Source organism: Metabacillus mangrovi (genome assembly GCF_009711125.1).
GTDB classification, from domain to species: domain Bacteria; phylum Bacillota; class Bacilli; order Bacillales; family Bacillaceae; genus Metabacillus_B; species Metabacillus_B mangrovi.
Genome location: NZ_WMIB01000012.1, coordinates 1 through 57671, shown reverse-complemented (window position 1 = coordinate 57671; position 57671 = coordinate 1). Strand labels below are relative to the sequence as shown.

The window sequence follows — 57671 nt, the reverse complement described above, 5'->3', positions numbered from 1 at the left end:
GATCGGGGACGGATAGACATTAAAAAGATGCCCTCCGCCTCTCTCGCGACCATCGAAGAAACATCCTTCCCGGCAGATGTATTCCTTGTGGAATTCGCCAAGGCCTACGAGCATTTTCTCTCCCCGCTGCATGATGCGGAAAAAGAAGAAGAGGAAACACCGAGGGACCTTATACAGATGAGAGAGATTCTGGAGCTTTTGAAAGAGCAGTGAGTGAAAAACCGCCGTAATGGGCGGTTTTTTTAGTATTTGACGATTGTGGTGATGCCGAACTCCGTTAAATAATTTTTATGGCATAGCTCTTCTGTCCAATTTTTTGGGTTAAGCTGATACGTCCCGTAGCGGTCCTTGTACGTCAAGGCTGCCTGTGTTGATCCAAAAATGCCGAGGGTTATCAAGCATCCTTCTCTCGTAGTCTCTGAAAGCATGCTGATTCGGAATATACAGCAGCTCCAGCTCATCCCCTGTTTCCATGTACTTCTCCAGATACAGGAGGAATAAAGCATTACCAACGCCGGAAATTTCGTAAATGTATGGCAATATAAACAGGCCCTTTTCCAGTTCCTCAAGCCAATAAGGGTGAGCTTTTTGCACCCAAAGCTGCATGAAGTCCTCTTCCCGTTCAAACACTCTGCGGTTGTTGTATTGCTCTATTTCATCAGGGATTACGAACTTCTTTGATGATGCCATGAAGGTGATGTCGGACATGGAGAGCCTCCTCGGATTTTTACTTTTTTACTTGCAGCATTTCAATTGTGAGCTGCTGCCACCTTCTCCTTCAGACATTCATATTGCCTTTCGTTTGTATCCGTGAACGCTTCTTCTCTTGATGAGGGGGTATCTGAATACGGGATTTTCGCGCTAAATTGGGACGCGGTAAAATCACAGCGGATTCCTTCAATCCGGTTATAATAGTGCCAGCCGTCCGGAAGCTGCGTTTTCAGAATCTCCCCGCCAAGCCAGTCGCTAACGACAAGTGCTGTCACTCCGCATTGTCCGGCGGCGGGGTTGTCTTTCGTCCACTTCGAACTCGTCTCAATGGACCACGATTGCTGCAGTGCGGCAAGCATTTGCTCGTTTTTGGTCATTTTTTCACCTTCAGCTTCTGGAATATTTAAACGGAATCAATTCTTTAATCGGCGTTTTCACCAGAGAACCGTCGACCTCCAGGATCACCTGGCAGTCAGGCGCATAGTCCGAAATCAGTTCCCGGCACATGCCGCATGGACTGACGACCCGGATCCTCTGGTCGGTTTCATCAGGATGAGGATGCCGGACCGCAACGATGGTTTCGAAATCTTTCTGGTCATTTGAAATGGCGGTTCCAATCGCGATGGCTTCGGCGCAAACCGTTACCCGCCCTATGTACGCTTCGATATGGACAGCAGAGATGGTCTCTCCGGTTTTTGTCCGAATGGCTGCCCCTACATGGTGTTTGTCTTCTTCATAAAGCTTCCGGATTATTTCCTGTGCAGCACTGACCAGTTCCTGATCCTCTTCCGTTAACTCAATATATCGCATGCTCTCACCTCTGTCTGATTGAATTCCTTTATTTTACCAAACATTTCAAAAAAGCACCTCCAGCCGGAGGTGCTTACTTTTGTTCTGCTTTTTTATTACTGATGTAAACGAGTCTCAATGCGGCAATCATAAGTACGAGCGCCAAGGCCCGCTGCCAGTCAAAGGAGATCACCGTTCCACCAAAGAAGCCGAAGTGGTCAATTAGGATGCCCGCACTCAGCTGGCCGATCACCGTTGCGATATTCGCGGCGATGACCCCGATTTGCGGGACAGCAAGGACGGTCAGGAACAGATAACCGACCCCGAACCAGACCGCACTCAGCTGCCAGGCCGGGGCATCGAGTATACCTGTGATATCCCCTTGTCCGAAGAATAATACAGCAATGATCAGTACCATCGCACCCGTGATAAATGTCAGAAACGTACTCTCATACGTTCCCGCCTTTCTGCTGAAAGCCCCGTTGATGGAGGACTGTGCACTCAGCAGGATCCCGCCAATGATAGATGATAATGCAACAATCAAACCCATTTTATATCTCCTCCTGCATTAAAAGATTAAGAATAAAGAAATCAGCATCAAAGCTGCTGCACCCATCTTCTCTTTATTGACCGGCTTCCGCTCACTGCCGAGCCAGCCGAAATGTTCAATGACCATGCTCATCGCCATCTGTCCAAAAATGACACTGATCATGGCGACGCCTACTCCAACGAGCGGAATGGCGATGACCAAAATGGTTAAATAGATGGTTCCCAAAATCCCGCCTGTCAGCTGCCACTTTGGAGCTTTAAACGTATAGGATAATGAGCCTTTCCCCAGGAACAGCAGCACCAGACCGATAATAAGTGTGCCGACTGCAAAATTATACAAACTGCTTTCCAGCTTGCCGATTTCCTTTCCCAGTTCGCCGTAAATTGCTCCTTCAATGCTGAGAGAAACTCCCGCTGCCACGGCGAGCAAATAAATCCAAACCTTCATGCTGATCACCTCATATTGTTTTATCGGGAAAAATAGATATGTTTTGCAAAAAAAAAAGAAAGGAATCAGACCTCCCTTTTGATTAAGTCCATGACTTCCTCTATCCGCTCTTCATTGCGGCGGTAGTAGGTCCACTTACCATGGCGTTCTGACTCAAGCAATCCAATTCGCTGGAGCATCGAAAGATAATGAGAGGTCGTCGATTGGGAAAGCTTCGCCTTCTCCTGGATATCCCCAACGCATACGCCGCCCTTTTCACTGATATTCTTTGAAAGATGCGCCGTCGGCTTATCAAAATGCTCCATCGGATCCTTCAGCCATGAGAGCATCTCAAGCCTCGTCTCATTCCCAAGTACTTTAAAAACTTCTGCAAGATTATTTTTCATGGGTTTATATTAATCGATATTTCTCGATATGTAAAGAGGTACGTTTGAACCTTCAAAGAAAAAAGCGTATGCCTAAGCACACGCTTTACTGATCCTCTTCCTGCATCTCCCGTTTTTCCAACGGTCCTTCGTTTACGTTCTCTTCCTGTTCTTTTGCATCCTCCTCGGACATTTCGTCTGCTTTTTCCTTCGACATGACGATGTCCAGGTGGCGGTACAGGTTTTCAAACTCAGCCGGCAGGAGACCGCCGTACTCTCCATCAAGGTTCAGCTGCATTTTGTCTTTCGTTGTGACTTTCACACGGCTTGCTTTTGTATAAATGACGTGTTCATCGTTCATGTGCTCTCCGCGCAGGGCGAGTGAAGCAACTCTGACGAACTCGGCCAAATTCGCTTTTTTCAGGATGAGGAGATCGAAAAGGCCGTCATTCAGCTTGGAATCCGGCGCAAGCTTCTCAAATCCGCCTACGGAATTGGTGAGGGAGCAGAGGAACAGCATGACTTCCCCCTGGAAAAGCTTGCCGTCATATTCGATCTCAACCTCTGTCGGCCGGATGGAAGGCAGCATCTCCATGCCCTTCAGGTAATACGCCAGCTGTCCGAGCATTGTCTTCAGCTTGCTCGGCACCTCATACGTCAGCTCCGTCAGCTTCCCTCCGCCTGCAATGTTGATGAAATAGCCATCGTTTACACGGCCGATATCAATCGGGACAGCAACACCGTTCACCAGCATATCAGCTGCCGCAAGTACATCGTTCAAAGGCAGAGCAATGGCACGGGCAAAATCGTTCGTCGTTCCAACCGGTATGATGCCGAGCTGCGGCCGCTTATCAAAACCGGCAATTCCATTCACGACTTCATTTACTGTTCCATCCCCGCCTGCAGCGACAACAAGGTCGAAGCCGCGTTCAACGGCGAGCTTCGCAGCATCCGTTGCATCACCTTCGCACGTGGTCGCGTGACAGGATGTCTCATAGCCTGCGTTCTCAAACTTAGCCAAAACCTCTGGCAAATGGCGTTTAAACGCTTCCCTTCCGGAGGTCGGATTATAAATTATTCTCGCTTTTTTCATTCTCCATCATCCTATACATTATAGTCGTTCCATCATACAGCGCTCTTATCAGTCTACCATTTTTACCATATGCCATCAATTAGCCTGCTCCTATAAAATCCCCCAAATACTGGTTCTCGAAACCCATTGCAAAAGAAAAGACAGCGAGCCTGGATGGAGGCTGCTGTCTTTTATTGGAGGGCTGAAATGCTGAAGATTCCGGGTGAAAGGACTTTTGCTGATTTATCACTGCAGAAATTATATCGGCATGTTTTCTTCTTTTTTTACAGTCTCTTCTTTTTTTCCATAAGCTTTTAAAAGAGAAAGGGCCATAATTATAAAAGCTCCAAGCCCGATCATGCCAAGAATCCAGCGCTTTTCTTCAAAGCCAATGCCGTTGAAGAAAAACAAGGTTCTGAACCCTTCCACACTGTGGGAGAACGGAATCCAAGACAGCAGCCACGTCTGTGTCGCTTCCGGAAGAAACTCCGGCGGCATATTCAGAACCGGACTGGAAAAGAAGAACAGCAGGATCAAAACCGGCATCGCCCCATAGCCAATCCAGTTAATGAGAGCGCCCTGCATCAGGAAAAACATATAGGCGGTGAACACCATGAAGCCGTATGTGTCCCAAAAATCCGGAACCTCCAAACCAAGCGGCCCTGTGGCAATCCATAGGATGATAAGAGAGTTCAAACTAACAAATAGTAAACCTGCTGCAAGCTGGGCTGCCAGGGAAGATGGTGTGATCCGGCCGCGCGATGCCTTTTTCAGTCCAAGGTAAATAACAATCGAGCTGATGATCGTTGTAAGCCAAAGGATTTGCGTCATCATGCCCGGAGAATTTCCGCCGGCATTATAATCCCTTACCGGATTGACGTTCTCAACGCTTAACGTGATCCGTTCAGCCGCCTGCGGAACTTGGTCCGGGGAAAGCATCATCTTCTGAGCCTTCATCTGAGCAAGCATCTGACCGCTTATTTCTTTGTTCACTCCTGTGAATACTTTATCCATAATCGCTGCAACGCTGTTCGCAGCATTCAGATTCTTTCCCTGGTTTACGAGAAGTTTTGCTTCTGCCTGGACCGGTTCCGGCGACTGAAGAGAAGCTGCATGTTCCGAGAATTCTTCCGGAATGATCAGCGCTGCATAATACGCCCGGTCATCAAGCTCTTCTTTTGCTTCTATTTCGCTGTCCAGCACAGTCCATTTAATCGGGAGTTCTTTGTTGCCCGTTAATTTTTCCTGCATGAGCTTCCCGATCTCAAGTTTCTGGCCATTCGGGAGCTGTACACCCTGGTCCTTCATAACAAGTGCAACAGGAAGATCCTTTGGGGCCGGATTAACATTTGACCCCATAAATGCAAATGTAAAAATAAGTGCCGCTGCCGCAAGTCCGGCAAGTCCACCCCAGAATATTTTCTGAGTAAAGTACGTTTTGACAGTCTTCATTGCTGAACCTCCAATCTAATAGACAAGCTGTTGTTTATCTAACATCCTGTACAACAACTATGGTATTCTAGAAAAAAGGTTCATACAATGCTCAATACTGGATGCAATGACCTATAAACAACACTTCTTCTGCAATTGTTGATTTATTTCGGGAGGGATATAATGGAATCCAAAACGGATCTGCGCATCATCCGGACGAGAAAGTCCATCCGGGATGCTTTCATTCAGCTTGTAAGAGAGAAGGGCTTTGATGCAATGACCATTCATGATATCACGGCCAAAGCGATGATCAACCGGGGCACGTTTTACCTGCATTATCAGGACAAATATGACCTGCTCGAACGCCTGACGGATGAAGTGTTTCAGGATGTGATCGGCAACATCAACCCATCCACCCATCTCGTAGGCGGAAAAATGCATCCTAAAAACGTAGAAACGTCCATTGAGTCTGTCTTTGAAGCAATTTCTGCCCATGCGGATTTTTTCGAGGCCATGCTCGGCAGCAACGGCAGCCTGGAATTTTCCCGTAACATGCTCTCCATGATCCGGACGAAATTCGACTCGGAATTTACGAAAGCCGGCCTGCCGGAGGAACAGATGCACCTCCCGAAGGACCTTGTCATCACCTTCATCTCCTCTGCCTGCCACGGCATGATGACGTGGTGGCTCCAGAACGGAATGATCCACACCCCTGCCTATATGGCTCAGAGCATCGTTAAAATTATGATGAATGGACCCGCGCGGAGCTTTGGGGTTGAAGTGATGGAGGAGTAAAAGCATCAGCTGGAGGCTGATGCTTTTTTGAGGGCGTATTTGCGGTTAACTAGGGCAATTAGCGGACTGCCGACAATGGTCGGGAGGAACCAGACCAAGAGAATGGGAACACCTTGCAGAAAGCCAATCTTTTGCGCATTAACGACCAGCACAGCTGTAATCACCGCGATATACGAGCCAAGCATTCCACTAATATAATACAGCAGCCAGTTTCTCCACTTTCTCTTAACCGCAAGATATCCAATGATCGCAAAGGAATAGGAGAAAAAACCAATGTAAAATAGATAAGCACTCTCCTCCCAATGCATCAACGCCATTGTGACGGAAGTAAGAAAAATAATAACAAAAGAAGCATGATACACTTCGCCGGACCACGTGTGCCGGCCTTTTCTTTTTTTAGAAAGCATGGAAATTAGGCCTGTGATCAAACATATGACCCCTGCAGTGATGTGAACAGTTAACAGAGCGGAAAACATGCGCTCACCTGCTTTCCTATATGTTATCATGGTGGGGGTCTGGGAGAGTGTTAAATTAAGGTAAAATTCAGTGATTGGATTTGGGCAGGGGCTGTTCCCACTTTTCGGTGCTTATCGACTCCATTCCAAATAAGAGGACAGGGAATAGACCGGGGACGGGGGTCAGTCCCCACTTTCACTGCCGCATTAAAGCTCCGGCACCATCTCTTCAATCTCTTGCGGAGCAAGGGCTCGAAGCTTCGGGTCTCTGTCCCCGCTTGCGTTAAAGCAGTGCGGGACTGGCACCGTGCCAGTCCCCACGTTCGCTGCCGTACTAAAGCTCCGGCACCGCCTCCCCAATTCCTTGCGGCGCAAGGGCTTACAGCTTTGGGTCTCTGTCCCCACTTGCGTTAAAGCAGTGCGGGACTAACCCCGCCAACGGCACTTTCCGATAAACATAGAAAAAAGCAGGCCAGAGCCCGCTTTTTACGATGGTACTGCTTCTTCTTCTGTACATTCCTTTACAAACACATCAAACATCCGCTGCATGTTTTCATATTTGACGGCCATTTCTTCCGGGTGCCATTGGACAGCAAGTACGGACCAGTCCTTCTCGGTTCCTTCTACTGCTTCAATGACTCCATCCGGGGCACGTGCGACCACTTTCAGGTTCTCGGCTACGTGGGCCAATGCCTGATGGTGCATGCTGTTGATGCTCACTTGAGTATCACCGAGGATGCTGTGGAGACGGCTGCCTTCCTCGATCTCACAATCATGGGAAGCATTGATTCGTGACCCTTCCTGATGGTGCTTGATTCCTTCGTCAAGCTGGCTGTGAATATCCTGCGTCAGCGTGCCACCGAGTGCTGTGTTTAGTGAAGCGATTCCGCGGCAAATCGCGAAGATGGGCGTGCGCTTTTTCTCCGCTTCTTTCACAAGGGCAATCTCTGTCTCATCACGTTCGAGGGTTACAGGACCAAGCTCAGGATGAGGGTTCGCACCGTAGGACTGCGGATCGACATCCTCTCCTCCGCTTAGGAGCAGGCCGTCGATTACATCGATCCATCTTTTTGCCGTTTCATCATTTCCGATGGGCAAAATAACCGGAATGCCTCCGGCGCGAATGACTGCTTCTGGATATTTAGAGTGAACAAAAGAATGATCAATACCTTTTACATCCTTTTGGGAACCGGTAATTCCAATAATAGGTTTGCGTGACATGTACATGTCTCCTTTTTTTCGGGTTAAGAAACCATACCCTGTATAAGGCGTGATTACACATGGTTACACGGGAAGATTGTGGAACTTTAGTACGAGGTGGTGTCTGACCCTCACTCTGCTAAAGCACTAAAGCTCCGGCACCAATTCTGTAAGCCCTTGCTGTGAAAGGGCTTACAGCTTCGGGTCTGTGTCCCCACTTGCGTTAAAGCAGTGCGGGACTGGCACGGTGCCAGTCCCCACATTCGCTGCCGTACTAAAGCTCCGGCACCGGCTCTCCAATCCTTTGCGGCGCAAGGGCTCACAGCTACAGGTCTCTGTCCCCGCTTGCGTTAAAGCAGTGCGGGACTGACCCCGCCTCCCGCCTTCCCGCGCCACACTTGTCCCAGTTGCCCATCACCCACTCACCACCTACCCCGTCACCATCTGCCCTCCATTCACATGCAGTGTTTCACCGGTGACAAAGCGGGAGTCGTCCGAAGCGAGGTAGACGTAAGCGCCGGCGAGTTCGAACGGCTGGGCAGCGCGTTTGGCTGCTGTTTGCATACCGAAGGAGGCGACCTGTTCGGCGCTGAAGCTTGAGACGATGAGCGGGGTCCAGACAGGTCCGGGAGCCACACTGTTGACGCGGATTCCTTTTTGAACCAGATTCAAGGAGAGTGAGCGGCTGAAGGAGATGATGGCTCCTTTCGTTGCGGAGTAGTCAATCAGCTCCCGCTGTCCTTTATAAGCTGTGACGGAAGCGGTATTAATGATTGAGGTGCCTTGCTTCATATGAGGAACGGCTGCTTTTGTCATAAAAAAATAGGAGTAGATATTGGTTTTGAACGTTTTATCAAATTGCTCAGGGGTTATATCAAGGAAATCCGCCTGAGGATATTGAACTGCCAGATTGTTGACGAGAATGTCGATACTCCCGAAGGTCTCGATTGCAGCTGTTGCTGTTTTTTCATTGGCTTTGGGTTCTGAAAGATCCCCCGGGATAAGTAGGCAGCGGCTGCCGAGTGCTTCGATTCGCTGTTTTGTTTCTTCTGCATCGCGGTGCTCATTTAGATATGGAATGACCAGATTTGCTCCTTCTTTTGCAAAAACATAGGCAACTGCGCGTCCAATGCCGCTGTCACCGCCTGAAATAATCGCTGTTCTGCCCAGAAGCTTGCCGCTGCCCCTGTAATCCGGGTTCTCTGATATGGGCTTCGGGTTCATTAGATACTCCATCCCCGGCTGTTCGTTCTGATGCTGTGGAGGGAAGGTGAGCGGCTGATCCTTGCATTCTGTTTTAAAACTGTAGTAGGGGTAAACAGGATACATGTGAAGGGCCCCTTTCAGATAGGTTTATGAGACCTATTCTATTCAGGAGCGTGGTTTGTATAACCTACTGCTATTTCCTCCGCCTCAGCAAATCTTTCATGAATCCTTTCGAGTTCATATACCAGTACACATAGATGGTCGTGCTGATGATCAGGAGCAATGCTGCCGGATAGCCAAATGTCCATTTCAGCTCGGGCATTTTTTCGAAATTCATGCCCCAGAGCGCGCCCCATGCGGTTAGCGGGGTGAAGAGGATCGTAATGACGGTCAGTGATTTCATGATTTCGTTTCCGTTGTTTGAGGAAATGACTTCCTCCATGTTGATGATCGTATCGATTTCTTCCTCATATTCCTTTAACAGGGTCATTGCGCGATTGAGCTGTTTGGTAAGCCTGCGGTATTCTGTCCAGGTCTCCGTATCGTTCAGAAACGCTTCATCCATTCCTTCTTTCAGCTCGATAATTTTCATGAGCAGGCCCTTCCATCTTAAAAGTGAGTGCCTGAGATCGTAAATTTGGTTCAATATACTAGCCCGGTTATGGCGGTGGACCTCTTCCATCACGCTGTTCATTTTTTCTTCGAACTCGTCAATCCCGTCCAGATAATGCTTGGATAAGCCATGCAGTATAACCGAAAAGCCTTCCGGCGCACGATCTGCTTCGTTCAATTTTTCCTCCAGCTCCCCCTCATTTACCCTGGAAAGCGACGAATGGGGGAAACCGATAGTGACGAGTAACTCTTTGGATATGTAATAATGGAACACCTTTTCTTTATCTTCGCCCTTCACTGAATAGACGAGAGACCCATATACGGCCTCACTGCCAGTTTTCAAAGCCTGTACGTGCATCTGGTTACGGTGCCCGTTCTCTATGTCCTGTTTCCAAAATTCCCGGTATTTCAGCTGGTTCAGCGCTTCTTCATCCGCTGTTTCGGCGGAAATCCATTTCCACGAACGCATCTGCACCGCCCCCTTTTCTCTTCTATAGCCCTTCCTTTTCAGGAATAAACGCTTATCCGGTGGAAAATGATAGATGGTAAAAGGTGGTGCACAGGATGATTCATGAAGCATTGAAGTCCTTGAACGAGGCAGAGAAAGCGGTGATTTCCGCCCAGGGCAATCCGGGTTCTGCAGAATTTCAGCGTGCTTATCAAAAGCTGCAATTAGCAAAGGAACGGGTTGCTCAGGCTAAAAGCAGCGGGCTGGAGCCGGATGGAAAGCATCGGCTGGACCTCGCTTCGGAGCATTTAATTCATCTGCACGAAACGATGGAAGCTTTGCAGGATCAGCTGTAGCCTTTATTCAGGCTGCAGCTTTTTTCTTTGGGATAATTGGACAGCCCCCGAATACATATAGAAAAAACGGGGATTGAAGGAGAGGTTACATGAACATCATCCTAAACCATATTTTACTCGGCATTTCCCTCGCCGCGCCGATCGGGCCCATCAATGCGGCGCAGATTGAGAGGGGATTCAATAAAGGCTTCTGGCATTCATGGCTGATCGGCCTCGGCTCAATCACTGCGGACGTTGTGTACATGCTGGCCGTTTTCCTCGGACTCGTGCAGTTCATTGAGATTCCGGTCGTAAAAGCATTTTTGTGGCTGTTCGGCTTCTTCGTTCTGACCTATACAGGCATCGAGAGCCTGATTCAAGCGAGCAAGGGGCTTGAGTTTCAGCGGCAAAGGCCAAGCTCGCTTGCAAGATCCTATTTTGTCGGGTTCATGATGTCTCTGACTAATCCGCTGACGATTATGTTCTGGGTGGGGATCTATGGATCCGTTTTAGCGAAAACAGCTTCGACGTATCAGCATACGGAGCTTCTCTTATACAGCGGTTCGATCCTGCTCGGATTGCTTATCTGGGACATCTGCATGGCCGGTGCCTCGAGTTTTGCGCGCGGATTTATCAACGACAAGACCATCCAGGCCATATCCTGGGTATCCGGTTTATCATTGATCGGCTTCGGCGGCTATTTCGGATATGAGGCGTTTATTCTTTTCACATAATTTCCCCTCCCCCGGCAAAAATAAAAGAACGACTGGGGGAATGAACGTGTCCAATGAATCGAAGGAAGATCAACTAAAATGGTGGCAGCTCTCCCTGATCGGGATTGGCTGCACGATCGGAACAGGGTATTTTCTCGGATCTGCCATCGGCATTAAAGCAACGGGGGCATCGATCCTTCTCTCCTTCCTGCTTGCGGCAATCGGAACGTACATTGTGTACAGGCTGCTTGCGAAAATGACGGCCGAGGATCCGCAGAAGGGCTCGTTTTGCTATTACGCCGGTAAAGCGTTTGGACGCTGGGCAGGCTTTAGCTGCGGCTGGAATTACTGGACCTCCAACATTCTGATTATGGGAAGCCAGCTGACAGCACTGGCCATTTTGTCGCGTTTCTGGTTTCCAAACGTTCCGCTCTGGCTGTTTGCAGCGGGATATGCAGCTCTCTCGATCCTCGTTGTAGTAGCCGGAACGAAAGGCTTTGACCGGCTCGAAAATGTGATGGCCATCGCAAAGGTCGCCGCCATCCTTATGTTTATCATCCTCGCCGTCGCGGCGATTGCCGGGTGGATCCCGGGAGATGCACAAAAGCCTTCCTTCCCGCTTACTGGCGGCGAATTTTTTTCAGAGGGCTGGGCAGGATTCGGCTCTTCTCTCATTTATGCTTTTTATGCATTCGGCGGAATTGAAGTCATCGGCCTGATGGCCATGCAGCTGGAGAAAAAAGAGGACGCACCGAAAGCCGGCTCCGTTATGCTGATCGTGCTTGCTGTCATTTATACGGCCTCCCTGGCACTCGCTGTTTCCCTGACCTCCATCGGATCCTTTCATGAAAAAGAGAGCCCGTTTGTGACCGCTCTCAGCAGCTACGACCTTTCGTTTTTCCCGCATGTGTTCAACGCAGCGATCATTATTGCCGGCTTCTCCACGCTGACGGCAGCTCTGTTCGGGGTCACGACTCTGCTCGTCACATTGGGTGAAGGCGGCGACGCACCGAAATTTTTTTCCAAAACGACGAAGGGAAAGAAAAAGCTCGCCCTCCCATCACTTGGCCTGGCGACTGCCGGGATGGTGCTGTCAATTATCGCAGCGCTTCTCCTGCCCGGGAAAATTTACGAATACATCACCACCGCAGCCGGAATCATGCTGCTGTACAACTGGAGCTTCATCATCCTCTCTTCGCTGAAAATTTTGAAGCTTTCCATCTGGGAAAAAGCACTCGGATCCGCAGGAATTGTCCTCCTGCTTGCAGCCATTGCCGGTACACTGCTTGAAGGCATCGGCCGGTCCGGATTTTTCCTCAGCCTGCTGTTCGCTGCGATTATCGGGGTCATGTGCCTGTTTATGAAAAAGAAGTGGAAACAGAATCCATCAGGGTGCTAGGAGGAGACGTGTCTCCTCTTTTTTGATTTTATTTTTCAGAAAATATTGTATACTGTATTTAACAATATCTGGAGGAGGAAACAGAATGAGAAACACAGTGACTGGAATGACGCAAGCACATAAGGGGGCCGGACTGAACTGACCTCCTGACCTGTGCAGCCAGTGGAAATCTGCACACAAAAGGGGTAAAACCAATTGAATAGCCGCTTAAAAAAATTTGTTTCCTATTATAAACCTTACTTGCGTTTGTTCGCTGCTGTAATGGCCTGTTCTGTTCTCGGATCTGCGATTTCCCTCGCCTATCCGCTTCTCACCCGGTACATCACAAAGGATGTACTTGAAGGAATTGATGAACAGGCTATGAACCAGATTCTCCTCACCGGAGCGGTGATGCTTGTTCTGGCAATCTTCCAGGCAGGCTTTCACTTTGTGGTCGATTACCACGGTCACCGGATGGGTGCGATGATGGAGAGCGATTTGCGCACCGAGCTTTTCAGCCATTACCAGAGCCTTTCATTTCCGTTTTATGACCGTCAGAAAACCGGACAGCTCATGTCCAGGATGACGAATGACCTCTTCTGGCTATCCGAGCTATATCATCACGGGCCAGAGGATCTGCTGAGGTATTCGGTTCAGTTTATCGGCTCGTTCGCGATCCTGTTTATGATCAATGCTCCGCTGACCTTGGCGATTTTTGCTTTTCTGCCGTTCATGGCCATTTTTGCTGTCTATTTTAATAAAAAAGTAAACATGGCCCTGAAACGGAACAAGGTTCGGATCAGCGAGATCAATGCACAGGTGGAAGACAATCTTTCCGGGATCCGGGTCGTGCAATCGTATACGAACGAGGAGCTTGAAAAGGAAAAATTTCAATATGAAAACCTTCGCTTTCTCGAGAGCAGAAAAGCCGGCTACAGGTATGAAGCCTATTTTTACAATGGATTTGAAACGTTCATCCAGCTGATCAGCCTGACCGTTGTTGTGGCAGGCGGGGCAGCGATCGTCGGCTCTTCCATGGATCTGGCCGACTTAATTACCTTCATCATGTACACAGCTTTTCTCATCGAACCAATCAAGAAAGCAACCAATGTCGCCATTCTGTATCAGGAAGGCATGACCGGGTTCGAACGCTTTATGGAGATGATGGCCGTAAAGCCTGATATTCAGGATTCCCCTGGGGCGATGGAGCTTGAACATGTCCTGGGAAGCATCGAGTTCCAAAACGTCAGCTTCCGGTATGACGAGAACCAGCCTAACGTTGTGGAGAACCTTTCGCTGAAAATCGGAGCAGGAGAATACGCGGCACTCGTCGGTCCTTCAGGAGCCGGCAAGACCACGATATGCGCCCTGCTCCCCCGCTTTTATGACATTCAATCCGGGGAGATCAAAATTGACGGGATCAATAGTAAAGACATCACCCTTGCTTCTCTGCGGAAAAACATCGGCATCGTCCAGCAGGATGTGTATCTGTTTGCCGGCACCGTCATGGAGAACATCCTTTACGGAAACCCTGGGGCATCCGGCGAAGACATTATCGAGGCTGCCAAAAACGCACATGCCCATGAATTTATCATGAAGCTGCCGAACGGCTACGATACCGACATCGGCCAGCGCGGCGTCCGCCTGTCCGGCGGCCAGAAGCAGCGGCTCAGCATCGCCCGCGTCTTCCTGAAAAACCCGCCGATTGTCATCTTTGACGAGGCAACCAGTGCCTTGGACAACGCAAGTGAAAAAGTAGTGAAGGATTCGCTCGAACGCCTGGCCCAAAACCGCACCACCCTCGTCATTGCCCACCGCCTGTCCACGATTCGGAACGCAGGACGGATCATCGTGCTCAAGGAGAACGGAATCGCAGAACAGGGTACACACCAGGAACTGCTGGAGCGGAACGGGGACTATGCGAAGCTGCAGGGGGTGCAATAAAAAGGAGAAGAAATACTATGACAACATTGCCCGCATGGGTGTTCATCATCTATTATCTGTTTCTGCTCATCACACTTGGAACCGCCCTTTTCCGTCTCATTCGGAGGAACGGCAAAGCATACTCCGCCATAGCCTTCCTTGCAGCCCTGACGATTCCGGTTATCGCTCTCCTCAACTCGATTGGACGGCTGGAAGGAATGAATGAAGGGCAGCATTTTATCAGTTCGCTTCAGGCCGGTGCTCTTTGGGCCGTTTATGTTTTGACGGCGTTTTTTTATTTGCTCGTTTGGTGGGGGCTGGTTTTTTGGAAAAGAAAAACTAAACAGGTGGCTGTGCCTCAATAAGAAAAAGAGCGGACAGTGTCTGCACTTTTTCCTGTTGGTTTTCGGAAGATCACGTATTGCTGTATGAAGAACCGGTTTTATCGATATTCATATAGAACAACAGGACAAAGGAGCGGATTCCTTGAAATCCTTCGAATACCATAATCAAAAAGTGTATAAAGAGACCGGTGCTGCCGCACTGTCCTGTCTAATCCTTCAAGGCGATAAGGTAGTCTATGAATCTTATACAGGGACTCACAGCCGGAATTCCGGTGCAGGAAAGGTGCAGGAAAACTCAAGGTTCAACATTGCATCCATTCGGAAATCCTATATTGGTTTAGCACTTGCCTGCATGATTGCGGAGGGAAAAATCCGGGGGCTTGATCAGGATTTATCTGATTTTTATCCTGATGTCCCTTTGATTAATGGGACCACCTTTCGCCATGTGTTAACGCATACCCATGGTCTCGCAGAAAAGGACGGAAAATGGATCCGGATGTTCCAGCCCGGTGAAGACTGGTCTTATAACAATGCTGGAGTAAACTTACTGATCAGCATTCTTGAAACTGTATCTGGAAAGACAGTGGCTCAAATACTGGACGAGCAGGTTTTTCGAAAAGCAGGCTTTGCAGAGAGCGGCTGGGGATATTCCGGGGAGAATGCAGTATCTAACCTGCTGGAAAATCCCTCTCAGCGAATGAATGGCAGTGGGAAAGACAGCAACCTGTACTGCAGTACACGGGATCTGGCTAAATGGGGAAAATTATTTCTTACAGAAGGGAAAGAAGCCGGGATTTTAACACCCGATCTTTTCAAGCAAATGACTTCAGTCCAAAATAAGGGGATTGCTCCATTGCCACAGCACGGATTCTTTTGGTGGATGAAGGAAAAGGACTTCCCGCAAAACGAGATCGGCCCTAAAGTTCCAAAGGGCTCCTTCCAGCTTCTCGGCATTACGGGCTGTATTTGCCTCGTCATGCCGGAGTATCATGCAGTTGCGGTAAGGATGATGAACCAATCCGGACAAAACAAAGCGTTCGATTATTTGGACGATGTAAGGACTTTCGGAGATCTTGCAGCTGGAATGGTTAAAAACCCCTGAATACGGGTTTACTATTTCCGTTTCTTATCATAAAATGGAGTCGTATTCAGATTGGATAGAATGAAGCGAATAAATAGAAGAGGTGCTTTTTGTGAGTGTGTATAGGTTCTAAATAGGAGAATTTAACGATTTGAATCTTGTGAAAAACGGGGAATCACTCCCTTTATTTGCTGTGGATTCATTTCAAACCTATGAAGATGCCTGTACCTTTCATAAAAAAGCAGACAGCCCGGCAGGATGATGCCGTTTATTTGTCTGTGCCTTGTGAAGGAAAAGCTGCAGGATCTCTGCAGCTTTTTTTGTGTTTAAAATTTGGCTTGTTCTCTCCATCTGACAAGGTATCTTCATTTGATTGTACAAATAATCGTGAGGAGCTAGTAAATGAATACAGAGACGTTTGATAAATTGCAATACAGCGAGTTGAAGGAAGTCATTAAATCCTATTGCACGAGTGGACTTGGCAAAAATCTGCTGGATAAGCTGGGGCCTGCCTCAAGCATGGAAGTGGTGAAGATCCGTTTAAACGAAACATCTGAGGCCCGCGCGATTTTAGACGCGGATGGGCACGTACCGTTCTCCGGTGTTACAAATATTGAAGGAACCATCCAACATGCAGAAAAAGGCATCATTTTAAGCCCGGATGAATTAATCAGCCTGTCAGACTTTTTAAGAGGATGCCGGAAATTAAAAAAGTTTATGCTGGATCGTGAATTTTTCGCACCCGTCCTATCTTCTTATGCACAATCCATGTCTGAGTATAGGGAAGCGGAAGAAGAAATCAATACTGCTATCAAAAATGGAAAAGTGGATTCATCTGCGAGCAGGGACCTAAAGAAAATCCGCGACCAGATCGAGGGAAAAGAAGAGAAAATCAAAGCCCTGCTGACGAAATTTATGAATAGCAGCGAGAACAGGAAATACCTCCAGGATACCTTTATCAGCCGGAAAAACGACAGGTTCACCATTCCGGTAAAGGCTTCCTATAAAAATCAGGTGGCCGGTTCCATTGTAGAAATTTCTTCTAAAGGCTCTACCGTTTTTATGGAGCCGCACAGTGTAGCGAAGCTGAACGGGGACCTGGAACGGCTGAGGGCCGAAGAAGCTATAGAGGAATATCAGATTCTGGCAACGCTCACCGGGATCATTATCGATCATCTTCCTGGCATCCTAATCAACATGGAGCTGATCAGCCAGTACGATATGGTGTTTGCAAAAGGAAAATACAGCCAGCATATACGCGGGATTGAGCCGGAGCTTAATGATACAGGCCACATCAAGCTTGTACAGTGCAAGCATCCGCTCCTGACCGGTAATGCCGTTCCGCTTGATTTTGAAATCGGGAACGGATACCGCAGCCTGGTCATTACAGGTCCGAATGCCGGCGGCAAAACGATCGTTCTGAAAACCATTGGATTGATCACCCTTGCTGTCCTTTCGGGGTTTCATATTCCTGCGGAAAGGGGTACGGTAATCTCAGTATTTGACAGAGTTTTCGCTGATATCGGCGATAATCAGAGCTTGGAGAACGCGCTGAGCACGTTTTCCTCCCATATGAAAAATTTATCGGAAATCATGAGTCAGTCCAACAACCATACACTTCTCCTTTTTGATGAGATCGGCAGCGGAACCGAGCCAAATGAGGGGGCCGCCTTAGCCATCTCCATTTTGGAAGAGTTTTATCATATAGGCTGCATCACAGTGGCCACAACCCACTATGGTGAAATCAAGCGCTTTTCCGAACTGCACCCGGACTTCATGAATGCTGCCATGCAGTTTAAACAGGAAACACTCGAGCCCGCCTACCGGCTGATCATTGGGGAATCAGGAGACAGCAACGCCCTTTGGATCTCCAGGAAAATGAACATAAAAGAAGCCGTTCTCGATCGGGCGAAAGCCTACATGGAAAACAAGGCATACCGTCTTGAAAAAGTGAATGAAAATAAAATCAGAAAGCCAGCAAAAACGGCCAGTCAGCTTCCTGAAGAGATCACCGACTTTCAAAAGGGAGACAAAGTCACACTCCTTCAATACAACGACACCGGGATTGTTTACAAAGAGCGGAACAAATCCCGCAACGTAACTGTATTTTATAAGGGAGAAATGCATGAAATCCTCGATAAGCGCCTGAAGCTCAACTTCAAAGCGGCCGAACTGTATCCGGAGGGCTACGATTTGGATCAGCTGTTCACCGATTATCAGACGAGGAAGCTTGCGCACGATATCGAACGGGGATCGAAGAAAGCACTGAAGAAAATTCAAAAAGAAATGAAGAAGGATAACTAACAGGTTATTGAAGAAACGGAAAAGAGCGGACAGATTCAGTCCGCTCTTTTTGCTTTTTAAAACACACTCCTTACCAATCCCCCATCTGCTCTGAGTGCAGCTCCGTTAATCGCAGATGATAATGGACTCGCCAGAAACACCGTAAAATGAGCAATTTCCTCCGGCCGGATCAGCCTCTGAATAATGGAAGTCGGCCTGTTCTCTTTCATAAACTTTTCCTCTGCCTCCTGAACGGAGAGCCCGTCATCCGGATACAGGGATTCCAGCATGTTCTTGACCCCTGTTGTAAGCGTAGAGCCCGGCATGATGGTGTTAACCGTAGCATTCGTTCCCGCTGTTAATTCTGCCAGGCTCCTCGAAATGGAGAGCTGCATCGTTTTCGTCGCGCTGTAATGAGCCATTTCCTGTGACGGCATGACTGCTGCTTCGCTGGCAATGAAAATGACACGCCCCTCTTTATTAGCAATCATTTTTTCAACGTATGTCCTGGTCAGCCGGACACCGCTCATAATGTTCACTTCAAAAAACTTCATCCATTCTTCATCTGTAATATCAAAATACTCCTTCGGCTCAAATATCCCTAGATTATTAACCAGAATATCCACCTCCGGAAATTCCTCCATCAGCTTGCGGCACCCTTCCTCAGTCCCCAAGTCCGCCACTCCCTTAAGAAAATCCCCTTCCGGAAGCTGCTTCTTCATCTCTTCAATCGTCTTCTCCACCCGGCTGCCGCTCCGACCGCTGATGATGACAGAGGCACCCTCCTTTGCAAGAGCAAACGCGATCGCCCTTCCGATCCCGGATGTAGATCCCGTGACTAACGCACGTTTTCCTGACAGCTGTGTATCCAAAATGTATCCCTCCAGTTTGTTTCTATTCTTATTTTCCCGGAAGTACAGAAAAATACCGCTTTTTTATTCATCGTTAATTCTTTTGGCAGCAAAAATAGGATCCACTGATCAAAGCTTTTTGTTTTATTATCGAATTTTCCCATTTATTATCGAAAATCTTAATATATTATCGAATTGGATCCGCTTATTATCGAAAATCCTGATATATTATCGTTTCTGCAAAATTCGACACAAAAAAGCTTCCAGAGCAAAACGCCCTGAAAGCTTTTTTCTTATCGTTTATTGATTTCTTCCATGAGAAGCTTGTTGACCATTGGCGGGTTGGCCTGGCCTTTGGAGGCTTTCATGATTTGGCCAACGAGGAAGCCGATGGCACGGTCCTTGCCGTTCTTGAAGTCTTCGATTGATTGCGGGTTCGCATCGAGAGCGTCGTTGACGAATGTACGGAGTGCACCTTCGTCAGAGATTTGGACGAGTCCTTTGTCTTTAACGATTTTCTCAGCGTCGCCGCCGTTTTCGATAAGCTCTTTGAATACCTTTTTCGCGATTTTGGAAGAGATCGTTCCTGCTTCGATCAGCTTGATCATGCCTGCCAGTCCTACAGGAGTAAGAGCTGTATCTTCAAGCTCTTTGTTCTCTGAGTTCAGGTAAGCTGATACCTCACCCATCAGCCAGTTGGATGCCTGTTTTGCATCGGCGCCGGTTTTGACGGTTGCTTCAAAGAAATCGGACATCTCTTTCGTAAGCGTGAGAACCATGGCATCGTATGCCGGAAGGCCAAGCTCTGAAACGTAGCGTGCTTTGCGCTCATCCGGAAGCTCAGGAATTTCAGCACGGATGCGTTCTTTCCACTCTTCATCAATGTAAAGGGAAACAAGATCAGGCTCCGGGAAGTAACGGTAGTCGTCGGATCCTTCTTTTACACGCATTAGAAGGGTTTTACCTGTAGATTCATCAAAGCGGCGTGTCTCCTGCTCGATGATTCCGCCGGACAATAGAACCTCTGCCTGGCGTTTTTCCTCGTGCTCCAATCCTTTGCGGACGAAGTTGAAGGAGTTCAGGTTTTTCAGCTCAGCTTTCGTACCGAACTGCTCCTGGCCGACTGGACGGAGGGAAATGTTCGCGTCACAGCGAAGAGAACCCTCTTCCATCTTACAGTCCGAAACACCTGTATATTGGATAATGGATTTTAATTTCTCAAGATACGCATACGCTTCTTCCGGCGTACGGATATCCGGCTCGGAAACAATTTCCACAAGCGGTGTACCCTGACGGTTAAAGTCAACAAGGGAGAAGCCGTCGCCCGTATGGTTCAGCTTGCCCGCATCTTCTTCAAGGTGAAGACGGGTAATCCCGATCTTCTTCTTCTTTCCGCCAACTTCAATTTCGATCCAGCCGTTTTCACCGATTGGCTTATCAAATTGAGAGATTTGATACGCTTTCGGATTATCCGGATAAAAGTAGTTTTTGCGGTCAAACTTCGTGTCCGTTGCGATTTCACAGTTCAGCGCCATCGCAGCCTTCATCGCGAAGTTCACGGCTTCCTTGTTCAATACCGGAAGGACGCCCGGGTAGCCGAGGTCGATCACGGACGTATTCGTATTCGGATCCGCTCCAAAATGGTTCGGAGAAGCGGAGAAGATTTTTGAATTCGTTTTAAGCTCAACGTGGACCTCAAGTCCAATCACCGTTTCAAAGTTCATTATTTTCACCCCTTACAATTCAGGTTTTGCTTTATGATGGTCCGTCGCTTGCTCAAATACATGGGCAACACGGTAAATGGTGCTTTCGTCAAAGTGCTTGCCGATGATTTGAAGTCCGAGCGGAAGACCGTTAGAGAATCCGCAAGGGACAGAGATTCCCGGCACGCCTGCAAGGTTAACTGGAATCGTTAAAATATCGTTCGCATACATCGTAAGCGGGTCGTCTGTTTTTTCGCCGATTTTGAAAGCAGGAGTCGGAGTCGTCGGTCCAACAATGACATCGTACTTTTCAAAAACATCTTCGAAATCTTTTTTAATGAGCGTACGCACTTTTTGCGCCTTTTTATAGTACGCATCATAGTAGCCGGAGCTGAGCGCGAACGTTCCAAGCATGATCCGGCGCTTCACTTCGTTTCCGAAGCCTTCCGCACGGGTCTGCTTGTACAGGTCAATCAGGTTTTCCGCATTGTCTGTACGGTATCCGTAGCGGATTCCGTCAAAGCGGGAAAGGTTGGATGAAGCTTCGGATGACGCGAGCAGATAGTAAGTCGCAAGCGCATATTTTGAATGCGGAAGCGATACTTCTTCCCATGTCGCACCTTGCGCCTCAAGGACTTTAAGTGCTTCAAGAACGGAATTTTTCGCTTCTTCGCTGACCCCTTCGCCAAGGTATTCTTTTGGCACGGCGATTTTCAGACCTTTAATATCGCCTGTTAAGGAAGAAACATAATCTGGAACGTCCACATTTGCAGAGGTTGTATCCATTTGATCTCCGCCTGCAATCGCTTGAAGGAGGTACGCATTGTCTTCAACTGTACGGGTAATCGGGCCGATCTGGTCCAGAGAGGACGCGAATGCCACAAGTCCGAAACGGGAAACACGGCCGTACGTAGGCTTCAATCCGACAACGCCGCAATATGCTGCCGGCTGACGGATGGAACCGCCTGTGTCAGAGCCAAGGGAAAAAGGAACCTCGCCGGCTGCAACCGATGCAGCCGAACCGCCGCTTGATCCGCCCGGCACGGTTTCAAGATTCCACGGGTTCCGTGTCGGCTTGAATCCGGAGTTCTCTGTAGAAGAACCCATCGCGAACTCATCCATGTTCAATTTGCCGATCGTAACGGATTCTGCCTGCTGAAGCTTTTGCACAACCGTCGCATCATAAATCGGCATGAAGTTTTCTAAAATTTTGCTGGAGCACGTCGTACGAAGATCTTTCGTCACGATGTTGTCTTTCACACCGATCGGTATACCGAAAAGAAGGCCAAGCTCATCGCGTGTGCCGACCGCCTCGTCCAATTGCTTCGCATAAGAACGTGCACGCTCTTCATCAAGCGTCATGAACGCCTGTACTTTATCTTCTACTTCACTGATCCGTTTGTAGGACTCATCCACGAGATCCGTAACGGTGATGTCTTTTTTATGTAAACGCTGCTTTAACTCGGAAATCTTATGGTCAAATAATGACACCTGGTTTCCCTCCCTTATTCAAGAATGGTCGGAACGCGGATATATCCGTCTTTCTGGTCCGGAGCGTTTTTCACAACGTCCTCAACCGGAAGACCTTTAGCCGGCTTGTCCTCTCTCATGACATTTTTCATATCCAAAACGTGAGTCGTCAGCTCAACATTTTCAGTATCCAATTCATTCAGCTGCTCCGCAAAAGAAATAATCGCATCCAGCTGCTTTGTGAACATCTGAGCTTCCTCTTCCGTAATCGCCAAACGCGCAAGGTGCGCAACGTGCTTAACCTGGTCCGTCGAAATGCGTGACATCAACCGTTCACCTCCAATAAAATCGTGCCTAGACAATACTCTGATGATACCAAAATAGCGTAGGGGAAAGCAAGGTTTTGGGGGATGGGAGTTGGGAAGCAGGGTAATTGGGGTCAGACAGGGCTGGCGGTGGGCAGGCAAGGATGTGGGGTCGGAGGCAGCAGACTGAAATGGGTTAAATTTGAGCCGGTGCCTGTCCCTCACTCTGCTAACGCACTAAAGCTCTGGCACTACTCTCTGTAAACCGTTGGGGCGCATGGGGGTTGAAGCTACGGTCTTTGTCCCCCAACGCTTTAAAGGATGTGGGGTCGGAGGCGGTGCCTGTCCCCGGTTCTGCTAAAGCACTAAAGCTCTGGCACCGAATCTGTAAAGCGTTGAGGGGCAAGGGGTTCGGGGCTACGGTCTTTGTCCCCTGATGCTTTAAAGGATGTGGGGTCAGTGCAACCAGTCTAATCGGTCTAATCGGTCAAACCGTTCCAACCGGTCTAACCGGTGTAACCATTCCAACCAACGCAACCAGTGCCCCAGACACCAAAACCAAAAACCAAAAAAACCGGGAGCCCGCAAGGCTCCCGATCCCTATCACTTCTTAATTAAATGCTCATCCACAATACGTCCGTCGCGGGATTTGGCGAGGATTTTGATTCCGTCCTCTGCTACTGTCACGCTGGAGTAGACTTGTGTTTTTTCTTCGAAATAGACGTCCATGTAGTCAGCCGGGACGGCGTCGTAGAATTTGCCGCCGGTGGAGCCGGCGATCAGGTAGGTGGTGCCGCTTTCTGCTTGCTTGCCGTCCTTCAGTTTATGGGTGCGGACGTAGGCGTGGTCGTGGCCTGAGATGGCGAGGTCGATGCCTGCCTGGTCAAAGGCTTTCGGGAATACGCTTTTGACTGCTTCTGCTCCGCCTTGCGGGTTGGAGTAGTATGCTGAGCGGTGGTACGTGACGATTTTCCATTTTTTCTTTGATTTGGCCATGTCTTTGATGAGCCAGTCTGCCTGCTTTTGAAGGCCGGCTGCATCGGTCTCTGTGTTCAGGACGGCGAAGTGGGCGTCGCCGTAGTCGTAGGAGTAGACGGTTCCTTCAAAGCCGTCTGGTCCGTTGTCCGGCATGTTGAACAGGCTTTTGAATGTCTGGATGCCTGTTCCGATGTTTTCATGGTTTCCGACAGTCGGCATGATGGCGGTGGATGGTGCGAGCGCCGGGTCCTTCATGGACTCGAAGAAGGCATTCCAGTGAGAATACAGGTTTCCGTCGTCGATCATGTCCCCGACATGCATCATGAAGGCTGCATCCGGGTTTTCCGCTTTTGCTTTTTTGAACAGTTCTGTGTAGATGCCGAAGCCGGATTGTGTCTGGTTAGGCGGTGCCTGGGTATCCCCCATCAGCAAAAAGGTGAATGGGGATCGAACCGGATCGTTTGCTTTCAGTTCGGCTGGTTCGCTCCAGCCTTCCGGCGTTCCGTCACCGACGCGGTACATGTACGTCTGTCCAGGGACAAGCGCGTGTACTTCCGCGGTGTGTGCCTGAAGCTCGCCTTCATCCATACTGAGCGGTGTGCTGTTGCCGTTTTTGCCTGAGAATCGTTTGCCGTTGAAGCCGGCTTTTTTATAGTCTTCCAGTTTTGCAACCTGAACAACTGAATCGGTAACTTGAGGAGCTGTCGTCCATGAAATATTGCGGCTTCCGGTTTTGCCGTTCATTGTTACAGTTACCCGTTCAGGTGTCTGGGAGCCGAGGCTTTTCAGGACATTTAGTTCCTGAGTGAAGCTGTAGCGGCTTTCTTTTGATGCCTGAATGGTAACTTTTCCAGGAATCATGGCAAGAAGGTCTGTTTTTAGCGTTCCTTTTGCATCCGTTTTCCCTAGCGTCCAATCCTCAAGCGCGGTATCCTTTGCCTGGATCCAGCCTGTCACGTCTCCGATTCTTACCTGGTGCCAGTCTCCCTCTGTTTTCATAACAAGAAGCTTTACATTTCGTGTAACAGGGGCAAGCATTTCAGAAGAAGTATCGGGCGCTTTGCGGACATGTGCTCTCGTTTCTTTCACTTTTGCCAGTTTGTATTCCGGTGATAACACGTTTACTTCTGCTCCCTTTACCCCTTTTCCGTTCTCATCCTCAACTGTAACCTTGGATGGGAAACCTGTGGAAGTACGGTCTGCACGAACTGTGTAGTGGGCTTTTAGCTCACGGGTAACATCAGGTACATACAGATCCGTTTCTCCAAGCTGGCCGGAAAGAAAGCGGAGGCTTGCGTTCCCTTTTGCTGATTTAGAAACTGTGAACGGGATGTGCCCGATTTCAAGGTCGCCTTTCAGCTCATTCAAGCCCTTCAACTCGATTTCAATCGTGCCGTCCGTGTTGACTTCGTTTTTCACGGTCATTTCCGGTGTGATGGCTTCCGCGAGCTTCAGGGAGTCCGCCTGCAGTACGGCCGGGTCTGCCTTCAGCTTCAGCTTGAGCGTATCGAGCTGCTCCGCCTTTTTCACTTGCAGGGTGACCGGGTATTCCTGGCCGATATAGGCATCGGCCGGTGCGTTCAGCTTAAAGCCTGCCTGTCCGGCTTCTGTTTCAAATGTCCAGGATTTCGTTGTTTCATTGCCGAAGTTGTCCTGAACCGTCAGTTTTGCCATATGGTAGCCGTCAAGCATTGGTGCTGCCGGAAGATAGGAGATCTTGCCGGTCTCTTCATCAAACGTGTGCTTCACATTTTTGCCGTCGACCGTCATAGTGATGCGCTCCGGATTGATTCCGGTCTGTTCATCCTTGGCAACTGCTGAGATAACCGGTGCTGCTTCCTTCACAGTCCCGGAAGGAAGCGTGGATTCGATGACTGGATTGACGAGGTCATCGTTCGTTTCGCCGTAGACTGCACGGATGTTATCCACGTAGATGGTACCTGCATTTTTATTGGCATCGCTTGTTTCCATTAAGCGCACTGCCAGATCCATTTTCAAAGGAAGGGCTTTTCCAGCCGGAACAGCCGCTTCAACATACTTCCAGCCTTTCCAGTCCATTTTCGTGGCAAAATCGAGCGCGAAGGCACTGTTGTTACCGTCTCTCATCTGCGCACGGAGCCAATGGTTGTTGCCGTCCCCGTACACCCACATTCCGATTGCCTCCGGGTAGTCTTCAATAGCGATCGGCTGCTTTGGATGCGCATACGCTCCGGATGTGCCGGTTGTTCCGGTAAAGTCGTAATTCAGCTGAAGTGAATGCTGTCCAAAGCGGGCAGGCTCAGGGTAAGTCGTCTGCTTGATGGAGATCGATTTATATCGTGCGCCGCTGTAAGTCCAATTGGCAAAATCTTTTTCAAAATCAGCGAGAATGATCGGGAGCTTGCCAGTTTGGATCTCCATTGAGTCGGATACGTCTCCATAGGTAACCGTTATTTTTCCGGAAGCTGTCTTGTTTGCTGCCTTAAATACCCCATTTTCATCGATGGTTCCTACTCCGCCTTCCACCTTCCATTCAAAAAGGGAAGGGTCCGCATCCACAGGTTTTCCGTTCAGTGATGCTTTTGGCATCAAATTGAGTTCTTCTCCTTTTTTAACCGTTAAAGAATCTTGAGGAAGCTGCAGATCTGTGAGTTTGTCGGTTACCGTTACCGAGGCTGAGCCCTCTGCTCCGTCACGGGTTGCCTGCACCTCCGCTGTTCCTGCTTCTCCTGCAGTAAAGTTCCCTTGATCATCGACCGTTCCAGCTCCGGAAACCTTCCACTGCGGTTCACCGCTGATTTCCTTTGGAAAGTATTCGGAATCCGTTCCTTTTGCGTCAAAATCCTCTGTACTTCCTTTCAGCATGAGCAGGTGATCCGGCTTTACCGCCAGACGGCTCAATGCACCTTCTTCAGCAGAGGTCGTGATTAGGAATGAGTTTGCTACCGAGCGCTCATACCCGTCGGACGGCCGGTTCACTACAGCAAGTCCGCCTTCACCCGGTTCACGGGAGGTAAAAGTAGAGGATCCGCCGCCATCGAGATTCAGTGCTTCCACCGCTCCCATTTCGAACATCATGTCCTGAAGTTCAAAGACCGTGATGCCCTCTGAATAGCCGGGAGCACGGCCGTCAACAACTGCGAAAAAGATGGAGCCGTCCGCTTTTTTCCCGACTGCTGTTCTCGGTGCTGTCGCTTTTGTAAAACTATCTGAAGCGAGGGTTGTCTTTTTCCCGCCCTGAACAAGCTTGTGGTTTCCGCTCAAGCCTTCCTCAGCGTCAGCCCATTGAGTGGAAATCTGTGTTTCGATTTCAATTTCCTGTCCTGGCTTTAGATTCTTCACTTTATCAGAACCTGCGCCATGCCCGGATAGAACGAGTTTACCCTCTTCAATGGTCTCGTTCCCTTTTCCTTCAATGATTTCATCGACTTTCGCTTTCATAGTCCCCGGTTTATGTACGTCTCCGGAAAGAACGGATAATACTGCCTCTGTTCCGGAAGTATTTGTTCCGGTCGATTTGAGAGGGGCAGAATACAAGGCCAGGTGATTGGCAGAACGGCTCCCATTTAGATGATCAATGTGCTGAATGTTTCCTTCCGTATGGAGCTTGAATTGCACTCCCGGAATGCCGAATAGCGGTGTTCCGTCCTTTTTCATCCCGAAGGACTCCTTGTAGCCTGATTTCAGGATTTTCCCGTCATGAATGACCGTTCCATTTGGGATCCCGTTTGACATGTTGTAGAAATCCGCGTTAAACGCTCCGATTACCGTCTGGCCCGGCTTGGAAGCAGCAGCTGCCTGCTGGCGCACCGGCTGCATGCCGAAATCTTTTCCGTTCGGCAACCCGGCATCAAGCTCGATTTCCGGATCATCCAAGTCTACATTCATGACAAAGGCTTCCTGTCTTCCCCGGCTGCTGTTGAGGGTTATCGTTTCTTGCTCCACTCCGGGTGAAATCGTTTTTTCCCACTGATCAATGATTGGGCCAAGCGAATAGCTCGTTTCTTCTGCTGCAGCTGTGCTCGTAAATGCTATCCCCGCAGTCCCTGTCTGAAAAGCCAGTACCCCTGCAAAAACAGCAGAAAGCAGTTTGCCGTACTTCCTCACATCATTTCCCCTCGTTTCATCATTTTGTTGGGTCTTCTGTCTCACCGTAGCACGGCATTTTGAAGGGACTTCGCTTCATACTTTAATTTTTTGTAAATGCATGAAAAATAAGGATATACTCCTAACTCCTGTTGTCGAAAAAGCAGGTCTTTTACCATCTTGCAGAACGGGTACGATCGAGGGAGCTTAATTGACAGAATAGTTTTACTTTTATATTTACAGAAACCGCTTTCAATCCTTCTATAAACCTTCCTCTCACGGTTTTTACCAATTTTCAGGGTGTTTGGCCAGCTTGAATGTTGGGGATAATTTTGTTAGGTTAGTAAACCGTAGGCTGCGAACGGTGCTCGACGCCATTTCACACCAGATAAGACTCAGCGCTCTCCTTTTTCTGATCAATCCTTCCAATTGAAAAAAAACCAGATTTGCTATACATCTCGTTTTCTATCACTCACCTGGTGTTCCAGATAGCAAAGCTGCGCTAATTTTCGGGAAGGGACTGCCGCTATGCCGGCTGAAAAGGGCTGAACTCTTAAAAGGGATGAGCAGGATCACTTTCCTTGCTCAACTGAAATGACGCCAAAGCTTTATGGCCGCTTTCCTTAAAGCGGAAGCGCATGCCTTTTGTGCATGCGGGGGGATGGTTCATCCCATGTGAAAGGTTCATAGAGCGAAATGTTTGTTGGCAAATAATTCGAGAATAGGAGAGATATTGTGGAGATTGGAGTTTATATATCATTGGCTCTCTACTTCATCATGATGCTCGGAATCGGCTTTTATGCCTTCAAGCAGTCCACTGGTGACGTAGAAGGCTACATGCTTGGAGGACGGGGACTTGGTCCCGCTGTAACGGCACTGTCTGCCGGTGCTTCTGACATGAGCGGATGGATGCTGATGGGCCTACCCGGAGAAATGTATTCTACCGGACTTGCTGCTATGTGGATTGCCATTGGATTGACTTTGGGAGCTTATGCAAATTATTTAATCATCGCACCTAGACTCAGAACTTATACTATTGTTGCGAATAACTCGATTACAATTCCGGATTTCTTTGAAAACCGGTTCCATGACCGGTCCAAAATGCTGCGTACATTCTCTGGAATTGTCATCGTGATATTCTTTACCCTCTACTGTTCAGCGGGAATGGTTTCCGGGGGAACGCTGTTTAAATCGTCGTTTGGTCTTGATTACACAACCGGACTTCTCGTTACCGCCGGCGTTGTCATCGCGTACACTCTCTTTGGAGGGTTCCTGGCTGTCAGTCTGACAGACTTTGTACAAGGGGTCATTATGTTCCTTGCCCTGATCCTAGTACCGGTTGTCGCGCTTATTGACCTGGGCGGCTTCGGTTCAACGGTAGATCAGGTAAGACAGATCGACCCGCGCCTGCTTGACGTTTTCCGCGGCACAACCGTCCTTGGAATTATCGGATTCCTCGCATGGGGCCTCGGCTACTTCGGGCAGCCGCATATCATCGTCCGTTTTATGGCGATCAATTCAATCAAAGAATTGCGTCCGGCACGCCGCATCGGAATGGGCTGGATGGTTGTATCCATCGTTGGCGCCCTGATGACAGGTCTTGTGGGGATCGCCTATGTGAAAGCGAACCAAATCGACCTAGCTAATCCGGAAACCATCTTTATCAAATTTGCCGATGTGCTGTTCCACCCGCTCATCACCGGATTCCTTCTGTCAGCCATTCTTGCAGCAATCATGAGCACCATCTCATCCCAGCTGCTCGTTACATCCAGTGCCTTGACAGAAGACTTCTACAAAACGTTCTTTAAACGAAATGCATCCGATAAAGAACTTGTATTAGTTGGAAGACTCGCCGTACTTCTCGTCGCGATTATTTCCATCCTGCTTTCTCTCAATCCGAACGGAACCATCCTCGACCTTGTCGGAAATGCTTGGGCTGGATTCGGATCCGCATTTGGACCTGCCGTCCTGCTGAGCCTGTACTGGAAACGCATGACAAAATGGGGCGCACTTGCCGGCATGATCACCGGTGCCGTCGTCGTCCTGATCTGGCTCACAGCCGGACTGTCCGATGTCCTATATGAAATGATCCCAGGATTCTTCCTCAGCCTGGCAGCCGTTATCATCGTCAGCTTGATGACTGCAAAACCTTCAAATGATGTTACAGACAACTTTGAAGAAATGAAAACCGTGCTTGCACGGGAAATGAAATAAGCGTTTGTTTAAGAGAAAGGCAGCCTTTTGCGGGCTGCCTTTTTTGTGGGTGTTTAGTGGAGAAAACATCTTTGGCAGGTTGCGTGCTTCCGGCTACAGTTTGTGTTTGAATGGGGTTTGCCACTTAGCTCGAGCGACTCATTCCACGCTTTATTTTTACGGATAAGTTAAAGTTTCAGGCGCCTCCGACCCTACATCCTTTAAAGCACTGGGGGACAAAGACCCCGCACCGCGAACCTTTGCGCCCCAACGGTTTTCAGGGTCGGTGCCGGAGCTTTAGTCCTTTAGCAGAGCAGGGGACAGGCACTGCCTCTGACCCCACTTCCTTTAAAGCAGCGGGGGTCAGAGACACGCCACCGAGAGCCACTGTGCCCCAACGGGTTCCAGAATCGGTGCCGTACCTTTAGTCCTTTAGCAGAGTGAGGGTCAGAGCACAGCCTTCAGAGTCACAGACACTGATTGCTCATTCACTCATATAAAAACAGCCCCTGCATAAACAGGGGCTGTTTTCCTTACAGCATTTCAGATGTTGTTTTCGCTTGCAGGTGCAGAACAAGGTAATCCGGACCTCCGGCTTTTGAATCTGTACCGGACATATTGAAGCCGCCGAATGGCTGATAGCCTACAATGGCTCCAGTACAGCCTCGGTTGAAATAAAGGTTCCCAACATGGAAATCTTCTCTTGCCTGCTCAATGTGGTCGCGGTTGTTTGTGATGACTGCACCAGTCAGACCGTATTCTGTATTGTTCGCAATTTCAAGCGCTTCGTTGAAATCCTTCGCTTTTGCAAGTGCCACAACCGGTCCGAAGATTTCTTCCTGCATGATGCGGGCTTTTGGATCGAGATCCGCGATAACGGTTGGCTGAATGAAGTAGCCTTTGCTGCTGTCCCCTTCTCCGCCTGAAAGCAAGCGTCCCTCTGAACGTCCAATTTCTACATACTCCATAATTTTATCGTAAGCAGCCTGATCGATGACCGGCCCCATGAAGATGGAAGAATCTGTCGTATCGCCGACAGTCAGTTCTTTCGTCAATTCTACTACTCGGTCTACGACTTGATCATATACATCTTCAACGATTACCGCACGTGAACACGCAGAACATTTCTGCCCGGAGAATCCGAATGCAGATTTTACGATGGATTGGGCAGCCAGTTCAAGATCCGCCTCTTTATCGATGACCATTGTGTCCTTGCCGCCCATCTCTGCAATGACACGCTTCAGCCAGATCTGGCCTTCGCTCAGTTTGGATGCACGCTCATAAATGCGCAGCCCGACTTCACGTGAGCCTGTAAAGGAGATAAAACGTGTACGCGGGTGATCAACAAGGTAATCTCCAACTTCAGATCCGCTGCCCGGAATATAGTTGACGACTCCCTTCGGAAGACCGGCTTCCTCGAGAACCTCTACGAATTTAGCTGCTACAACCGGAGTTGCAGATGCCGGTTTTAATAGAACAGTATTTCCTGTCACCAATGCAGCAACCGTAGTCCCTGCCATGATCGCGAATGCGAAATTCCAAGGGGAGATTACGACGCCCACTCCAAGCGGTATGTAGCTGTAGCGGTTATACTCACCCGGACGGCTCTCAACAGGCTGTCCATCCTTCAGCTTCAGCATCTGGCGTGCATAATATTCCATAAAATCAATTGCTTCCGCTGTATCCGCATCTGCCTCATTCCACGGCTTGCCCGCTTCCTTCAGCAAAAGCGCAGAAAATTCATGCTTACGGCGGCGTACGATGGCTGCAGCACGGAACAGGATATCCGCACGGACCTCAGGCTTCGTCTTGCGCCACGTTTGAAACGCTTCATCCGCTGCCTTCATCGCCTGCTCAGCAATATCGCGGCTCGCCTTTGAAACGCGGCCGATCACTTCATCTTTCTTCGCAGGATTGATCGAGACAATTTTATCCTCAGTAGAGATGCGCTCTCCGCCGACAATCAAATCATAATCTTTGCCAAGATAGGATTCAACTGTTGCCAGCCCTTTCTCAAACGCACTCTTATTCGATTCATCTGTAAAATCCGTAAACGGCTCATGCTTGTAAGGTAATACCATTCTAATACGCCTCCCTTTTCAACTAAAACGGTTACAAAACTATTTTAACTGATAATTCCCAACCATTCAAACATAGAAATGATTGTTATAATTTTATTTTTGCAGAAAAGGAGATTGACAGGGAAGATTGCCGGGGTTCTAGATTGAGAGGATTGTTTGGGGAATGAGGGATGAGGGCCAGAGGAGCTTTCTTCTGAACCGGGGTCTGCCGTACTCTGTTTTACCGAAGCTTATTTTTACGCCCGAGTCTGGCCTGCTCTCCTTCACCGCGGCGGGGGACAGAGGAGCGGAGCGCTCACCCCTTGTACCGCAAGGGTTTGCAGTGGCGGTGCCGGAGCTTTAGTACGGCACCGGATGCGGGGACTGGCACCGGGTCTGTCCCCACTTGCTTCACCGCATTCGGGTACGGAGACCTATGCGCTCTAATCCTTGGACAGCAAGGGATTGTGGAGACGGTGCCGGAGCTTTAGTCCTTTAGCAGAGTGCGGGTCAGACCCAGTTTTCCGTTCTCCGTTCTCCGTTTTCCGTTTTCCTTCTCCCTCCCCCACAAAAAAAACCGCCGGTTCCCCGGCGGCTTTTCCTGATTTTACTTAAAAATATGGGTCTCTGTTTCCTCGCCGGCCCTACGTACAATGAGGGCTTCCTGGCCGTCTGTGGAGGTGATGTTGACTTCCAGGTCGATATAATCCTGCGGGAAGTACTGCCTCATTTTATCGTTGACAAATTGGGTCAGGGCGACGACTTCTGCTTTTCCGTAGAATTGCATCGGGATTTCAATTTTCAGGGACTGCATCTCATCTTCTTTATAGCGTGCCTGGCCGATCACGCCTGTGTAGTTCGGAAAATATTCGCCGATGTCTTCCTTTAGGCGCTCAAAGGTATCGGAGTCCTCAGGCCGTTTTTCTTTTGCTTCAGGAGAAGGGAAGAAGGAGTAGCTTTCGTTGATATCCTTCCAGCCTTCGAGATTGCTGCTTCCGGGCTTGGCTTCGCTCTGAGCGATAAAGCTGCCGGGGATGATTGACGATTTCGGCTGCTGCTGAAAGAGGGCAACCCGGATCGGCACATCGGCGAGCTCTTTGCTCTGGCGGGCTTGTTTCACGATTTCCGCTGCGATTTTCTCGCCTTCCTGGCGCACTTTGCTGCTGTCCAGCCTTTCTTCTTTCTGAATATCGTTATTTTTATAGTAGTGAACAGAATTCAATGCGACTCCGATCATGACACCGCCTAGCTTAACGGTATTATCATCCACACGCTTGAGGTAGTTTTGTTCAAGAACGCTGGCAAGATATTTTGGCGTGTCGGTGCTGTTCAGGTTGTTAATAACAGGATTCAGGCCGCTGTTCTTAAACTCCTTGTCCTGTCCCTTTGCTTCATTCTGTTTTTCTTTCAGGGCTTCCCCTTCATATTTATACCGGAGCCAGCCGCTGACCTGGTCCTGGGTCAAATACTGGCCTTCCTGGTAATAAAAGTCCTTATTGGATGGGAACGGCTCCTGTGCTAGGTCCATCAGGCCGATCTCGAATTTATCCAAGTCCAGTCTTGTATTCAGATTCTCTGCCGTCAATCCTCTTGCCGCACCTGCTTTAAAGGGCAGGACGACTTTGTAGTCGGAGTCGGAGATGTTGCTTTTCGGTATGATGGCTTTCTGCTCTTCATTATCCGTTTCCTGTACGACTTCATTGTCATCGCCGAAGCTTGGTGCGCATGCACTCAGCAAGAGGCTGCACATCGCTGTTGCGGCTATCCATTTTTTCAAAACCTGCCCACTCCCTGTTTTTTGGCTCTGTGCACCTGTCCGGCCACACAGATGTTATCTTTTTAATTCTTCAATCATCCGGTCTTCGTTCCACACTTCGATTCCGAGTTCCTCCGCTTTTGCCAGCTTGCTTCCGGCTGCTTCCCCTGCAATAACAAGATCGGTGCTTTTGCTGACACTGCCGGTTACTTTGCCGCCGAGGGCCTCGATTTCGGCTTTTGCTTCATTGCGGCTAAGCTGCTCGAGCTTTCCGGTCAGAACGATGGTTTTCCCTGCAAAAACAGAATCGATTTCTTCCGGTTTAGCAAGTTTAGGCCCCTTGTAGGCCAGGTTGACCCCGTGATCCTTCAATTCACCGATCAGCTGAAGCACTTCCGGTTTGTCAAAATACGTAACAACGGCATCAGCCATTTTATCCCCGATTTCGTTTATGGCAAGCAGGTCTTCCCGGTCTGCTTCCATCAGGCGGTCCATCGTCTCGAATACCTGGGCGAGCGTTTTGGCAGCCTTTGATCCGACGTGGCGGATCCCAAGTCCGAACAAGAGCTTTTCGAGTGAATTTTCTTTTGATTTGGCGATGGCATTCAGCAGGTTATCGGTCGACTTCTCACCCATCCGCTCAAGGGAGAGCAGCTGCTCTCTTGTCAGTTCATATAAATCAGCGACATCGGTGATCAGGCCTTCCTTGAAAAGCTGGGCAATAACCCGCTCTCCCAGACCGTCGATGTTCATCGCATTCCGTGAAACGAAGTGGATCAGGCCTTCTCTGAGCTGCGCCGGGCACATCGGGTTGATGCAGCGAAGTGCTACTTCCCCTTCAATTCGGACGAGCCCGCTTCCGCACTCCGGGCATTCTTCCGGCATGGAAAACTCCTGCTCGTCCCCTGTGCGCTGATCGGCCAGGACGTTGACCACTTCCGGTATGATGTCTCCTGCTTTTTTGACAATTACATAATCTCCAAGACGGATGTCCTTCTCGCGGATCAGGTCTTCGTTGTGAAGCGAGGCCCGCTGGACAGTCGTTCCTGCGACACGTACCGGCTCAAGGATGGCAGTCGGGGTGATGACACCTGTCCGGCCGACATTCAGTTCAATATCGAGAAGCTTTGTCATGACTTCTTCCGCCGGAAATTTATAGGCAATGGCCCAGCGCGGACTTTTTGCGGTAAAGCCGAGCTGCTGCTGATGCGCAAAGCCATCCACTTTTATTACAACGCCATCAATTTCATACGGCAGGGAGTTCCGCTGCTCCTGGATGGAATGAAGGATGTCGATAACTTCTTCAATGCTCTGGCATTTCTTGCGTTCAAGATTCGTCTTAAACCCGAGATCATCGAGCAGATCGAGTCCCTCGCTGTGCTTTTCAATTCCCGTTTCACCAGGGTCTCCAATACCATAGACGAAAATGTCGAGATTTCGTTTCGCGGCAATTTTGGGATCCAGCTGCCTTAGTGACCCGGCAGCTGCATTGCGCGGGTTAGCAAAGGGCTCTTCGCCAAGTTCAATTTTCTTCTCATTTAGCCGTTCAAAGGAACGCTTCGGCATGAAGGCTTCGCCTCTGACCTCAATTGAGAAATCCTTCTTCAGCCTGAGCGGGATGGAGTGGATGGTTCGGAGGTTTTCGGTAATATCCTCTCCAACCGATCCGTCTCCCCTCGTTGCTCCCTGTATGAAATAACCGTTCTCATAGCGCAGCGATACAGCGAGTCCGTCAATCTTCAGCTCGGTTACATATTGAACGTCCTCTCCTGCATTCTGGCGGACCCGCCGGTCAAAATCGCGGAGGTCCTGATCATTGAATGCATTTGCGAGGCTGAGCATCGGTGTTTTGTGCTCGACTTTGCTGAAGCCTTCCAAAATGGTGCCGCCGACACGCTGGGTAGGTGAATCCGGCGTTTTCAGATCCGGGTGCTCTTCCTCAAGCGCTATGAGCTCATGAAGACGCTGGTCATACTCTGCATCGGGCACGCTCGGTTTATCCAGAACATGGTAATCATAGTTGTACCTGTTCAAGAGCTCATGAAGCTCTTGGACTCTTGTCTGGGCTGATTGATAATCCATCCTTGATTCAACCCTTTCCTATGCTTTCTTAATGGGGGCAAAGGCCGCAAGCAGCCGTTTGATTCCAACCGGGCTCGGGAACGCGATATCGAGCTCTTTGCTGTCTCCCTCGCCTTTCACGCTGACGACTGTCCCTGTTCCCCATTTCTTATGCTCGGCTTTATCGCCGACTGACCAGTCAAAGCCTTCTCCCCCGGTTGATGCTTTAACGGGACGCTTGACCTGCGCCATGCGCTGGCGGTCGCGTTTCGTATTGCCGAACGGAGTGGTCATCGCTTTTATGTTCTCATTTAGGTTTTCCAATAATTCCTCAGGTATTTCAGCAATAAAGCGTGATTCCGGATTCATATTCGTCCGGCCGAAAAGGGTACGCATCTGGGCGTTGGTCAGGAACAGCTCTTCTTCTGCCCTTGTAATCCCCACATACGCCAGACGGCGCTCCTCTTCCATCTCACCTTCCTCCATTAAAGAGCGGCTGTGAGGGAAAACGCCCTCCTCCATTCCCATAAGGAATACAACCGGGAACTCAAGGCCTTTTGCCGAGTGGAGCGTCATCAGGACTACTGCTTCCTGCTTCTCCTGCTCTTCCTCGCTCAGGGAGTCGATGTCTGCGATCAGGGCGAGATCGGTCAGGAAGGAAACAAGACTTTTGTCTTCGTTGTTTTTTTCAAAGCTCTGGGTTACGGACAGGAACTCGTCAATGTTCTCAAGACGGCTCTGGGCTTCAATGCTTTTTTCCGCCTTCAGCATCTCTCTGTAGCCGGAGCGCTCAAGGATTTCCTCTGTCAGCTCAGTAACGGATAAGTAATCTTGCATGCCGGAAAGGTTGCGGATCAGGTCCCGGAATTCGATCAGTGCATTGACCGCTTTGCCGGATACTCCGATAAAATCAACTTCGTGGATGGCCTGATACAGCGATAGATCATGATCTGCCGCATAGCCTGCCACACGGTCAAGGGATGTAGCCCCGATGCCCCGCTTCGGCACATTGACAACGCGTGCGAAACTGAGATCATCATCCGGGTTGGCGATCATTTTTAAATAAGCTAAAAGGTCTTTGATCTCTTTTCTGTCATAGAACTTGATGCCGCCGACAATCTGATACTGGATATTGGACTTGAGGAGAATTTCCTCCATGACCCGGGACTGGGCGTTCGTCCGGTACAGGATCGCAAAGTCAGACAGCTTTCTGTTTTTCTGCAGGCACAGCTCCTGGATCTTCCCTGCTACGAATTGTCCTTCGGCAGACTCTGAGTCTGCGCGGTAGTACGTAATTTTTGCCCCGTCATCATTTTCCGTCCACAAGTTCTTCGGTTTGCGATTGGAGTTGTTCTGGATGACTTCATTTGCCGCATTCAGGATTTTCTTTGTGGAACGGTAGTTTTGCTCGAGCATGATGACTTCCGCGCTCGGATAATCTTTCTCGAAGGAAAGGATGTTGGAAATGTCCGCACCGCGCCAAGCATAAATGGACTGGTCGGAGTCCCCTACCACACAAAGGTTCTGAAAACGGGAGGCCATTTGCTTAACGAGCAGATATTGCGCTCTGTTTGTATCCTGGTACTCATCCACATGAATGTACTGGAATTTGCGCTGGTAAAACTCAAGTACTTCAGGAATTCTTTGAAAAAGCTTAATCGTTGTCATGATGAGATCATCAAAATCAAGCGACTGATTTTTCAGAAGCTTCCTTTGATAATCGGTATAAACGTCAGCGACGATTTGCTCAAACATGCCGCCGGTTTTTGATTTCGCGTATTCCTCTGCGTCAATCAATTCATTTTTCGCGCTGCTGATGGAACCAAGCAGGGCGCGGGGATCGTACTTTTTCGGATCGAGATTCCGTTCCTTTAATATGGTTTTAATAACGGACAGCTGATCAGAGGAATCCAGAATGGAAAAATTCCGGCTGATCCCGATCCGGTCAATGTCCCGCCTTAAAATGCGGACGCACATGGAGTGAAAGGTCGAGATCCAGATTTCGTCTGCTCCGGGACCAAGCAGCTTGCCGATCCGGTCTTTCATTTCCCGTGCTGCTTTGTTCGTAAAGGTGAGAGCAAGAATATTCCACGGAGCGACGCGCTTTTCGGTCATCAAATACGCGATCCGGTGTGTCAGCACCCGTGTTTTTCCGCTTCCTGCACCTGCCATGATTAATAGAGGACCATCCGTTGCCTTCACTGCCCGGCCCTGCTCCTCATTTAAGCCGCTCAATAGCTGCTGAGTGATAAAATCCAATTATTCCACCGCCTAACCAAACGTTTGTTCTTATTTTCTATTCTAATTCTGTTCTGCTGATTTTGCAATCAGCTTTTCACAGCGTCCACGGTTTTCAAAGCAGCCTTCAGATCATCGTAAATAGCGTTTCCGACGATCACGGTGTCTGCATATTTGCCCATTTCAGCTGCCTGCTCCGGAGAAGCGATGCCTCCGCCGTAGAAGAGCTTCGTGGTATTCAGGACCGATTTGACTTCTCTGACCCATTCCGGGTTTCCGTATGTACCGCTGTATTCCATATAAAAAACAGGAAGGCTGAACATGTTCTCGCTCATTCTTGCATAGGCTACGACATCATCCAGGCTGATTGATGCATCCGCCTCTGCAAGCTTTGCTGCTTTGCATTCTGCATTTAAAATGCAATATCCTTCTGTTATCATTTCGTTCCAGTCCATCAGCTCGCCGTACTCTTTCACCGCATTTTTATGGTGTCCGACAATCCAATCCGGATTCCTGCTGTTCAGCACGGTCGGGATAAAGTACAAATCAAACCCCGGTACGATCGCTTCCATATCGGAGACTTCCAGAACACAAGGAACAAGATACCTTCTGACGCGGGCCATTAAATTCAGGATCTCTTCTTCCTGAATGGAATCACTGCCGCCAATAATGACAGCATCTGTGCCGGATTCACACACTTTTTCCAAGTCTTCATCTGAAATCTGCTTGTTCGGATCCAGCTTAAATGCGTGGCGCCATTCTCTTACATCGTACATCATGTACGCCTCCTTTTAACCATTTCATTATTATAACAAATTCAGCAAGGTTGGACACCTTCCGAGAGGCATCTCCTCCTGGAAAAAAGCACAAAAAAAGACGCCTTGTCAAAGCGTCTTTTCTCAGGATTCGTTCGGCTGCTTGTGAATGCGGTCAAGTGCCATTGCATAGGCATCGCTTCCGTAGTTCAAAGCGCGCTTCACCCGGGAGATGGTCGCAGTGCTCGCCCCGGTTTCTGTTTCAATTTTGTGATACGTGAAGCCTTCGCGGAGCATTCTTGCCACTTCAAGGCGCTGGGCCAGGGACTGGATTTCATTCACTGTGCACAGATCATCAAAAAATCGGTAGCACTCTTCCATGTCTTTAAGGGAGAGCACTGATTCAAATAATTGATCAAGCTCTTTGCCGCGCAGTTTATCGATTTGCATGCAGTCATTCTCCTTTTGTAATCGGTCGTTTTCTATGGGCTCGGACAATTGCCGGATCTATTGCAGGAAAGTAGTACGGTCATTTTACTGTTATCCTTTCCTATTTTAACGCATTATCGCTGGAAAGAGTATCGTTTTTTTCTTCACATCAAAAATCCCTCTCGGTGTAATGCGAACAAACGGCAGATGAGTGGAGGACAGGAAAAACAGCGTGTAGATTGGGTCCTCGAACCGGTAGCCCCTCTCTTTCAGGCAATCATGGAATTCCGTATACTTACGGGCTAATTCAGGCATTTCTGCTGTTGAGGCTGTTCCATTTAATTTCAGCGGCAATTCAAAGATGGTTCTGCCGTTTTCAAAAATCGTAATCCCGCCGCCAATTTCAATCATCTGTTTCCAGGCGGAGATCATATCGTTTTTATTTTTTCCGATCAGCAGGATGTCCCCTGTCGCGGAAAAAGAGCTTGCAAGTCCTTTTACGTCTGCGAATCCTTTTAAAACGGTATTGATCCTCCAGTTGCCTTCACGGTCAATCAGTGCCAGAAACGATTCGTCCTGTCTGTCAGGCAATTCGTCCGCCGCTAAATCGAGAGTGACGGAATAAGGCTGGATGATGACCCCGTTTACCATGTCCAGGCCGAGCGGCATCGAGAACTGAAGGTCATCTGCTGTCAGCCCCCAATTTGATGTCAGCGGAGAGAACCCCGCTTCCTTCCACGGAATTTCCTCTTTAACTTTTTGCACATCTTCGCCGTCCAGTTTCAGCCATTCGCCCTTTGCCATTACATGTACCGGATTCGGCTCTGCCGGGTTTTCCAGAAAGTTCAGCGTGGCATACCGTCCCGGAGTCACAGAGCCATGCAAATGATCCAGCCCATAATAGCGGGCAATATTAAAGCTCGCCATATGGTACGCCTCGATCGGGTCAATCCCTTCCTCCAGCGCCATTTTAATGAGCGGATTCGTTACTCCTTCTCTGTAAAAAGCGGGCGTTGCTCCATCTGTTGTAAAAAATAAATGCTCACAGGACGATATCGGCAGCTCTTTAATTTCTTTCAGCAGCCTCGGCAAATCCGGACGGATGGAGGAATGGCGCAGCGCCACCGTATAGCCTGCAAGCAGCCTTTCGTATACTTCTTTCCCAGTCATCGCCTCATGATCGGCATCTGCCCCGAACAGCTTCATTTTCGTCAGCGTCCGTTCTGAAGCGCCGGGAAAATGCCCTTCCACCCGCTTCCGTTTTCTTTTCGCCTCCTGGATCCGATCAAGCATCAAGTCATCCCCAGCCAGCAGGCTCGGCCAGCCGGTCAGCTCCCCGCCCTGTAACACACAGTCATGATCAAGCCATGCGGAAATCCGGTCCGGCGACAGAATAAAATCCTCGTCTGCTACTTCAGACTGCAGGTCAAACCGGGCCCACCAATAATGATGCTGCGGCTGCTGATGGAACGCTTTTAATAAGGTAAGCGCTTTCTTTTGATTTTTTTGAAAAAGCAGATTTAAGTTATCGCTGATCAGTGCAGTTGTCCCATACTGGGCCGCATAGCGGGACAGTGTCTGGGGATTATATAACTGAAAAGGATGGGCATGCGGCTCAATGTAGCCCGGCACAATGTAAAGCCCTTCACAATCCTTTATTTCAAGAGGAGCCTGCTGCGGCACATCATTGCCGACATAGACAATCCGGTCTCCGGCAATCCAAACGTTGCCGCGGATCCATTGCTTTAAATAAGAATGTAAAATGACGGCATTCTTCAAGAGGATCGACGGTGCTGCTTGATGATCCAGGATTTGAATTTGTTTGCGGATTTGTTCATTTTTCCATACAGATCGATGTTCAGGCATCGCTTGATCCTCCTCTGACACATTTAGGCAACCGCTTTCACAAATGGCGGTCTGCATCCGTAAATTTCCTTTTCATGTTAACACAATTGCCACGTTAATGCATGAAAGAATCGATTGATTTTAAAATTTTTCACAATTAAAGGAGGAAATAAAATGCTGAAACCAAACATCGGCATCGCGAACGCCCTGATCCGCATAACTGTGGGTCTGACGCTGACAGCAGTCGCCTCAGCTAAATTTGCCAAAAATCCACGGAGGGAATCCCTGATTCTGCTTATTCTTTTAGGAGCCATGAAAGTCGGCGAAGGGATTCTCCGTTTCTGTCCATTGACACTTATGTATGATCAGGCGAAGGAGAATCGTGAAGAGGAGAACGGCGGGGGAACTTATAATCCTTCTTGATTTTTTTGAAAGAAGAGGTTGGCGGAGTCAAATGATTTTTCATCTGCAAGAGGTGCTGGGCGGGGCTCAGTCCCGCTCCGCTTTAAAGCATCGGGGGACAGAGACTGAACACCGTCGCCCTTAAAGCCGCAGCGGTTTGCAGAGCTGGTGCCGGAGCTTTAGCGCTTTATCAGAGTGAGGGACTGACCCCTATAAAACGAGGTGATTCAAATGGGTTTTCTTGAATACATGTCCGATATGTTTTTCGTGTATGCCTCTTTAATAGGCGGCATAGTTGCCCTGGCATTTGTATTTATCAGACGGAAAAGGCGTGTCAGATAAAGAGCGTCCCACCTAAAGGGACGCTCTTTAATTTGCTAAAGAACCTGAATAATCAGCCGATATACCTAATATAATACTGGGTTTTTGGAGGTATAAAGTCGGATGTCGATCACTCAAGTCTTGCAAACGGATGCGGTATTGGCCGCTATGGAAACACACCTGGCCATGATTGAATTCAATCTGGAAAAAGAGGTGATCTGGGTAAACAGCCAATTCGCATCAGCATTGGGCTACCGCCCGGAAGAAATGACCGGAATGATGCACCAGCAGTTTTGCACCCCGGATTTTCACAACAGCCCGGAGTATGCAGCATTGTGGGCAAATTTAGAAAAAGGGCAGAAATTTCAGGAGAAAATTGAACGAGTCAGTAAAAGTGGCAGCCTGCTTTGGTTTGAAGCGACTTACATTCCTGTTGCAAATCAGGCAGGTAACATTACAGCTGTATTAAAAATCGCCACCGATATAACCGAGCATGAGAAGAAGACCGTAAGTGTCATTTCCGATTTGAAGAGCATGCCGGAAGAACTGGCCGAGCTTGTAGTCACCAATACAAAGGAAAGCATCCAGGCCGTTCAGGCCCTGCATAAGCAAACCGAATTAATCCGCCAGACCTCCAAGACGATCAGCCATATCTCCTCCCAGACGAATATGGTCGCTCTGAATGCAGCCATTGAAGCAGCACGCGTCGGGGAACATGGAAGAGGATTTAAGGTCGTCGCAGATGAAATCCGCAGATTATCCACCAATGTGGATGAAGCGATTGAAAAAGTAAACTCTAACGTGGAACACATCACAAAAGAAGCGCAAAAAGTCAGCCACATCACGAACAGCCTCCAAACCATTATCAAAGAAACACAAATTAAATTTTCCGCAACAATTAAAGAATTTGAAGGGTCGGCTAAATAAATAGAATCCTTTTTCCTCCATTTAATGGAATAGGTACTGTCAATCTGCTCAGTTTCTGTTTCATCTTTACCTGTAAATCCGGTTCATTATGTAACAAATCTATGATTCATAACAAACACATGACAAGCATTACACTTCCTGGCCCCTTCCTCACAACCTGTGAAATATCCTGATCTTTTTTCAGCCTCCTCCCGTACGCTGGGTGAATCTAAATTTTAAGGAGGAGATTTTGAATGTTTAAAACCATCGCAACAACTGGACTTGCTTTTTCACTTGCTTTAGGAGCAGCAGGCGGTGCCGCATCCGCGGAGGAGAAATCAACAGACTTGGATTTAGAGACGGTGCTGGATGCGAAATATGAGTCCAACCAGTCTTTTTCCTATTATGAGTTCAGCGATTGGGCTGAAGAAAATGACTGGAAATCCGGTGACCTGGAAGAATGGGCTGAAGAAAAAGGCATGAGCGAGGAAGAAATGCAGGATTGGATGAAGAGCATGGGCTGGACATATGAACAAAGTCAGGAGCTCGATTTAAACTTGGGAGCAAGCCTATCCTTGAGCAGCATTTTAAATGATGAAGACGAAAGTGAAGAGGATGACGATGAGGATGGCCTGCTGGGCGGAATCCTTGGCGGTATTCTGTAAAATATGAATAGGACAAGCCCCCGGGTTTCCTGGGCTTGTTTTTTTAGAAGGCTTAACCTTGTCGAATCTCCCCGAAAAATCGATATCCGCTCATTTTCGATGAAATATCAAAAAAATCGTCGATATACTGGAAAATTAGTCGATAAATTGAAATTTTCGTCGATATCCTATTTTTTTCGACGATAACCGTTCTCAGCATAGTAAAAACCCCCCTTCTACCGGGGGGTTTTTGCCTTTAACGCCTTATCTCCAATGTCTGTCCGGTAAAACACGCCGTCTCCGGCAAGAAAACGGATGGAATCGTACACTTTTTGCTGCGCTTCCGGGAGATCCCGGCCATTTGCGGAGACAGCGAGGACCCGGCCCCCGTCTGTAACGTAACGATCTCCCTCACGTTTCGTGGTGCCTGCGTGAAAAACCGCAGCATCCTTGCCGGCTTCCTCAAGCCCGTTCAGCACGGTCCCCTTTTCATACGCTTCCGGGTATCCTTCTGAAGCGAGCACCACGGCAACGGCGGCTTCCTCACTCCACTCAATTTCAAAGTCCCGGCCGTCCAGCACCGCTTCAAGCACGTCCACCAGGTCACTTTTCATCCTCGGCAGCACGGCCTGTGTTTCCGGATCACCGAAGCGCGCGTTGAATTCGATGACTTTCGGGCCGTCTGCTGTCAGCATCAGTCCGGCGTAGAGGATCCCGGTAAACGGGGTGCCTTCCTGAACGAGGCCTCCGGCTGCCGGTTCGAGAACAGACCGGACTGCATCCTGAACAGTCTTTCCCGGAATTTGCGGTACCGGGGAGTAGGCACCCATCCCGCCTGTATTTGGTCCTTGATCACCGTCAAACGCCCGTTTATGATCCTGGGCGATGACCATCGGGTACACTTTTTCTCCATTTACAAACGCCATTAACGAAAATTCTTCGCCCTCTAAAAATTCCTCGATCACGACCGATCGGCTCGCTTCACCGAATTTCTCATCCAGAAGGAAGTCCTTCAAACAATCAAGGGCTTCTTCCATGGTCATCGCAACGGTTACCCCTTTTCCGGCTGCAAGTCCGTCCGCTTTGATCACAATTGGAGCCCCGTGCTTCTCCACATATGCCTTGGCTTCTTCATAAGACGTAAACGCCGCATAACCCGCTGTCGGGATGCAGTATTTTTCCATCAGCTCTTTCGCGAACTGCTTGCTGCCTTCCACCATCGCCGCCTTGCTCGATGGGCCGAAAATCCGCAGCCCTTCTTTTTCAAAAGCTTCAGTGATTCCCGCAAGTAATGGAACCTCGGGGCCGACAACGGTCAGCCCAACACTGTTCTTTTTCGCAAAGGCAATCAATCCGTCAAAATCCAGCTCATCCAGCGGAACCCTTTCGGCACAATCGGTCATTCCATCATTCCCGGGAGCCGCAAATACCCGGTCTGCTCTTGCGGATTGTGCCAGCTTCCAGCAAATCGCATGCTCGCGGCCTCCGCGACCAATCACGAGTACGTTCATTAAGATCGATCTCCCTTCTTAATGCTTGAAATGGCGGATGCCAGTGAAGACCATTGTGATGCCGTGCTCATCTGCAGCACGGATGGATTCTTCGTCTTTGATCGAGCCTCCCGGCTGAATGATCGCTGTAACACCGGCCTTCGCTGCCGCTTCGACCGTGTCTCCCATCGGGAAAAATGCGTCGGAACCCATCGCGCTTCCCTCCGCTTTCACTCCTGCTTGTTCGATGGCGATTTTCGCTGAGCCGACACGGTTCATCTGCCCTGCACCGATTCCGACCGTCATTTCATCCTTTGCCAGGACGATCGCGTTCGATTTCACATGCTTGACGACTTTCCAGGCAAGCTTCAGGTCTTTCCACTCCTGCTCAGTCGGCTCCCGCTTCGTCGGAATGGAAACGACGGCATCTTCAAGGGTGAGCGTATCTTCATCCTGAATCAGCAAGCCCCCGGCAACAGAAACGAGCTGTTTCGCCGGTGCAGCTTTTTCCTCCCGTTCAACCGTCAGCAGGCGAATGTTTTTCTTCGCTTTAAGGATTTCAAGCGCTCCATCTGAAAAGGAAGGGGCAATTATAATCTCGAGAAAAATCTCATGCAGCATTTCAGCGGTTGCCGCATCCACTTCACGGTTCAGGGCAACAATCCCTCCGAAAATCGAGGTCGGATCGGCGTCAAAAGCGCGCTGATAAGCCTGGCTGATTGTTTCAGCGGTACCAACTCCGCATGGATTCATATGCTTCACAGCCACAGCAGCCGGTGCTTCAAACTCCCGGACGATCTGCAGGGCCGCGTCCGCGTCCTTAATGTTGTTATAGGAAAGCTCTTTTCCGTGAAGCTGTTTCGCTTCCGCAATGGAAGCTTTCCGCTTTAGCGGTGTCTGGTAGAAGACTGCCTGCTGATGCGGGTTTTCCCCATAGCGCAAGTCCTGTTTTTTCTCATATGTAACCGTCAGGGTATCCGGATTTTCTTCTCCGGCAGCCGAGGTCATGTATTCGGCGATCAATGCATCATACGCTGCGGTATGACGGAACACCTTCGCAGCGAGCCGGCGTCTGAGGTCAAGGCTCGTATCCCCGTCCTTTTCCACCTGTTCTAGAACGGTATCGTAGTCCGCAGGATCGACTACTACGGTGACATCTCCATGATTTTTTGCAGATGCACGGAGCATGCCCGGGCCGCCGATGTCAATGTTTTCAACAGCCTCAGCGAATGTAAAGTCCGGCTTTGAGATCGTTTCTTTGAACGGATAAAGATTCACGACGACGAGGTCGATAGGCTTGATGCCGTTCTCTTTCAGCTGGTTCATATGACTCTCGTTGTCTCTTACAGCAAGCAGCCCGCCGTGAATGGCAGGATGGAGGGTTTTCACACGGCCGTCCATGATTTCAGGAAATCCGGTCACCTCTGAGATTCCGGTGGCACTCACGCCTGCTTCCTGAAGCATTTTTTTTGTTCCTCCGGTCGAGATTACTTCCACCCCGAGTTCGGTCAAACGCTTTGCGAACGGGATGAGATTCTCTTTATCGGATACGCTGATCAGTGCTCGTTTGATTGTCATGATTGGTTCACCTCTGTCTGGATTTTCAGTACGTGCTGGAGAACGGCGGGGAAAAAGGCATGCTCCGCCTTATGGATGCTTTCTTTTAGCTGTTCGAGAGATTCCGGGATCACGACGGTCATCTGGTCGATGATCGGACCGGTGTCCATCCCTTCATCCACATAGTGAATGGTGATGCCCGTTTCCTGTTCACCGGATTCATAGGCACGCTCAATCGCGTCCTTCCCGGGAAACTTCGGCAAAAGAGAGGGATGGAGATTGATGATTCTAGTAGGATAGGCATCAAGGAGGACCGGGCCGATCAGCCTCATATAGCCCGCCAGGATCAGCCACTCTGCTCCATGCTGCTGAAGAGCAAGTAGAATTTCAGTTTCATAATCGGCTTTATTTTCAAAGGACTTTGGAGACAGCTCCAGAACCGGAATCCCGGCCGCCCTTGCCTTTTCCGTTACAGGCGCACCAGGCTTATCACAGACGAGCAGGACGATTTCTGCTTCCAGCTCGCCGCGTTTAGCTGCATTCGCTATGGCTTGAAAATTGCTGCCGTTGCCCGAGGCGAAAACCGCCATTTTAGGCTGGGACTTCATAGGGCAGCACCGCCAAATACAACGCCTGACCCTTCTTTTACCCGGCCGATAATAAATGCTTTTTCTCCATGCTCCTCCAAAATACGGATCGCATCAAGCATTCGTTCAGGGCTGATTGCCAGGACAAAGCCGATGCCCATGTTGAAAACATTGAACATTTCTTCCCTGTCCAGCTTCCCTTTTTCTTCGAGCAGGTCAAAGACCGGAGGAATCGGCCAGGAGCCGTAATCAATCTCTGCACCGAGTCCTGCCGGCAGCATCCGCGGGATGTTTTCGATAAAACCGCCGCCGGTGATATGGGCCATGCCATCTACTTTTACTTTCTTTACTACTTGCAAAACCGGCTTCACATAGATCCTCGTAGGCGTTAACAGTTCCCCGGCAAGGGATTGCTGCAGCGGAGAAATCTGCTGGTCCAGTTCAAAGCCGTTTTCCTCGAAAAGGATCTTCCGGACAAGAGAATAGCCGTTGCTGTGGATGCCGCTTGAAGTAAGACCGATGAGCACATGGCCGGCTCTGATTGCCTCTCCTGTCACGAGTTCATCTTTTTCCGCACCGCCGACACAAAAGCCGGCCACATCGTACTCATCCTCTTCATACAAGCCCGGCATCTCTGCTGTCTCGCCGCCGATCAGTGCACAGCCTGCTTCTTCGCAGCCGTCTGCAATGCCCTTGACGATTTGTTCAATTTTTTCCGGATCGGCTTTTCCAAGAGCTAAATAGTCGAGGAAAAAAAGCGGTTCTGCTCCTTGAGCGAGGATATCATTCACACACATCGCAACCGCGTCAATTCCAATTGTATCATGACGGTCCGCCAGAAAAGCGAGCTTCAGCTTCGTTCCGACGCCGTCTGTTCCTGAAACGAGAACCGGCTTCCGGTAATTCAGGGCTGACAGGTCAAAGACTCCGCCAAAGCCGCCGAGCAGACCGATGGCACCATTGCGCTTCGTGCGCTCAACATGTTTTTTCATCCTGGAGACGGCTTCGTAGCCTGCCTCAATGTTCACTCCTGCATCCTGATACGCTTTTGACATCGCAATTCCTCCTTAGCGGGTACCTGATTTGGCTTCTTTTTCGTGAGGCAGGACGGTATCCGCATAAATTTCCGTCGGGTAGCGGCCGGTAAAGCAGGCCATGCACTGTCCCCTTGTTTCTCCCTCATACGGCCGGCCGATGCCTTCGAGCAGGCCTTCCGGACTGATAAAGGCAATCGAATCCGCGCCGATGAGTTCCCGGATTTCTTCGGGACTGTGGGAGGAGGCGATCAGCTCCTCGTGAGTAGACGTGTCGATCCCGTAAAAACATGGATGGGCGATTGGCGGTGAACTGATCCGGACGTGCACTTCGGTCGCACCCGCTTCTTTCAGCATCTGGACAATCCGCCGGCTCGTCGTCCCGCGGACGATTGAATCATCGACCATCACGACCCGTTTCCCTTCGACGACCCCGCGGACAGCGGAAAGCTTCATTTTCACTCCCTGCTCGCGAAGCGACTGCGAAGGCTGGATAAATGTGCGTCCGACATACCGATTTTTAATAAGCCCGAGCTCATACGGGATTCCGGATGCTTCTGCATAGCCGATGGCAGCCGATATCGAAGAATCCGGCACACCAGTTACAACGTCTGCTTCCACTGCGGCTTCCTGTGCAAGCCGCTTTCCGAGATTTTTGCGGGCAGTGTGAACGTTGATTCCGTCGATGTTGCTGTCGGGTCTGGAAAAATAGATGTATTCCATGCTGCAGATCGTCCGGTTGCTTGACATCGTAAACCTCTCAGACGTCATGCCCTCATCATTGATAATGATCAGCTCGCCGGGCTGGACTTCCCTCAAATAATCCGCTCCGACAATATCAAAGGCACATGTTTCAGATGCGACCACATACGCATCGCCAAGCAGGCCGAGCGACAGCGGGCGGAGGCTGTTCGGATCAAGCGCCACCATCATTTCCGTTTCCGTCAGGATGAGAAAAGCGTAAGCGCCCTTCAGCATCGAGAGCGCATTTTTCACTTTATCCTTCAGGGAAAAATGGCCGCTCCTCTTGATGAGATGGGCGAGTACCTCCGTGTCGGAGGTCGTTTGAAAAATGCTGCCCTGGCTTTCAAGCTGATGTTTCAGGTGATTCGCGTTCACCAGGTTGCCGTTGTGGGCAAGCGCCAGACCGCCGTTTTGCGACCGGAACATAAGAGGCTGGACATTTTCAAATCCGCCGCCTCCCGCTGTCGCATAGCGGACATGGCCGATTGCGGCTTTCCCGCTCATTTCGCCAAGCTGCCCTTTATTGAACACATCGGTGATCAGCCCGAGTCCCTTTTCACAATCCATCGTCTTGCCGTCCGTCGTTACAATCCCTGCGCCTTCTTGGCCCCTGTGCTGCAAACTGTGCAGGCCATAGTACGTAATCTGGGCTGAGTCCGGGTGCCCCCAAATTCCGAATACCCCGCATTCCTCGTTTAATCCTTTGATTTCAGCAAGCATGGGATGGCTCCTCTCCAGGCGGCTTCAAGCTTCTCGATGCTTGTATCCACCCACTGTTCCCCTTGGCTTCCGCGGATGGTGAGTTTTCCATCATCTGTGACCCGGCCGATTTTAACCGAGTCGGTTATCTCTTCAAACCGTCCTTGGTGTTCAGGACGTACGGTCATCACATAACGGGATTGGGTTTCACTGAATAATGCTGTAACAGCGTCCCCTGATAGTTCAACTTCAGCTCCAAGTCCGTTCCGTGAGAACGCAGACTCGGCAAGCGCTACGGAAAGTCCGCCCTCTGCTGCGTCATGTGCAGATTGAACGAGGCCTTCGCGGATCGCTTTTGACAAACGATCCATGCGTTCTTTTTCCACAGCTAAATCTAGAGCCGGTGCTTTTCCGTATATTTCACCGTATACAAGCTTTTGCAGCTCGCTCCCGCCGAACTCGGGCTTCGTTTCGCCCATTACATATATCAAGTCGCCGGCTTCTTTAAAATGCTGCGTCGTGATGTAGTCCGTATCTTCAATCAGGCCGACCATTCCAATGACAGGTGTCGGGTAGATGGCCGTTCCGTTCGTTTCATTATAAAGGGAAACGTTGCCTCCGATGACCGGAGCATGAAGGACCCTGCACGCTTCACTCATTCCGTCTGCTGCTTTTTCCAACTGCCAGAAAATCTCCGGCTTTTCCGGATTGCCGAAATTGAGGCAGTCTGTAATCGCGAGCGGTGTTCCACCGGAGCATACGATGTTCCGGGCTGCTTCAGCCACAGCAATTTTCCCGCCTGTTTCCGGATCGAGATACAGGTAGCGGGAATTGCAGTCCGTTGTCATCGCGAGGGCTTTTTTCGTACCGCGGATGCGCAGTACGGCCGCATCCGATCCCGGCGCGACGACTGTGTTCGTGCGGACCATGTAATCATATTGATTGTAGACCCATTCCTTGCTCGCGATGGTCGGCTGCTTCAGAAGATTCACGAGCGTCTCCTCTAAATCCGCTACTTGAGGAACCGTCTCCTCCATTTGCTGAAAGGCACGGAAATAAGCAGGCTCCGCCGATGGTTTGTGATACACCGGTGCTTCCTCTGCCAGGGCATCGACTGGAATCTCGCCGACGACTTCTCCCCTATGAACGAGGCGGAGCATTTTATCATCTGTCACGGTTCCGACTGAAACAGCTTCCAGCTCATATTTCGCAAAAATCGCTTCGATTTCATGCTCGCGGCCTTTCTCGATCACAAGCAGCATCCGCTCCTGGGATTCAGAGAGCATCATTTCGTAAGGGGTCATCCCGTATTCACGCTGCGGGATCAAGTCGAGGTTCATTTCGATTCCTGATCCGGCCTTGCTCGCCATTTCAGCAGAAGAACTGGTCAGGCCAGCCGCTCCCATGTCCTGAATGCCGACAAGCGCATCGTTCTGGATCACTTCCAGGCAGGCTTCAAGGAGAAGCTTTTCCATGAACGGATCTCCGACCTGAACGGCGGGGCGCTTTTCATCGGACTTTTCATTCAGTTCTTCGGAAGCGAAGGTCGCACCATGAATGCCGTCGCGCCCTGTTTTTGCCCCAACATACATAACGGTGTTGCCAAGCCCTTTTGCCTGGCCTTTTTTTATATCCTTATGGTCAATCAGCCCGACACACATCGCATTCACAAGCGGATTCCCTTCATAGGAGTCGTCGAACTGAACTTCGCCGCCGACCGTCGGGATGCCGATGCAGTTTCCGTAGCCGGCTATTCCTGCCACTGCTTCTTCAAACAAATACTTCACACGCGGTGATTTCAGTTCACCGAATCTCAGCGAGTTCAACAGGGCGATGGGACGAGCGCCCATTGAGAAAACATCGCGGATGATGCCGCCGACACCTGTTGCAGCACCCTGGTAAGGCTCTACAGCGGTAGGATGGTTATGGCTCTCAATTTTGAAAACGACCGCCTGGTTATCGCCGATATCGACGATCCCTGCTCCTTCGCCCGGCCCCTGCAGGACGTGCTCTCCTGTAACAGGGAACTTTTTCAGCACCGGCTTGGAGTTTTTATAGCTGCAGTGCTCCGACCACATGACCGAGAAGATACCCGTTTCCGTGTAGTTGGGAAGCCTGCCGAGAATGGACTCCACCATCGCGAATTCCTCGTCGCTGATTCCCATTTGCTGATACACTTTTTCGGCTTTGATTTGTTCAGGATTTGGCTCAAGAAGTAGTGACATGTGCTTCCCTCCAGTTTTTGACGATCGATTGAAACAGCTTTAAGCCGTCAGCGCTTCCAAGCATGGAATCGACAGCGCGTTCAGGATGCGGCATCATGCCGAGGACATTTCCCCGTTCGTTTGTGATCCCTGCGATGTCTGCGAGGCTGCCGTTTGGATTTTCGCTGTATGTAAACACGATCTGGTTATTCTCGTTCAGCCTTTTCAGCGTCAGCTCATCACAGAAATAGTTTCCTTCTCCGTGGGCGATTGGGATCGAGATGATCTGGTTTTCTGCATAGGTGGATGTGAACAGGGTACCGGCATTGACCACCTTTAGAGAGGCCGGTTCACATTTGAATTTCAGCCCTTCATTCCGCTTCATAGCACCCGGAAGCAGCCCTGCTTCCAGCAGGATCTGAAATCCGTTGCAGACACCAAGCACCGGCTTTCCTTGCTCAGCTGCTTTTTTCACTTGTGCCATGACATTTGAGAAATGAGCGATGGAACCGGAGCGCAGGTAATCTCCATACGAGAATCCCCCGGGCAAAAGAATGCCGTCATAGCCGCTCAGATCATTCGCATCATGCCAGACGTACTCTGCTTCCTCTCCAAGCTCATCCTTTACTGCATGGTACATATCCACATCACAGTTGGATCCCGGAAACACGATTACTGCGAATTTCACTGGACCACGACCTCCTCTGCTTCGAACCGGTAGTCTTCAATCACGGTGTTTGCCAAAAGCTTTTCACACATTTCCCTCACTGTCTCTTCAAGCGGACGGTCTGTTTTTTCAATCATAAGCTCCATGTACTTCCCGATGCGTACATCCTGGACTTCCCTGTAGTTCATGCTGTGGAGCGCGCTCTTCACGGCGTTCCCCTGCGGATCCAGAATGCTTTCTCTTAAACTGACATATACCTTCACTTTATACATGAGCGGGTCCTCCCAATCGTTTTAAGATTTCTTCGTAGGCATTTGTCAAACTGCCCAAGTCGCGGCGGAATACATCTTTATCCAGTCTTTCTCCCGTCTCTGCATCCCAGAGGCGGCATGTATCCGGGGATATTTCATCGGCCAGCAGAATCGTTCCGTCTTTGCGGAGACCAAACTCGAGCTTAAAGTCTATTAACCTCACATTTCTTTGGGCAAAATAAGGAATGAGGATTTGGTTTACTTTGAGGGCTTTTTCTTTCAATTCAGCGGTCTGCTCCGGTGTGGCCGCGTTTAACAGGGCAATATGGCTTTCTGTGATGAGCGGGTCTCCGAGTGCATCATCTTTGTAGTAAAACTCAACAATCGGTTCCGGAATCGGCGTTCCTTCCTGAATGCCGAGACGCTTCGCCATACTTCCGGCAACGATGTTCCGCACAACGACTTCAAGCGGGATAATCGTGACTTCCTCTACAAGCTGCTCGGTTTCAGAAACTTTACGGATCAGGTGGTTCGCAATGCCGGCTTCTTTGAGCTTTTCAAAAATCAGAACAGAAATCTCGTTGTTCAGCCGCCCTTTTCCGGTAATCTCTGTTTTTTTCTCCCCGTTAAATGCTGTTGCAGCATCTTTATAGGAAACAAGCAGTTTCCCCTGACGCTCTGTTCTGTAAATGCGCTTCGCTTTTCCCTCATAAAGCAGTTCCATCTATTTCACCCTCCTGTAGTCGGAATATTGGGAATCTTAAGATTGAAAAGAGGCAAAGATTGGCTTTGCCTCTTCATTTTTTTATAAACCGAGCCTGTTAAAAATGGCATCTACGTTTTTCAAATGATAGTTATAATCAAAGCAGTCATCGATTACGGCAGGTGTTAACCGTTCCGTAACAGCCGGATCCGCTTCTACTAATGTCCGGAAATGGGTTTGCGTTTCCCATGCCTCCATTGCTTTCGGCTGCACAAGATCATATGCTGCTTCACGTGCCATGCCTGAATCAATGAGAGCAAGCAGGACGCGCTGGGAGTAGATCAGACCAAGTGTACGGTCCATGTTGCGCTTCATGTTCTCAGGGAAAACGGTCAGGTTTTTAACGAGATTACCGAAACGGTTCAGCATATAGTTCAAGGCGATCGTCGCATCCGGCAGAATAATCCGTTCAGCGGATGAATGGGAGATGTCCCGTTCATGCCAGAGCGGTACATTTTCGTAAGCGGTCATCATGTATCCGCGGATCACACGGGCAAGCCCTGTCATGTTTTCAGATCCGATCGGATTGCGTTTATGCGGCATTGCGGATGAACCCTTTTGTCCTTTAGCGAAAAATTCCTCGACCTCACGCGTTTCACTTTTTTGTAGACCACGGATCTCTACAGCAAATTTTTCAATGGACGTAGCAATGAGCGCAAGGGTGCCCATGTAATCTGCATGGCGGTCACGCTGCAATGTCTGGGTTGAAATTGGAGCCGGCTGCAGGCCAAGCTTTTCGCACACGTATTTTTCCACAAATGGATCAATGTTCGCATACGTTCCAACCGCACCGGACATTTTGCCAAATTCAATGCCTTCCGCCGACCGGTTAAAGCGCTCCAGGTTTCGCTTCATTTCCTCATACCATAAACCAAGCTTTAGGCCGAACGTAGTTGGCTCTGCATGGACACCGTGCGTGCGGCCCATCATGACCGTATATTTATGCTCGATGGCTTTGTTTTTCAGGATTTCAACAAAGCGCTCAAGATCTGCCCTCAAAATATCGTTCGCCTGCTTCAGCAGGTAAGACAGCGCTGTATCCACTACATCTGTAGACGTCAGACCGTAATGGACCCACTTGCGTTCTTCCCCAAGCGTCTCGGAAACCGCTCTTGTGAATGCAACAACATCATGTCTCGTCTCTTCTTCTATTTCTTTAATGCGGTTAATATCAAAGGATGCATTCTTACGAAGAAGCACGGTATCCTCTTTCGGAATCACTCCGAGCTCTGCCCATGCTTCACATGCAAGAATCTCCACCTCAAGCCAAGCCTGAAAACGGTTCTCCTCCGTCCAGATGGCCCCCATTTCCGGTCTTGTATAACGTTCGATCATCGTAAATCCTCCGTTCTTCTATTGACCCCACTGCTTCGATATTTTTTCCATCGTTTCTTCAATGAAGTCCGTTTTAAAGTTCACATGCCCCATTTTTCTCTTTGGCTTGTTTTCTTTTTTACCGTACAAGTATAACGCAGCTTCATCTAAAAACGAAAGATTATTTAAAACAGGCTCCATATGTTCGCCTAATACGTTTACCATCAGCCCTTTTTTTACTAAATCTGTCCTTCCGAGAGGCAAATTGCAAATGGCCCGGATGTGCTGTTCAAACTGTGACGTCTCACACAGATCCATTGTGTAATGTCCCGAATTATGCGGTCTCGGTGCAAGCTCATTGATGTAGATCTCTCCGTCTTCTGTAAGGAACATTTCAACTGCCAGCGTTCCAATCAGCTCAAAACGCTCTGCCAGCTTCAGTGCTGCTCTTCGGGCCAGTTCTTCGGTTTCTATTGAAATTCTCGCCGGTACGATGCTTTGGTGCAGGATGTTTCCGATGTGGATGTTCTCTGCGGCCGGAAACGTCATGACAGCACCGTCCGGATTCCGGGTTACAATGAGGGACAGTTCCTTTTCAAACGGTACCCATTTTTCAAGAATGCATTTCGCCTCGTTCAGCAGCTCTCGGGCCTCCTCGAAATCCTCCGGTCCTCTGATAACCGTCTGCCCTTTGCCGTCATATCCCCCTCTGCATGTCTTTAGTACGGCCGGAAAGCCGACGTCTTCCATTGCTTCTTCAAAGTCTGAGCCATCTTCAAGGATCCGGTAAGGAGCGACGTCGCATCCCGCAGCTACTATCGCTTCTTTTTCCGTTTGTCTGTCCTGTGTAACAGCGAGCAGCCTGCTCCCTTGCGGAAGGTATGCATTCTGCTCAAGCCAGGTAAGGGCATGGTAATCAATGTTCTCAAACTCGTACGTGATCACATCGCTGACAGCTGCAAGCTGCTGGATTGCAGCAAGGTCACTGTAGGCTGCCGTAATCTCCACATCAGCCACCTGTCCGCACGGACTGTTCGGTACAGGATCAAGGACCGCGATCCGGTAGCCCATGTTCCTTGCATCCAGCGCCATCATTCTGCCGAGCTGGCCCCCGCCGATGATTCCGATCGTACTGCCGGGCAAAATCTGCTTATACAAGCTGATCACTGCTTTCCAGAACCGAATTGCGGATCTCTTCCCTCCGCCTGGTAAGAGCGGCTGCAATCCGGCTATCGTGAATGGATAGAATTTGAGCCGCAAGAAGAGCAGCATTCACAGCGCCGGCTTTTCCGATGGCAACCGTTGCGACTGGAACGCCGCCAGGCATCTGGACAATTGAAAGGAGGGAATCAAGTCCGTTCAGCGCTTTAGACTGAATCGGCACCCCGATCACAGGAAGAGTCGTTTTGGATGCCACCATCCCAGGCAGATGAGCCGCACCGCCGGCCCCGGCGATGATGACCTTTAATCCACGGTCTCTCGCGATCTCTGCATAATCAAACATCAAATCCGGAGTACGGTGGGCCGAAACCACCTTCTTTTCATAGAAAATCTCAAGCTCATCCAGCACCTTGCACGCATGGGCCATCGTCTCCCAATCGGACTGGCTCCCCATAATGACTCCAACCTGCTCTATCATACCGGCTCCCCCATTCTCATAAAAAATATAGAAAAAGCCCGGCCATCCTGCTTCTATAGAGAAAGCAAGACGAACCGGGCACAGTATGTAAACATCTATGTCCGCAGCGCTACTTCCCCTCATAGTCCGGTCATTTACGGTGTCCGGGTAGAAACTTCTGGGCCATATCCCCAACTATATATGAAGGCTTCGTTGTTCAATTTTCATCCTAATCATAACAGGAGATTTTGTCACATGTCAACCGTAAATATCGAACGATACTTATGTGTCACTTATTAATGTTCGGATTTACAGCAACTTCCCTTCGAAAACCAGCTTCCGTCCTGCCGGTAAAATCTCTGTTTTTCCATTCTTTTTAACCTCTTTGAAAATAGGCTCCTCCATACGGCGGACTGGAGAGTATCCTTCCTCTTTCATGCGGTCCAGAACATCGGCAATGCTCTCATTCTCCGCAACTTCAAATTTCTTTTTTTGTGGCTTTTCCGGCATTTGATACTTCCTCTCTGGGTTGTTAGTGTTTCTTTATTATATATGGGGAGTGGGGGTGTGACAAATGGGGATGGGTGTTTTAGAGAGGGGTGGAGATGGTGGACGGGGCTGTGGTGGTGGGGACGGGGCTGGGGGTGGTGGAGATCGAGGTAGCAGCGGGGAGGGGGCGTTATGTAAACTGATAATGATTATGGATCTAGACTTTATTAATATTTGTAGACTTATCGGCCGTTTTTGGGGATTTATCGTTCGATTTTGGCTGGATATCGACGTTTCGTGCAGGTCTGCACTCCTGGTCCCGGTCTTGAGGATGAAAAATGGCTTTAAAACTTGGTTTTTGCTAGCTTCCGACTGGAATAAAGGACAGCTCCAGCAGGTTATTTGCCAAAACCTCCTACTTATTTGCAAAAAAAATTTTTTATTTGCGAAAAGAAATCTCCTGACTTATTTGCGAAAATCACTCATTTATTTGCGAAACGGCTTCAACGCTCATTTTGGGTGGATGGATTCCTTGGCCTAGTCTCAAACTCTGCCTTCGGCTGCCTCAAAAAGTGTGGAACCCCACCTTTTTCGATCAGTTTTTCAATATATTATCGAAAAGGCATCCTTTATTATCGAATTTTTTCATATATTATCGAATTTCTTTTTTTATTATCGATATTTCTAATATATTATCGAATTTCCTTATATATCACCGAAACGCTGGCCCATTGCACTACTACCAGAAGTCTGTCAAAGGGAACCAGAACCGCAGTGTATCTGCTGCACACCTTAAAAGTGCCCCCAATCCGGTGATTGTCCGCGTATCCGCCACCCCTCTCCAGTCACAAAACCCGAGCGTATCCACCGGCTTCAACTCCTGGATATGCATGCCTCCCGAAAACCGAAAAACACAAAAAAACCCGCCCTCAGCGGGCGGATCTCTTCATATGAACCTGGCGGCGTCCTACTCTCACAGGGGGAAACCCCCAACTACCATCGGCGCTGAAGAGCTTAACTTCCGTGTTCGGTATGGGAACGGGTGTGGCCTCTTCGCCATAACTGCCAGATCTTTAGAAAGATTGCTCTTTCAAAACTGGATAACGAATGTTCACGAGTGTCATGCCTTACGTT

The 57671-nt window shown here is 49.4% G+C and carries 52 protein-coding genes, 1 rRNA gene and 1 riboswitch (1 of these 54 running past the window's edge); of the genes, 15 read left to right on the top strand and 38 right to left on the bottom strand.

Features of this window, described 5'->3' with window-relative positions; translation table 11 throughout:
* Nucleotides 1–213: the final stretch of a hypothetical protein gene (locus tag GKZ89_RS12530; protein WP_155112747.1), read on the top strand. 243 nt of this gene lie to the left of the window's left edge; only the last 213 of its 456 coding nucleotides appear in the window; its start codon lies beyond the left edge, outside the window; its stop codon occupies nucleotides 211–213.
* A gap of 108 nt (nucleotides 214–321) precedes the next feature.
* Here the strand turns inward: GKZ89_RS12530 and GKZ89_RS12525 are convergent, their stop codons facing one another.
* The 8 genes from GKZ89_RS12525 to GKZ89_RS12490 all read right to left on the bottom strand — a co-directional run bounded on the left by GKZ89_RS12525 (nucleotide 322) and on the right by GKZ89_RS12490 (nucleotide 5386).
* Nucleotides 322–708, bottom strand: a complete 387-nt coding sequence (locus GKZ89_RS12525; protein ID WP_155112746.1) for a hypothetical protein — start codon at nucleotides 706–708, stop codon at nucleotides 322–324.
* Between the two features lie 41 nt (nucleotides 709–749).
* Nucleotides 750–1088, bottom strand: coding sequence for a YunG family protein (locus tag GKZ89_RS12520; RefSeq protein ID WP_155112745.1), 339 nt, complete (start codon nucleotides 1086–1088; stop codon nucleotides 750–752).
* A 10-nt stretch (nucleotides 1089–1098) separates the two neighbouring features.
* On the bottom strand, nucleotides 1099–1521 hold the full coding sequence (locus tag GKZ89_RS12515; RefSeq protein ID WP_155112744.1) for a cytidine deaminase: 423 nt from the start codon (nucleotides 1519–1521) through the stop codon (nucleotides 1099–1101).
* 73 nt (nucleotides 1522–1594) lie between these two features.
* Nucleotides 1595–2050 (bottom strand): DMT family transporter, encoded by a 456-nt coding sequence (locus GKZ89_RS12510; RefSeq protein ID WP_155112743.1) that lies wholly within the window; start codon nucleotides 2048–2050, stop codon nucleotides 1595–1597.
* Between the two features lie 18 nt (nucleotides 2051–2068).
* Nucleotides 2069–2497 (bottom strand): DMT family transporter, encoded by a 429-nt coding sequence (locus tag GKZ89_RS12505; protein ID WP_155112742.1) that lies wholly within the window; start codon nucleotides 2495–2497, stop codon nucleotides 2069–2071.
* 65 nt (nucleotides 2498–2562) lie between these two features.
* Nucleotides 2563–2883, bottom strand: a complete 321-nt coding sequence (locus tag GKZ89_RS12500) for an ArsR/SmtB family transcription factor (protein WP_155112741.1) — start codon at nucleotides 2881–2883, stop codon at nucleotides 2563–2565.
* 85 nt (nucleotides 2884–2968) lie between these two features.
* Nucleotides 2969–3955, bottom strand: a complete 987-nt coding sequence (locus GKZ89_RS12495; RefSeq protein WP_155112740.1) for a diacylglycerol kinase — start codon at nucleotides 3953–3955, stop codon at nucleotides 2969–2971.
* Between the two features lie 237 nt (nucleotides 3956–4192).
* Nucleotides 4193–5386, bottom strand: coding sequence for a YhgE/Pip domain-containing protein (locus GKZ89_RS12490; protein ID WP_155112739.1), 1194 nt, complete (start codon nucleotides 5384–5386; stop codon nucleotides 4193–4195).
* A gap of 162 nt (nucleotides 5387–5548) precedes the next feature.
* Between GKZ89_RS12490 and GKZ89_RS12485 the strand changes: the two genes are divergently transcribed.
* Nucleotides 5549–6160, top strand: a complete 612-nt coding sequence (locus tag GKZ89_RS12485; RefSeq protein WP_155112738.1) for a TetR/AcrR family transcriptional regulator — start codon at nucleotides 5549–5551, stop codon at nucleotides 6158–6160.
* A gap of 5 nt (nucleotides 6161–6165) precedes the next feature.
* On the opposite strand, the gene GKZ89_RS12480 is transcribed toward GKZ89_RS12485, so the two are convergent.
* The 4 genes from GKZ89_RS12480 to GKZ89_RS12465 form a co-directional block, all read right to left on the bottom strand.
* Nucleotides 6166–6636 (bottom strand): DUF2306 domain-containing protein, encoded by a 471-nt coding sequence (locus GKZ89_RS12480; RefSeq protein WP_155112737.1) that lies wholly within the window; start codon nucleotides 6634–6636, stop codon nucleotides 6166–6168.
* Nucleotides 6637–7101: 465 nt separating this feature from the next.
* On the bottom strand, nucleotides 7102–7836 hold the full coding sequence (locus tag GKZ89_RS12475) for a gamma-glutamyl-gamma-aminobutyrate hydrolase family protein (RefSeq protein ID WP_241680238.1): 735 nt from the start codon (nucleotides 7834–7836) through the stop codon (nucleotides 7102–7104).
* Between the two features lie 408 nt (nucleotides 7837–8244).
* Entirely contained in the window at nucleotides 8245–9144 is a 900-nt protein-coding gene (locus GKZ89_RS12470; RefSeq protein ID WP_155112735.1) for an SDR family oxidoreductase, read from the bottom strand.
* 70 nt (nucleotides 9145–9214) lie between these two features.
* Entirely contained in the window at nucleotides 9215–10102 is an 888-nt protein-coding gene (locus GKZ89_RS12465; protein WP_162356808.1) for a magnesium transporter CorA family protein, read from the bottom strand.
* A gap of 95 nt (nucleotides 10103–10197) precedes the next feature.
* Between GKZ89_RS12465 and GKZ89_RS12460 the strand changes: the two genes are divergently transcribed.
* From GKZ89_RS12460 to GKZ89_RS12430, 7 genes are all read left to right on the top strand, one after another.
* Nucleotides 10198–10437 carry a hypothetical protein gene (locus GKZ89_RS12460; RefSeq protein ID WP_155112733.1) on the top strand — a complete coding sequence of 80 codons (240 nt, stop codon included), beginning with the start codon at nucleotides 10198–10200 and terminating at the stop codon, nucleotides 10435–10437.
* An 89-nt stretch (nucleotides 10438–10526) separates the two neighbouring features.
* On the top strand, nucleotides 10527–11150 hold the full coding sequence (locus GKZ89_RS12455) for a LysE family transporter (RefSeq protein ID WP_155112732.1): 624 nt from the start codon (nucleotides 10527–10529) through the stop codon (nucleotides 11148–11150).
* Nucleotides 11151–11190: 40 nt separating this feature from the next.
* Nucleotides 11191–12528, top strand: a complete 1338-nt coding sequence (locus GKZ89_RS12450; protein ID WP_155112731.1) for an amino acid permease — start codon at nucleotides 11191–11193, stop codon at nucleotides 12526–12528.
* A gap of 195 nt (nucleotides 12529–12723) precedes the next feature.
* Nucleotides 12724–14451: an ABC transporter ATP-binding protein gene (locus GKZ89_RS12445; RefSeq protein WP_155112730.1), complete on the top strand. Its 1728-nt coding sequence runs from the start codon at nucleotides 12724–12726 to the stop codon at nucleotides 14449–14451.
* A 17-nt stretch (nucleotides 14452–14468) separates the two neighbouring features.
* On the top strand, nucleotides 14469–14795 hold the full coding sequence (locus tag GKZ89_RS12440) for a hypothetical protein (protein WP_155112729.1): 327 nt from the start codon (nucleotides 14469–14471) through the stop codon (nucleotides 14793–14795).
* A 121-nt stretch (nucleotides 14796–14916) separates the two neighbouring features.
* Nucleotides 14917–15876 (top strand): serine hydrolase domain-containing protein, encoded by a 960-nt coding sequence (locus tag GKZ89_RS12435; protein WP_155112728.1) that lies wholly within the window; start codon nucleotides 14917–14919, stop codon nucleotides 15874–15876.
* A gap of 381 nt (nucleotides 15877–16257) precedes the next feature.
* Nucleotides 16258–18159, top strand: a complete 1902-nt coding sequence (locus GKZ89_RS12430) for an endonuclease MutS2 (protein WP_155112727.1) — start codon at nucleotides 16258–16260, stop codon at nucleotides 18157–18159.
* 56 nt (nucleotides 18160–18215) lie between these two features.
* Here GKZ89_RS12430 and GKZ89_RS12425 read toward each other — a convergent pair whose 3' ends face one another.
* From GKZ89_RS12425 to GKZ89_RS12405, 5 genes are all read right to left on the bottom strand, one after another.
* A complete protein-coding gene (locus GKZ89_RS12425; RefSeq protein ID WP_155112726.1) occupies nucleotides 18216–19010 on the bottom strand; it encodes an SDR family NAD(P)-dependent oxidoreductase in 795 nt (264 codons plus the stop codon).
* Nucleotides 19011–19282: 272 nt separating this feature from the next.
* Nucleotides 19283–20713, bottom strand: coding sequence for an Asp-tRNA(Asn)/Glu-tRNA(Gln) amidotransferase subunit GatB (gene gatB / locus GKZ89_RS12420; protein WP_155112725.1), 1431 nt, complete (start codon nucleotides 20711–20713; stop codon nucleotides 19283–19285).
* A 12-nt stretch (nucleotides 20714–20725) separates the two neighbouring features.
* Entirely contained in the window at nucleotides 20726–22183 is a 1458-nt protein-coding gene (gene gatA, locus GKZ89_RS12415) for an Asp-tRNA(Asn)/Glu-tRNA(Gln) amidotransferase subunit GatA (RefSeq protein ID WP_162356806.1), read from the bottom strand.
* A gap of 14 nt (nucleotides 22184–22197) precedes the next feature.
* On the bottom strand, nucleotides 22198–22488 hold the full coding sequence (gene gatC, locus GKZ89_RS12410; RefSeq protein ID WP_155112796.1) for an Asp-tRNA(Asn)/Glu-tRNA(Gln) amidotransferase subunit GatC: 291 nt from the start codon (nucleotides 22486–22488) through the stop codon (nucleotides 22198–22200).
* 582 nt (nucleotides 22489–23070) lie between these two features.
* Nucleotides 23071–27531, bottom strand: coding sequence for a phosphodiester glycosidase family protein (locus GKZ89_RS12405; RefSeq protein ID WP_155112724.1), 4461 nt, complete (start codon nucleotides 27529–27531; stop codon nucleotides 23071–23073).
* A 714-nt stretch (nucleotides 27532–28245) separates the two neighbouring features.
* Between GKZ89_RS12405 and putP the strand changes: the two genes are divergently transcribed.
* The gene (gene putP, locus GKZ89_RS12400; RefSeq protein ID WP_162356804.1) at nucleotides 28246–29724 is read left to right on the top strand and encodes a sodium/proline symporter PutP; all 1479 of its coding nucleotides are present in this window, start codon (nucleotides 28246–28248) and stop codon (nucleotides 29722–29724) included.
* A 512-nt stretch (nucleotides 29725–30236) separates the two neighbouring features.
* Here putP and pruA read toward each other — a convergent pair.
* The 7 genes from pruA to GKZ89_RS12365 all read right to left on the bottom strand — a co-directional run bounded on the left by pruA (nucleotide 30237) and on the right by GKZ89_RS12365 (nucleotide 40868).
* The gene (pruA, locus tag GKZ89_RS12395) at nucleotides 30237–31784 is read right to left on the bottom strand and encodes an L-glutamate gamma-semialdehyde dehydrogenase (RefSeq protein ID WP_155112723.1); all 1548 of its coding nucleotides are present in this window, start codon (nucleotides 31782–31784) and stop codon (nucleotides 30237–30239) included.
* A 586-nt stretch (nucleotides 31785–32370) separates the two neighbouring features.
* On the bottom strand, nucleotides 32371–33540 hold the full coding sequence (locus tag GKZ89_RS12390; protein ID WP_155112722.1) for a CamS family sex pheromone protein: 1170 nt from the start codon (nucleotides 33538–33540) through the stop codon (nucleotides 32371–32373).
* Between the two features lie 54 nt (nucleotides 33541–33594).
* Complete coding sequence (gene ligA, locus GKZ89_RS12385; protein ID WP_155112721.1) at nucleotides 33595–35601, bottom strand: NAD-dependent DNA ligase LigA; 2007 nt, start codon at nucleotides 35599–35601, stop codon at nucleotides 33595–33597.
* Between the two features lie 18 nt (nucleotides 35602–35619).
* A complete protein-coding gene (gene pcrA / locus GKZ89_RS12380; protein WP_155112720.1) occupies nucleotides 35620–37839 on the bottom strand; it encodes a DNA helicase PcrA in 2220 nt (739 codons plus the stop codon).
* A 68-nt stretch (nucleotides 37840–37907) separates the two neighbouring features.
* Nucleotides 37908–38594 carry a heptaprenylglyceryl phosphate synthase gene (gene pcrB / locus GKZ89_RS12375; protein WP_155112794.1) on the bottom strand — a complete coding sequence of 229 codons (687 nt, stop codon included), beginning with the start codon at nucleotides 38592–38594 and terminating at the stop codon, nucleotides 37908–37910.
* 123 nt (nucleotides 38595–38717) lie between these two features.
* Entirely contained in the window at nucleotides 38718–39023 is a 306-nt protein-coding gene (locus GKZ89_RS12370; RefSeq protein WP_155112719.1) for a YerC/YecD family TrpR-related protein, read from the bottom strand.
* Between the two features lie 105 nt (nucleotides 39024–39128).
* Nucleotides 39129–40868, bottom strand: coding sequence for an adenine deaminase C-terminal domain-containing protein (locus tag GKZ89_RS12365; protein ID WP_155112718.1), 1740 nt, complete (start codon nucleotides 40866–40868; stop codon nucleotides 39129–39131).
* A gap of 153 nt (nucleotides 40869–41021) precedes the next feature.
* Between GKZ89_RS12365 and GKZ89_RS12360 the strand changes: the two genes are divergently transcribed.
* From GKZ89_RS12360 to GKZ89_RS12350, 4 genes are all read left to right on the top strand, one after another.
* On the top strand, nucleotides 41022–41270 hold the full coding sequence (locus tag GKZ89_RS12360; protein WP_155112717.1) for a YgaP family membrane protein: 249 nt from the start codon (nucleotides 41022–41024) through the stop codon (nucleotides 41268–41270).
* A gap of 210 nt (nucleotides 41271–41480) precedes the next feature.
* Nucleotides 41481–41591, top strand: coding sequence for an EYxxD motif small membrane protein (locus GKZ89_RS21495; RefSeq protein ID WP_338324923.1), 111 nt, complete (start codon nucleotides 41481–41483; stop codon nucleotides 41589–41591).
* A gap of 102 nt (nucleotides 41592–41693) precedes the next feature.
* Nucleotides 41694–42497 (top strand): methyl-accepting chemotaxis protein, encoded by an 804-nt coding sequence (locus tag GKZ89_RS21425; RefSeq protein WP_155112716.1) that lies wholly within the window; start codon nucleotides 41694–41696, stop codon nucleotides 42495–42497.
* Nucleotides 42498–42730: 233 nt separating this feature from the next.
* Nucleotides 42731–43141 (top strand): hypothetical protein, encoded by a 411-nt coding sequence (locus tag GKZ89_RS12350; RefSeq protein ID WP_155112715.1) that lies wholly within the window; start codon nucleotides 42731–42733, stop codon nucleotides 43139–43141.
* Between the two features lie 215 nt (nucleotides 43142–43356).
* Here GKZ89_RS12350 and purD read toward each other — a convergent pair whose 3' ends face one another.
* The 13 genes from purD to GKZ89_RS12285 form a co-directional block, all read right to left on the bottom strand.
* Nucleotides 43357–44631, bottom strand: coding sequence for a phosphoribosylamine--glycine ligase (gene purD / locus GKZ89_RS12345; protein ID WP_155112714.1), 1275 nt, complete (start codon nucleotides 44629–44631; stop codon nucleotides 43357–43359).
* A gap of 18 nt (nucleotides 44632–44649) precedes the next feature.
* On the bottom strand, nucleotides 44650–46188 hold the full coding sequence (gene purH / locus GKZ89_RS12340) for a bifunctional phosphoribosylaminoimidazolecarboxamide formyltransferase/IMP cyclohydrolase (RefSeq protein WP_155112713.1): 1539 nt from the start codon (nucleotides 46186–46188) through the stop codon (nucleotides 44650–44652).
* Nucleotides 46185–46775, bottom strand: a complete 591-nt coding sequence (gene purN, locus GKZ89_RS12335) for a phosphoribosylglycinamide formyltransferase (protein WP_155112712.1) — start codon at nucleotides 46773–46775, stop codon at nucleotides 46185–46187. Before purN ends, purH begins: the two co-directional genes overlap by 4 nt.
* Nucleotides 46772–47809: a phosphoribosylformylglycinamidine cyclo-ligase gene (gene purM / locus GKZ89_RS12330; protein ID WP_155112711.1), complete on the bottom strand. Its 1038-nt coding sequence runs from the start codon at nucleotides 47807–47809 to the stop codon at nucleotides 46772–46774. Before purM ends, purN begins: the two co-directional genes overlap by 4 nt.
* Nucleotides 47810–47821: 12 nt before the next feature.
* Nucleotides 47822–49252, bottom strand: a complete 1431-nt coding sequence (purF, locus tag GKZ89_RS12325) for an amidophosphoribosyltransferase (protein ID WP_155112710.1) — start codon at nucleotides 49250–49252, stop codon at nucleotides 47822–47824.
* Complete coding sequence (gene purL / locus GKZ89_RS12320; protein WP_155112709.1) at nucleotides 49228–51456, bottom strand: phosphoribosylformylglycinamidine synthase subunit PurL; 2229 nt, start codon at nucleotides 51454–51456, stop codon at nucleotides 49228–49230. The genes purF and purL overlap by 25 nt, the downstream gene beginning before the upstream one ends.
* Nucleotides 51440–52123, bottom strand: coding sequence for a phosphoribosylformylglycinamidine synthase subunit PurQ (gene purQ / locus GKZ89_RS12315; protein ID WP_162356802.1), 684 nt, complete (start codon nucleotides 52121–52123; stop codon nucleotides 51440–51442). The genes purL and purQ overlap by 17 nt, the downstream gene beginning before the upstream one ends.
* On the bottom strand, nucleotides 52120–52374 hold the full coding sequence (gene purS, locus GKZ89_RS12310) for a phosphoribosylformylglycinamidine synthase subunit PurS (protein ID WP_155112708.1): 255 nt from the start codon (nucleotides 52372–52374) through the stop codon (nucleotides 52120–52122). The genes purQ and purS overlap by 4 nt, the downstream gene beginning before the upstream one ends.
* On the bottom strand, nucleotides 52367–53077 hold the full coding sequence (gene purC, locus GKZ89_RS12305; protein ID WP_155112707.1) for a phosphoribosylaminoimidazolesuccinocarboxamide synthase: 711 nt from the start codon (nucleotides 53075–53077) through the stop codon (nucleotides 52367–52369). Before purC ends, purS begins: the two co-directional genes overlap by 8 nt.
* An 81-nt stretch (nucleotides 53078–53158) precedes the next feature.
* A complete protein-coding gene (gene purB / locus GKZ89_RS12300) occupies nucleotides 53159–54451 on the bottom strand; it encodes an adenylosuccinate lyase (protein WP_155112706.1) in 1293 nt (430 codons plus the stop codon).
* 18 nt (nucleotides 54452–54469) lie between these two features.
* Nucleotides 54470–55597: a 5-(carboxyamino)imidazole ribonucleotide synthase gene (gene purK / locus GKZ89_RS12295; protein ID WP_162356800.1), complete on the bottom strand. Its 1128-nt coding sequence runs from the start codon at nucleotides 55595–55597 to the stop codon at nucleotides 54470–54472.
* Nucleotides 55581–56069, bottom strand: coding sequence for a 5-(carboxyamino)imidazole ribonucleotide mutase (purE, locus tag GKZ89_RS12290; protein ID WP_162356798.1), 489 nt, complete (start codon nucleotides 56067–56069; stop codon nucleotides 55581–55583). Before purE ends, purK begins: the two co-directional genes overlap by 17 nt.
* 102 nt (nucleotides 56070–56171) lie before the next feature.
* A riboswitch (purine riboswitch) is annotated at nucleotides 56172–56273 on the bottom strand.
* Nucleotides 56274–56357: 84 nt separating this feature from the next.
* Nucleotides 56358–56558, bottom strand: coding sequence for an NETI motif-containing protein (locus GKZ89_RS12285; RefSeq protein WP_155112704.1), 201 nt, complete (start codon nucleotides 56556–56558; stop codon nucleotides 56358–56360).
* Between the two features lie 64 nt (nucleotides 56559–56622).
* Here GKZ89_RS12285 and GKZ89_RS12280 point away from each other — a divergent pair, with 64 nt between their 5' ends.
* Entirely contained in the window at nucleotides 56623–57078 is a 456-nt protein-coding gene (locus GKZ89_RS12280) for a hypothetical protein (protein ID WP_155112703.1), read from the top strand.
* 413 nt (nucleotides 57079–57491) lie between these two features.
* On the opposite strand, the gene rrf is transcribed toward GKZ89_RS12280, so the two are convergent.
* Nucleotides 57492–57607 (bottom strand): 5S ribosomal RNA (gene rrf / locus GKZ89_RS12275).
* Nucleotides 57608–57671 lie beyond the last annotated feature (64 nt).

Bases quoted from the DNA above. Each gene is read 5' to 3' on its own strand.
- GKZ89_RS12525 (WP_155112746.1), bottom strand. From the start codon at position 708: ATGTCCGACATCACCTTCATGGCATCATCAAAGAAGTTCGTAATCCCT.
- GKZ89_RS12520 (WP_155112745.1), bottom strand. From the start codon at position 1,088: ATGACCAAAAACGAGCAAATGCTTGCCGCACTGCAGCAATCGTGGTCC.
- GKZ89_RS12515 (WP_155112744.1), bottom strand. From the start codon at position 1,521: ATGCGATATATTGAGTTAACGGAAGAGGATCAGGAACTGGTCAGTGCT.
- GKZ89_RS12510 (WP_155112743.1), bottom strand. From the start codon at position 2,050: ATGGGTTTGATTGTTGCATTATCATCTATCATTGGCGGGATCCTGCTG.
- GKZ89_RS12505 (WP_155112742.1), bottom strand. From the start codon at position 2,497: ATGAAGGTTTGGATTTATTTGCTCGCCGTGGCAGCGGGAGTTTCTCTC.
- GKZ89_RS12500 (WP_155112741.1), bottom strand. From the start codon at position 2,883: ATGAAAAATAATCTTGCAGAAGTTTTTAAAGTACTTGGGAATGAGACG.
- GKZ89_RS12495 (WP_155112740.1), bottom strand. From the start codon at position 3,955: ATGAAAAAAGCGAGAATAATTTATAATCCGACCTCCGGAAGGGAAGCG.
- GKZ89_RS12490 (WP_155112739.1), bottom strand. From the start codon at position 5,386: ATGAAGACTGTCAAAACGTACTTTACTCAGAAAATATTCTGGGGTGGA.
- GKZ89_RS12485 (WP_155112738.1), top strand. From the start codon at position 5,549: ATGGAATCCAAAACGGATCTGCGCATCATCCGGACGAGAAAGTCCATC.
- GKZ89_RS12480 (WP_155112737.1), bottom strand. From the start codon at position 6,636: ATGTTTTCCGCTCTGTTAACTGTTCACATCACTGCAGGGGTCATATGT.
- GKZ89_RS12475 (WP_241680238.1), bottom strand. From the start codon at position 7,836: ATGTCACGCAAACCTATTATTGGAATTACCGGTTCCCAAAAGGATGTA.
- GKZ89_RS12470 (WP_155112735.1), bottom strand. From the start codon at position 9,144: ATGTATCCTGTTTACCCCTACTACAGTTTTAAAACAGAATGCAAGGAT.
- GKZ89_RS12465 (WP_162356808.1), bottom strand. From the start codon at position 10,102: ATGCGTTCGTGGAAATGGATTTCCGCCGAAACAGCGGATGAAGAAGCG.
- GKZ89_RS12460 (WP_155112733.1), top strand. From the start codon at position 10,198: ATGATTCATGAAGCATTGAAGTCCTTGAACGAGGCAGAGAAAGCGGTG.
- GKZ89_RS12455 (WP_155112732.1), top strand. From the start codon at position 10,527: ATGAACATCATCCTAAACCATATTTTACTCGGCATTTCCCTCGCCGCG.
- GKZ89_RS12450 (WP_155112731.1), top strand. From the start codon at position 11,191: ATGAACGTGTCCAATGAATCGAAGGAAGATCAACTAAAATGGTGGCAG.
- GKZ89_RS12440 (WP_155112729.1), top strand. From the start codon at position 14,469: ATGACAACATTGCCCGCATGGGTGTTCATCATCTATTATCTGTTTCTG.
- GKZ89_RS12430 (WP_155112727.1), top strand. From the start codon at position 16,258: ATGAATACAGAGACGTTTGATAAATTGCAATACAGCGAGTTGAAGGAA.
- gatB (WP_155112725.1), bottom strand. From the start codon at position 20,713: ATGAACTTTGAAACGGTGATTGGACTTGAGGTCCACGTTGAGCTTAAA.
- gatC (WP_155112796.1), bottom strand. From the start codon at position 22,488: ATGTCACGCATTTCGACGGACCAGGTTAAGCACGTTGCGCACCTTGCG.
- pruA (WP_155112723.1), bottom strand. From the start codon at position 31,784: ATGGTATTACCTTACAAGCATGAGCCGTTTACGGATTTTACAGATGAA.
- ligA (WP_155112721.1), bottom strand. From the start codon at position 35,601: ATGGATTATCAATCAGCCCAGACAAGAGTCCAAGAGCTTCATGAGCTC.
- pcrB (WP_155112794.1), bottom strand. From the start codon at position 38,594: ATGTACGATGTAAGAGAATGGCGCCACGCATTTAAGCTGGATCCGAAC.
- GKZ89_RS12370 (WP_155112719.1), bottom strand. From the start codon at position 39,023: ATGCAAATCGATAAACTGCGCGGCAAAGAGCTTGATCAATTATTTGAA.
- GKZ89_RS12365 (WP_155112718.1), bottom strand. From the start codon at position 40,868: ATGCCTGAACATCGATCTGTATGGAAAAATGAACAAATCCGCAAACAA.
- GKZ89_RS12360 (WP_155112717.1), top strand. From the start codon at position 41,022: ATGCTGAAACCAAACATCGGCATCGCGAACGCCCTGATCCGCATAACT.
- GKZ89_RS21495 (WP_338324923.1), top strand. From the start codon at position 41,481: ATGGGTTTTCTTGAATACATGTCCGATATGTTTTTCGTGTATGCCTCT.
- GKZ89_RS21425 (WP_155112716.1), top strand. From the start codon at position 41,694: ATGTCGATCACTCAAGTCTTGCAAACGGATGCGGTATTGGCCGCTATG.
- GKZ89_RS12350 (WP_155112715.1), top strand. From the start codon at position 42,731: ATGTTTAAAACCATCGCAACAACTGGACTTGCTTTTTCACTTGCTTTA.
- purD (WP_155112714.1), bottom strand. From the start codon at position 44,631: ATGAACGTACTCGTGATTGGTCGCGGAGGCCGCGAGCATGCGATTTGC.
- purH (WP_155112713.1), bottom strand. From the start codon at position 46,188: ATGACAATCAAACGAGCACTGATCAGCGTATCCGATAAAGAGAATCTC.
- purN (WP_155112712.1), bottom strand. From the start codon at position 46,775: ATGAAGTCCCAGCCTAAAATGGCGGTTTTCGCCTCGGGCAACGGCAGC.
- purM (WP_155112711.1), bottom strand. From the start codon at position 47,809: ATGTCAAAAGCGTATCAGGATGCAGGAGTGAACATTGAGGCAGGCTAC.
- purF (WP_155112710.1), bottom strand. From the start codon at position 49,252: ATGCTTGCTGAAATCAAAGGATTAAACGAGGAATGCGGGGTATTCGGA.
- purL (WP_155112709.1), bottom strand. From the start codon at position 51,456: ATGTCACTACTTCTTGAGCCAAATCCTGAACAAATCAAAGCCGAAAAA.
- purS (WP_155112708.1), bottom strand. From the start codon at position 52,374: ATGTATAAAGTGAAGGTATATGTCAGTTTAAGAGAAAGCATTCTGGAT.
- purC (WP_155112707.1), bottom strand. From the start codon at position 53,077: ATGGAACTGCTTTATGAGGGAAAAGCGAAGCGCATTTACAGAACAGAG.
- purB (WP_155112706.1), bottom strand. From the start codon at position 54,451: ATGATCGAACGTTATACAAGACCGGAAATGGGGGCCATCTGGACGGAG.
- purE (WP_162356798.1), bottom strand. From the start codon at position 56,069: ATGATAGAGCAGGTTGGAGTCATTATGGGGAGCCAGTCCGATTGGGAG.
- GKZ89_RS12285 (WP_155112704.1), bottom strand. From the start codon at position 56,558: ATGCCGGAAAAGCCACAAAAAAAGAAATTTGAAGTTGCGGAGAATGAG.
- GKZ89_RS12280 (WP_155112703.1), top strand. From the start codon at position 56,623: ATGGGGATGGGTGTTTTAGAGAGGGGTGGAGATGGTGGACGGGGCTGT.